The sequence below is a fragment of the Paenibacillus sp. A3M_27_13 genome, assembly GCF_024213315.1.
Classification (GTDB): Bacteria; Bacillota; Bacilli; order Paenibacillales; family Paenibacillaceae; genus Paenibacillus; species Paenibacillus polymyxa_B.
This window is the reverse complement of the sequence record NZ_JANAVE010000003.1, coordinates 634,387-692,057: the sequence shown is the minus strand read 5'-3', so window position 1 is coordinate 692,057 and position 57,671 is coordinate 634,387. Positions and strand designations below refer to the sequence as shown.

Sequence of the window (57,671 nt, the reverse complement as noted above, 5' to 3'; positions counted from 1 at the left end):
CTCCCACGTCTGTAATGGTAAATGGCAAGCTGATACATGTAACAATAATAATAGGTCAATTGTTTAACATCATCAGATTCCTGTAATCCCTTTATTTGCTCAGAATATTTATCAATAATAGAGTCTACATCAAAATCATATTTATTAGCAGTTTCAAGTATAGTTACAAGTCCGGAACTTATTTCTTCAGGGTGATTTTCGAGGAAAGTTATATACGCCGGAAGTATATCTCTCTTGCCTAAGAGTAAATCTAAAGTATAAGAGTTTGCTTCAGCCCATACACGGAATTGCTCCACATCTGCTTCACCTTCTGAATCAAGCCCTTTAAACCAACTTAAATCTGCATAGCCTTCAAGCTCTGCCCTTGCCTCCTTAATACATCCTTTCTTTTGTAAAGCTGTTGAGACAGAAAGGAACCCGTATCCATAGTAAAATACCAAATGTCTCTCTGCACGCAACCATGTAGTTGTTCTTCTGTTTTCCTTTCTTATTTGCTGATTCCTATAGATTACATAAGCTAGATTCTTTAGTTCATGGCCGTACTTTTCTACCTCATCCCATTTGTGTAAGTAAAAATATATATTTGTGATTTTATGAATCGCCTCCAACTGATAACGCTCAGGAAGCAAATTATGATAAGGTATAAATTCCTATACTAACTCAAGGCTCTTTTCCAAGTCAGACATTGTACATGCCTTAAACCTTTTGTATTGGCTTATAGCTAACCGCTCCGAATAACGATATCTCTCATTTTCAATTACACACTCATAAAAGGGGATAGACTCCTTTTTCTTTCCTGCTTCGTGTAGTTCTTCTGCAAGCTCAAATATCGTCGGTACATAGGACAAGTCCTCGGTCAGTCTCCACAATACCTTTTGAATACAGTCTTTTCTCCCTAACTCTACACAACGCAATAAAAAAGGCTTAATCCGTTTCCAGTGCCTTTCCCTTCGTAAAAGCATTCATCTATGTATAACTCATACAGCCAGCCTTCGGGATATCCCAATGCCTTGGTAATCAGGTCCATCTGCCGAACAGAGATTGGCTTGGGTGGGTTACTGTTCAACATGGTGCTAAATGTACCACGGTTAATTCCAGATATTTTACTGAAACTGCTAAATGTATATCCCCTTTGCTTTAGTTCTGTCTCTATCTTCGAGCGAATCGTAGGTGTATGTTCCATGCTAATCCCTCTCTTTAGCTTGAAAAATTATATTTTTCATCTCTTCTAACGTTATAAGGTAATTTTGGTTCGTGATTCCTTAAACCTGAATATAATAATCAAACATATCTCTTGGAGTATTTTTGTACAAAAAAATGAGCAGGTAGGATACTAAATCCCCCTGCTCATTTCAGCGATAGTATTTATATCATTTTAATTAGCTGTCGGTTCGGTTCCCCAGACAAGTACGCCATTGTGATACAACGTAGCCTTCGTATGATCGGCATATGAAGTTTGCGTGCCTTTATACGAGTAATCGTCACTTTCGTTGTAGTTCGACCAGTCTGTTTTATGAATACGGGTTTGAATTTCGCCCGTGCTTCCTCCAGGTGCTAACACGCCTCCATTCGAGTTGAAGCTGACTTCCAAATAATAATCAGCACCGGTTGCAGCTTTATCCATTTTAACCAGCTTACCATTCAGCTTCGAGCAGCTCAGCACCGCATAGTCGCAGTTAAATGTCTGGTCACGGTCACCGTCGATCGTGTAGTAGTAGCGAAGTTTCAACTCGTTGATCGGTACGGAGGTTGTACCTTTATTTAAAATTTGGAAATGCGGCTTCAAGTTATTGTCGTTCACATTTGTATCCGCTACGCGATACTGGAGCACAAATCCCGTTGTCGGCTGCTGAGTATCCGCTTTGGGTGCTGCGCTAGCCGTGTTCGAAACCGTTTGACCTGCATCGTTCTTCGCTACGACTTGGTAATAGTACATCGTGTCTGCCGTTACGGCTATGTCGGTGTAGCTGCTTCCGTATACATCGCTCGCCACTGTGGCGAAAGCGCCGTTTTCAGCTGTCGAACGCTTCACTTCATAGCTTGCTGCATTCGCTGATGCTGTCCAGCTCAGCTTTACTTTCGCCGTTTCGCCCGCTGCGTTCAGCGTGAAGCTGCCTGGTACTGATGGTTGCTCGGTAATGCCATACGTTTTTAAGTTAGTCGGGAGCTTTTCAAGCGTAATGACGTTCGGATGATTATACACTTTTTTCAGATGCTCAAGACTGTTTTGTTTGCCGTCTCTCAAGAAATCCCCATACCATGTAGCGAACCAGCTCCAATGGGCTTGATACGCCTTCATCAGATCAGGGTCCGGGATAGGTCCGTTTTCGCTCATGGCAACTAGCTTTTTGTCCTTGCCCAATGTAACAAGGTCTTCATATTTTGCAATTTGCGGGCTGTAGTCGCCTGCTTGCGGATAAGAGTCGAAGCTCAAAATATCCACATACTCATGTCCCGGATACCAGTCGGGAGCAACAGAGTTCCAGACCCAGATCAGATTGTTCAATTTGTGCACATTAGTCAAACGATCGTGCATCAAAATATACAATTTTTTAACAGGCTCAGGACCTTTAGCGCCCCACCAGAACCATTTGCCTTCCGCTTCGTGCAAAGGACGGAACAGGACAGGAACTTTCGCATCCTGCAACTTCTTCAATTGCCCTGCAATCACATCGATGTCGCGAATAAGCAATTTATAATCTTCGGACTCTGGATGATTCATCGCATATTCTATATCGAATGTAGTCGAATCGGCATAGAAGCCTCTCCACCATTCTTTTCCCTGCGTATCGATCAGACCTTTCGGCGCGTTCCAGTGCCATGCAAAGGTAACGATGCCCCCTTGCTTATCCCATTCAATCGCCTTTTCCGTCTCTGTGGAACTAAGACCGTGTTCCGCTCTGCTTGGGGAATAGTCAATCAGGTCAAGTGCCGCAATAGCCGGCTTTTTACCTACATTCGCTTGAAGCCAATCAATTTCGGGCATATCCTCTTGACCGGAAAGCATATTCTTCCCGTATTGATCAACCAGATAGTTCATCAATGCTCTTGCTTCTACCGTCGCATTCGGATTGGTGAGCGTTTTGGTTACTGCATGTGGTGGACGGTCAGCAGCTGGCTCCAGCTTGACGTAGTCGATATCATACCAGCCCCAGCCTGTTTCAAAACCGATCGTATTCGCCCCTGCATTCAACAGAACCTTACCACCGGAGGTTTCTTTAAAATCAGCCGATTTCCAAAGTACCAGCTCGCCAGACGCTTTGTCGTTTAAAGAGAAGTTGGTGCGTTTGTCATCATGAGGCGAACGGTAGCCGATTGTAAGATTGTACAAGCCTGCCGCCTCTGCCTGGATCGTCATCGTCAGGGAATCCCCTGCATTGTGGAAATTAGTTACATAACCAGTACCGGAGAAGCCGGTCCCGCTGGATTCCACAATGGTTCCCTTCAGCGTGCCATCTTCGGCTTCATAGCGATCCTGTTCGTCTACAGGCGTTCGCGGAACCGCTTTCAAAACATTGGATTCGCTCGTTCCCGTCTTTGTTTTTGCGGTTATTTTATAATAATAAGAAGTGCCGTTCGTTACGTTCGTATCCGTATAAGACGTTTCGACCAAGTTGGATGCTACAGCAGCAAAAGGACCGTTTTCATACGTTGCCCGCTGTACGCTGTAACCTACAACTCCGCTGGAAGCGTCCCAGGATAAATCGACTTTCCCATCGCCAGCCTCAGCCCTCAGCGCAAAGCTTTCAGGATTTTCTACAGGCGTATCATTGCCAGCAGTCAACACGATGTGATAAGCCGTCAAAGGCGGTACTGTATAGGTAAAGCGGTTGCCTGAAATTTGCGTAATTGGCGCTGCTTCCTTAATTTGCGAGCTATTTTTGTCGAAGCCCCATACTTTACCGAAACCGTAAGTCGTCTCGCCGGAAAGATCAAATTGGGCGTCGAATGCACTGTCCATGCTTTTATTCATGACAACGAGGTGCAGTTCTTTGTAGGATGCATCCGTTACGGAAGCATGCACCGAGCTATTAACAATATCCGACGTTTGCGCATGAACGCTGATATCACCGAAAGTAGAGCTTTTTCCGTCAAAATTGCGGTAAAGCTTGTAAGCGGCACTAACGTAGTTATTAGCACCATCCTTTAACTTCCAGTAGTTTGCCATATAGACGTCGTTTTTGCCCAAGATGCCCAGCACATCAGTCATAGCGATACCGCCGGAAATATCATTTTCGCCGCCATAGCTATACTCAGTCAAAGCCAGCTTGGTTCCTGGGTAATACTTATCCACCGACTGCTTTAATCGAGGCAGTATAGGCAAGAATTCGCTGTTCCATTGAGCAATCCAGCTATCTTCCTTGTAGGTCGGATCCCACAAAGTACGAGGCGCTTGCATTCTGGCTTTCTTCGTTTCGTCGTTGCCTACTTCATTTGTAATTCGTATGCCCCCGCCCATCGCTTCAGGATACCAGTGTACATCGAAGACATCCAGCAATCTCTTGCCTTCGGCTTGCGAGCTGAGACGCATTTGATCCAGGTAATAGTCCACGAACCAGCTGTAGTTGCCTTTTACAGAGTTCCAATCAGGTGCAGTTTGAAGATCTTTATAGGCGCCAAAACCGTAAAGAACGGGCCCAAAAATTTCCGCACCCGCGTCAACCGCTTTAACAGCTTTGGATAAACTTACCGACCGGTCTACCAACTCTTTGGCTCCAACCTTTTCACCATGAATACGCGGATGCGTATGCGACCAGAGAGCGGGTTCATTGTCGAGCGCATATCCTTTCACGCCCGTTTTTGTTGAAGCAACGCCGTACTTTTTCACTAAAAAGTTGACGAATTCATCCGCATAAACCTGATTGTCATTCAGATCAGGCTGTAGTTGGAACGGCGCATTTTTAGCGTTTACGACCTCATTCCACCGAGCGGAAGGAGCCTTTTCGCTTTCCTGCACACTTCCGTTTCCATCCTTGGCCACATAACCGGCCATCGGCAGCGTAACTAAAGAATAAGTGCCCAGCTTCAGCGATTGATCATGAAACGAAGTCGTCACCGCCCCCGGCTTTTCACATTCAGCTTTTGTCAGACCGCCATTGTTGCATAAATAGTTATCGCTGGATTGCTCCCAATCGCTTCCTGCATTGGACATATTGTTTTCCCAGTTGTATCCGGTCATTCGATTGCCACCAAGTCGTCTGGCAGTCAGATTCTCATCGCCTGCCAACTCCTGATTCGTACCGTAAATATAAGGGCTAATAGGCTTACGATCCTTGGATGTATCGACTTTAATGGTAACAGTCTTTGCCGTTTGACCGTGAACTACAGTTGGAGTCGGTAGAGCACCCCCTACTATAATCGTGCATGCCATGACGACAGGCAGCCATTTGGAACGTTTGGACCAAATACTACTACTATTTTTCGCCTTCATGCCGCTTCCTCCCTTCAATTTAAAAAGAGCGGCACCCATACGAATGCCCCTCCTTGAGGCTTTAAGGCCCCTTCCCTGTCCCCAAACGAGCTTATCGTTCCGTTGCAGCGTCATATCCATGCTTGAAATGTTCCAGCCGAAAACAACACCCTCTTTCTTTGAAACTGGATTTATAATATTACCTTAACACAAAGGTATATTGACATTTTTAACTATTGTTTTAATTAGCTAGTATTAATTTCTTAAATAACCATATAGCTTGAGGTATCACAATAGCTCTTGCTCATCCACACTCGTCTTCCCTAGCGCACTTTATCCTTTTGAATAAGCTTATAATAGATGCGTGCAGGCTCTGATTCTCCAGTGGATAAAATGTATTCTGCTAAAGGTGCGCACAGTTTTTGGAGATAAAAGGAGTATAGCAGCTCGGCCGTGTCAAAATGAATTTTCAACACTTGCTTCATCAAGCCTTCGAATTTGGAGTAATCCAGTTCTTCCGGGGTAATATCAAACGGGTACTCAGGAAAGGTTTTTTTCTGAATTTCAACAAACTGCTCCCTAAGCTTCGGTTGATTGCCTGAACGGGCAGCCGAGAAATTCATCATAAAAAAAGATACAAAATCCGTCTCACGGTCACTTAACTCATAGTACTCACACCAACGCATGAATATCAGCGGTTTTACCATATATAAATCTCCTTTAACAAAAGTTCAGATTTATCATGAATCTTACAAAAATCTAGCGGGTTCCATCTTATGTAATATATAGGTTAAGCCCCATTTTAAAATATGATTCCTTAAATGAATTTTGCTTTTTAACATATCCCCTTCTTATATATCCATAAAAGTGCACAACAAAAAAAGACTGTTTCAGCATTTTAATGACGCTGACCAAGTCTTCTCATAATTATCCGTATATTCACATTCGTATTTATTCTAATCCTCTACATAGCTGCAAGGTTACAGGCTGCAAGTGAACACATAAGCGGGAGGGACATTGCAGTTTACCTTTTTAATCTGAATGTCAGCAAAAAAGGTGCGAAAAAAATTGTGTTTGACCTTGCTGTACTGGAACGTAATAAATTTGCCTTCCTGGCCCAAAACCTCAGCCGTTTGTCCCAAAATGAGGCTGGATAATGCAGCGGGCAAGCTGGTGAAAGGGAGCCCTGACACGACATAATCCACTTTTGGGACCTCATACTGTCGTATATACTGCGCTACATGCTCAGCCGATCCATGAATAATGTGTACCCTCTCCAGGTGTCCGTACTTGCTTTGTAGCGTTTTGTAAAACGATTCATTAGCTTCAATCACTAAAAGTAGCGTTTCTGGACGCTTGTTCAAAATAAGCTCTTGCGTAAACACACCGGTTCCTGCACCATATTCAATAATGCACGATGCTTTGTCAAAGTAAATCGGTGTGGCAATTTGTTTGGCCAACTGTCTTGAGCTGGGTATAACAGCGCCTACGCTACGTGGATGCCTGATGTACTCTCGAATAAAGTGAATCGCGTTCATCTTTTTCTCTCCCTGCTTGACACACATGATAGGCATTCGGTTCATCAACACTTCTTATTACATATTCATTGTATACCGATCAGAATATTGATTTCAAGCAGGCTACTGTCGGCATATAAAAAGAGCGTAGCCTTATTCGACTCTAATCAAATAATGACTACCCTCTTGTTGTAACATCTATTTGTCCATGGTATCCAAATGTGCACCCTCTGCCTGCGATGCCTGTCCAGCTTTACGTCGTCGTGCGCCTATGTGCATGGCAACAATCCGATAGATGGAGGCTGGCTGTATGGATACGGCCCAGCTCGCGTCTGCATCCGGTGCAAGCACGACCCCTAGCTGGTGATGATCGCCATCGTACATGCCTCGCTGCACAAACTTGCTCTCGCCCTGCAGATTGCGTACCTCCAGCTTACAAAAAGCAGAGTTGATTCGCAAGGCCTGGTGTAACTCGGCACGGGTATTCACAACAACCCCATTCACGCGGTAAATGGCCTCGCCCGGCAGTATGCCCATGGCTGTCGCTGGACTGTCTGGCAGCACAGCGAGAACACGCATCCCTTGCTCCGGATGGACAAACATCGGGCTAAGACGACTTTCCTCTATATTACCATACCAGATCAGCGCCTCATGAGCCAGAAAGGAGAATAACGCTGCTAACAATATCAGCGGATTCCACCAAGCAGCCAGCAAGCTCAGCAGAAGTAAAGCCACACTGTACAGGAGCAAACGGTTCGAAGTAAGTACCGCCTTCTGTCGTGGTAGCTGGCCTAGCGTCACGCTACTGAAGCCCATTAGGACTGGCAAGGCTGCCAGCATATACCCGGTTCCGGCATCGCCGCCGAACAAAGGTGTCCAGGGAAGCATGAAGCCTCCCTGAGTCGGTACCAACAACAACAACGGAATGGGCCAGAGGTCTTCCATACGATAACCGCCAACCAATCTTCCCCGTTTGCCCTCGACAAACAGCGGAGTGGCCGCCTTCCCCCCTTGCCAGCGAACCAACAGCGCCTCAGCCACATGCAGCACGGCGACCAACACCAACAGTGCTGGAATATCCAATCCGCGGATGGCTGCTACTGATGTTCCGAACGCTCCCCCAGGTTGCCAGCCACTGGCCACGTTTAAGAAAAACTGAACCACACCTAGCAGACCTACCGAATAAGCGAGACACAGGTAACGGACGCGTACCAGCATGAGCAGTAATGTCGCTACCCACAGGCACACGATGGAAGCCGAGTTCAGATGCACACTGACGAACATTCCCAGAGCAGATAGCGCCATTCCAGCAAGCAAACCACTCCATACGACACGCCAGGTCTCTGCAGCCCAGCTATGCATTTTGGTATGAAATAGCTTGCGCTCCAGCAGCATTTGCCGACGATAACCAAGTGCTACAATGAGTATTGAGATATAATAAAACGGCTGCAAAAGCAGGTACAAGCAAGCATTCAAGACGCTCCATCCCCATTGTAATGCCCATTCCAAGTCCATTCACACTCCTTATGCCCCTGGCCCGCTGTATAGCGGATCACGTACATTTCATATCCATTTATTCTATATGAAATTGCCAACGTAGGGAAGACAAACCGACAGACTGCAAATAAATCCCAATATAAAAGGAGGCTGTTTCCAGCCCCCCTTGTTGTAGCCTCACTATTATTTCGCTGCGCTTGTCTTCATTTCCTTCCGAATCTCTTCAATCCCCTGCTTGAGTTGATTATCATTTTTCGGATCACGAATTTTCTCAATCAGCTTGGCTTCCATCGCTGCTGCTGTCTTCGCATCAATGATGCCGCTAGCCGTCAGCTTCGCTTGTTTTTGGAAAGCAATAACAGAGCTTTCCGTTACTTTGTCAAAATAGCCATCCTCGCGACCTGGTTTGTAACCCAAGCCTTGCAGAATGATTTGTGCATTTTTCACATCACTGCTATTCATATTGTATTTCAAGGACTTTTCCTTATTCAGCGGTGCTGCTGTGAAGTATTCAGGCTGTTCCACCGCGATATTCGGCTTAATCCCTTTTTTATGAATCCACGTTCCATTTGGCGTTAACCATTTGGCAATCGTGATTTTGAGCAGGCTACCGTCACCCATTTGCTTGTCATAGCTGGTTTGTACAGTACCTTTACCAAAGGAATTTTCCCCGATCAACACAGCACCTGCTGATTGCTGGAGAGCACCTGCCAGAATTTCGGACGCACTTGCGCTGCCTTTATTCATTAGCAAAGTCACTGGATAGTTCTTACGTGATCCTTTGGATTTCTCTTCTTCACGCTTCTGATTCTTGTCTTCCACTTGTACAATCGTTTTGCCAGAAGGTACAAATTGCTGTGCAATATCAATGACCACGGAAAGCACGCCGCCCGGGTTATTACGCACGTCAATGACGAGCCCTTTAAGCCCTTGTTTTTCGAGCTTCGCTAACTCTTCCTTGAAACGTTCTGCTGTATTCAAGGAGAACTGGGTGATCGTGATGACGCCTACACCGTCGCTTTCCATATGAGCCGTTACAGTTTCCATATCAATGTTGTCACGGGTAATCGTGTATTCGAGCGGATCAGGAGAGCCACTGCGCTGAATTTTGACTTTTGCCTGACTGCCTTTAGGCCCACGGATTTTGGAAACGGCCTTGTTTAGATCCAATCCGTCCAGTGTTTCACCATTAACAGACAAAATAATATCCTTAGAGCGTAACCCTGCCTTCTCTGCCGGGGAGCCTTTAATTGGCGTGACTACAACTACTTTCCCGTTTTCGGCCGCTACTTCGGCTCCGATCCCGGTAAAAGAACCTTCTATGGATTGCTCGAATTGTTGGGCAGTTTCTTTACCCATATAAGAGGAGTACGGGTCGCCGAGCGACTCCATCATACCATTGATGGCGCCATCCACCAGCTTGGTACGATCCACATCCTGATAATATTGTCCCTGAATCAGGTCCATCGCCGTCTCGATTTTGCGGATATCACTTCTGGAGGTAGAACTGCTACCTGTCACACTCGCCAGCAGTCCTTCGCCCAGAGCGCTGTTCCCTACTGTAGTCGTTCCAGTATAGGCAAAAGTGAGCAGACTGCCGCCAAGCAGCCCGATCACCATCAAGAGTATCGCTGTACTTTTTTTCAACATCTAATCGTCCACCGCCTTCTCATTATCTTGTATCCTATTGCCTTACAACGCATATCCATCCACGAAGTATACGTCTAGCTTGTACGGAATATGTTAATTGTATCCTACTCCGTGTCTCAATGCACATGTTCTTCATCGGATATTAACCATTACAGCAAAGCCCTATCTACAACCGTAATGGCTATAAATAGGGCTTACCTTATCTACTATAAATAGTTCATCGGATTTACAGGTTTGTTATTTTCGCGCACCTCAAAATGACAGTGAGGTCCTGTGGAATTGCCCGTCGAACCAACTTCTGCAATTTTTTGACCACGTTTCACAGTCTGCCCGGTATGAACCACCGTACCGCCATTGCGAATGTGTCCGTATAGGGTCCATAGCCCGTCTCCATGGTCAATCACAACCGTATTTCCATAGCCACTCCACCATTCGGCAACAATGACAACACCATCTTCGGCTGCATGAATATCGGTTCCCTGAGGAGCCGCCATATCAACACCTGTGTGGCCTTTAAGCTTGCCGGTAATCGGATGTACCCGCATGCCAAAAGTAGATGAAAGTCGGTAATGGGATACAGGCGAAGCCAATGTGCCCGTTCCGCCTGTATACGTACTGGCTGCCGCATGGCTGGAATTCGAGGCGGCACCTGAGGATGAAGATGCATATCGTTTGGCTTCAGCCGCACGTGCAGCCGCTCTAGCGCGTGCTGCTTTGGCAGCCTGCTCCGCTCTAAGCTTGTTCTTCTCCTGCACCAGACCCACACGTTTGTTAGCGAGTGCTACCAGCATGTCATTTTGCTCTTCGCTGATTTCATCTGACTCAGCAATATCATGATCGTAATTGGAAATCAGTCTTTGTTTCTCTTTTTCCTTCGAATTCAGTTCTGCTTTGGCGTCCTGCTTGAGCGCATAGAGCTTCTTGGCATTTTTATATTCCGTGTCCAGCTGTTTCTTCTTGCTTACGACCAATGCCTTGTCCTTTTTATGCTCGTCCAACAGGATTTGATCCTGCTCCACGATCGTTTTCAAGGAATCTACCCGGCTGAGAAAGTCACTAAAACTGGACGAAGACATAAGCACGTCCATATATGAGACGGTTCCATCCGTATACATCAAACGCACACGAGTTTCCAGCATTTTTTCCCGTGACTGGATACGATCAATGGCCTCAGCTAAATCTTTTTTAGTCGCACGTAGATTATCTTCCGTTTGATCAATCTGAACCGCAACACGAGTCAGCTGATCACTGACGCTGTTAATCTGAGCAAGCACAATTTTCAGGTTTTGCACGGTTTTATTTTTGTAATGTTGAGCATACTGTTTATCTTGAGCAGCCTTTTCCTGTTGTTGCTTGGCAGATTGGGCCTGCTTTTCCAATTGGTTCAGCTGCGAATTGATTTCACTCATGCTTTTGGCATATCCGTCAGAAGGCTGGATTAGCAATGCGGCTACCAAGGTAGCGGCCAACACAGATCCTGTTTTTTTCAACTTGCACTCCCCATCCTTTATCGCAAAATAACACCGGGCTTCCCCGTTCTAATTGATATCGAACACGACGTCCAGCCAACGCTTCTTTATACTTTTAAGAACTTGCGCATGGACAGGGTACTGCCAACAATTCCGACCAGCATACCCAAAATAATCAGCAAAGCACTCAACTGAATCCAAATGCCTTCAAGTGGCATAAGCTTCAACATATTCAGAGCTATATCGCCCTGAACGGCGGTCAGCAAACGCTGATAGCCAGTAAATAAAATACCTACAGTAATAAGGGAACCAATAAGACCAATAAGCGCACCTTCAATAAAAAACGGCCAGCGTATAAAAAAGTTGGTCGCACCGACCAGCTTCATAATGCCAATCTCTCTGCGTCGTGCCAATATGGTCACGCGAATCGTATTCGAGATAAGGAACATGGACATGATCGCCAGTCCGGCGACGAATATAAAGCCTACATTACGTATGAGCTTCGTAATCGTAAAGAGCGTCTCTACGGTGCCTTTTCCATAACGAACCTTTAAAATCGGTTTCTCTGGATGCAACGTATTCAGTTTCTCAATCTTTTCGGCCACAAATGGAACCGTTGTTGGTTCAATTACCTCTACCACAATTTTGTCTGGGAGTGGATTGCTGTCCTTGTCAAAACCCTCCAGCAGCTCCTTGCCGCTGTCTCCCAAATCTTTGCGCAGCTCCTCCAAACCCTGAGCTTTAGTCACAAAGGTCGTTTTGCTGATTTCCGGCATCGCTGCGATTTCCTTTTGCAGTGTTTCGCGCATGTTCTGCTCTACATTTAGCTCCAGAAATACGTTAACCTCTACCTGACTATCTGCCTGATCAGCCAGGGAATTGACGTTGAGCACCAGCATGATAAATACGCCCAATATAAGTAATGACACAATAATCGAGGTGACGGATGCCACGGACATCCAGCCATTGCGGAATATGTTTTTGAAACCTTCCCGCACATGACGTAAGAAGGTGTTAAAAGTCATATCCGTACTCCCCTCTTACCTGATCCCTTACGATGTTGCCATTTTCAATGGCAATTACGCGTTTACGCATGGAGTTCACGATGTCCTTATTGTGGGTCGCCATCACAATGGTCGTACCCCGAAAATTAATTTCGTCCAGCAACTGCATGATCTCCCACGATGTCTCGGGGTCCAGATTTCCCGTAGGTTCATCGGCAATGATCACGGAAGGATTGTTTACGATGGCCCGTGCAATCGCTACACGCTGTTGCTCCCCACCGGAAAGCTGGGCAGGCTCACGATTCATTTTTGTTTTCAAGCCAACCAGTTCAAGCACTTCTGGTACCCGTTTGCGAATCAGCTTCTTGGGAGCTTCAATAACTTCCATAGCAAAAGCCACATTCTCATAAGCCGTCAAACGCGGCAAAAGCCGGAAATCCTGAAAAATGACTCCGATATTACGACGAACGTAGGGAATTTTACGCTGCTTGAGCTTCCCGATATTAAAACCATTGACTGAAATTTGCCCCTTGGTAGGTACTTCTTCTCTATAAATAAGCTTCATAAAAGTCGATTTCCCCGCTCCAGACGGGCCGACTACGTATACAAATTCATTACGGTCAATTCTGACCGATACTCCTTGAAGTGCGTGGGTTCCGTTAGTATAGGTCTTCCACACATCCTGCATTTCAATCACTCGATCACTTCCCGCTGCTTAATCATATTACGTATAACCTAATATCCATTCGACATATTCCATGCATTTCCTTTAAAAACTTCTCTATTTCATCATACCGTTTATCATTGTAACAAATTTGTTACCTAAATAGTACCGAAAGTTTTCTGCTTTTGGCACATATATATGAATAATATGGCACACGAGTACGCTATCAAGCTTATCAGACAGGAGACATCTGCATTATGAAAAAAATTCATTTATCTGTCATTTGGATATGGGCTGGTGTTCTGGCGCTGGCCATGTTGTGGGGGGGACTTCATCTGTACGCCGACAGACAAACGCTGCCGGAGGGAGTGAGGGTCGGAGGAGTCAACGTAGGAAGCATGGATTACACATCCGCTCTCCGGCTGGTGGATAAAAAGCTGGATGCATTAAAGCAACGCCCACTGCTTCTGACGGACAGTGACAGCAGTGCACAGGATATAAAACTTACACTCGGGGAAGCAGGGATTCGTTATAAAGCGGAGGCATTTCGGAATACCGTTAAGGCGCTCAGCTCGGAGCATCTATGGACTCGTGTGCAGACACGTTTTAGCTTCGAAAAGGAATGGTCTATCGCATCTTTCCGACAGAAGGAGATATTGAAAGCCCAATTCGGAGCCGATTGGGAGGAGCAACGATATGGCATGCCTTTCAATGCTGTGCGTCAGATTGACGGGAATGATCAGGTTCGTTATATTCCGGGGCGCTCTGCGCGACGTCTGGATTGGCCCAAACTGGACGCCGCACTGGATAAGGCGCTGCCCAAGGATTTTACCGCTTCTGAGGAGCCGATACGAGTGGAATTACCGTTCCTTCAGCTGGAGCCGAAAATTTCGGTGGACAGCCTGCGTAACGAAGGGATTGAGCGTAAAATCGTCCAGTTCTCCACCAGTCTCGGCAGCAGCTCGGAAGGACGTGTGTATAACGTCAATTCAGCGGCAAGCACCGTTGATGGTTTAATTCTCAAGCCAGGCGACATATTCGACTACGGTCAATTGATTGCCAAGGCTGAGCGCACTCATGGCTTTCGTGAAGCTCCAGTGATCGTGAACGGTCAGTTGGAGTCCGGCATAGGCGGCGGGATTTGTCAGGTATCCAGCACGGTGTATAATGCAGCACTGCGAGTCGGTTTGGACATTGTTGAGCGCCGCAACCATTCCTTGCCGGTCAGCTACCTGCCCAAAGGTCAGGATGCGACTTTTGCTACAGGGTCCATTAATTTTCGTTTTAGAAACAATACAGGAAAACATTTACTACTTCGTGCGGCTGTCCAAAACCGAACGCTTACTGTTAAATTTTTTGGTACATTTCCGTCCAATGTTTCGTATGAACTGGAATCCCATACGGTTCGCATACTTCCCATACCGGAGAAGAGACTCCGTAATGACTCCCTTTCCCCCGGCTTCTATCAAGTACTTCGGCAGGGCAAAGAAGGGTATGTGGTAGAAACATTCCGGGTAAAAAAGGTGGACGGAAAAACCGTAAATCGCACCCGAATCAGCCGCGATACGTATCGAGCGCAGCAACGCATTATAGCTAGTTATGGCGGTGGCACATCGTCTGAGCCACAAACACGTGAACCCGAGAAGTCTATTGTCGAGGACGGTATAAGCGAATAAACGAAAAATCCCCCTTCCACTGTCGGCTGGACTTGTTCCAGACAGAGTGAAAGGGGGATTTTAGCTATAAATTACTCGCTGCGTTTACCCAAAACAGAAATTTCTACAGGCTCACTTTCGTTACCGTCTGCATCTTCAGCTTTGATTACCAGCCTAACCGTTGCTTTTTGAGCAAGCACACTGATACTAAATGTGCCATCATCTTTGGCTACTGCACTACCGATAGGCAGTTCGTTGGAATAGGCGGTTACTGTGGAACCTGCTTTAGCTGTCCCCGTAATTGTACCTTCTCCGTCATACACATCGTTGACTTTCAGTGCTTTCGTAGTTGCAACCGCGTCAGCAGCTGTGTCTGTAGTGCTATCTGTAGTCGTATCCGTAGTTGTGTCAGTATCTGTGTTGGTATCTATGGTTGTAGAGTTGTCCGTAGTCGTGCTATCTGTGCTGGTACTTGTGCTGCTATCTTCTGTTTCACTGCCAGAAGTAGTCGACGTGTTACCATAAGTGGAATCTGTCACATTGCCGTATGTGGAATCCGTCACCGTTCCACCAGGAGTCGTCGTCAGATTATCAACAGGGCTCAGGTTGTAACCGGAAGCAGCGTCCAGAATAGCAATCGCCTCTGCACGAGTCAGCGACTTCAGTGGCTGGAATTTACCATCCGGATAACCGTTGATGATTTTTTGCTCCGCAGCTGCCGCTACACTTTTCTTCGCCCAAGCTCCAATTTTGTCGGAGTCAATGAATTTAGTAACATCTGCTGCGTTACCGGCAGTGAGTCCAATAGCTTTGCCTACGATAGCCGCAGCTTCTTGACGTGTTACCTTACCATTTGGTTTGAGCTTGTTATCTGCATAGCCGCTTATGTAACCTGCATTCACGGCACTTGTCAGCTCGTTGTATGCCCAGTGAGAGGCTGGTACATCTGTGAACGTTCTGCTTCCATTACCGTTTACTTTTACACTGTCCGCATACGTTACGTCAGTCACTGCTGGAGTATCCTGCGTGAACGTACCCAAGCTGCGATTCAGAAGAACAATAAATTCTGCACGTGTGATTGCCGCATCTGGTTTCACCGCGCCGTCCAATTGTCCTGTGGCTGACCAGCGTTGCACCTGATCTCCTGCCCAATGACCACTTGTAGTTTGAGGAGCAGCTGCCGCTGCGCTGAATGCGCTAAGAATAAGACCTGTACTCAATACACCTGTAACTGTGTTTCTTAACTTTTTTCCCATGCTATAAATTCCTCCTCTGATTGGATTCATCATTCTTTTTTAAACACTTTACCAGAAATCAAACCCAAATAACCCCCAAATTAAAAAAATCGTCCCATATAACCATACCCCCTCCTAATGTAGGATAAATAAGAAACGGGACTTAATACCTAGTCATTCACTTGGATATGTATATTTAGACAGGCTAAGGTATACTGAATGAATACTCGGTCATATGCTGGAACACCGCAATGAGGTCACAAAACCCTAAGAAAAGAGGTCTTCTTATGGCTCTTATTCAATGTCAGTTTTATTCTGAAGTTCTTGGTCTGAGCACATCCATGAATGTTATTCTTCCTCAGGCAACCCGTTCGCAGATTGGACTGGAAGGCAAGCAAGGAACCGGGCCACATCCGGCGCTGTATTTGCTGCATGGCCTATCGGACGATGATTCAACCTGGTTACGTCGAACCTCCATTGAACGCTATGTCGCCTCATTGGGCCTAGCTGTCGTCATGCCCCAGGTACATCGGAGTTTCTATACGAATATGGAGCAAGGCGCGGCTTATTGGACCTTTATCAGCGAAGAATTGCCGGCTTTGGCACGTTCATTCTTTCCTCTGTCCGACAAGCGTGAAGATAATTTTGTAGCCGGGCTTTCTATGGGTGGATATGGTGCTTTCAAACTGGCGCTCCAGCATCCAGAGCGTTTTGCAGCCGCTGCCAGCCTTTCGGGAGTCATGGATTTACACGCATCACGCACCGATCCTATGCAAAATGCGATGAGTCCAGCGGAATGGCTTAACATTTTTGGTCCAGATGAAATACGTGGAACGGATCACGATTTGCTGGAACTGTTACAACGTCATGCTGCTTTGGGGACCTCACTTCCCCGGCTCTACCAATGCTGCGGCACGGAGGATTTCCTATATAAGGGAAATCAGGCTTTTCGTGAAACATGTAATACTGCCGGAGTTCCGCTGACCTACGAAGAAGGTCCTGGAGCTCATGAATGGGGATACTGGGACGCGAAAATTCAGGATGTACTGGCGTGGCTACCGCTCAAAGAGCACTAAACAGGTTAAAAAATCCCCGCAGCTTCCCTCATCGCACCATAGCGAAAGGATAGGCTCGGGGATTTTTATGCACATTAGGGATTTGTCGTGGTCTCCGTCGATGGAGATCCTTTAGTTAGTGACTTGGGTAGCACCTTGTACAAGCGCCACTCACCATTAAACTCACGTTCAAGCTGGACCCAAGGAGCGCCTTTTTCATATAAATTCGGATATACCATATTGATTTTACTCAGTGGCATGCCTGACATGATCTTAGGTACAAGGATATAATCCACATGGCTATCCTGCGGATAACTTAATGCCTTATTGAACAAATAATCACTGGTAATCAGGAAGCGTTTTGGATATTGGCTGTAGACAATCATGGTGTAGGCTGAAGCCGAATCGGTCATAATGGTAGACTTCGGCAGATGCTCATCCAACCAGACGGCAATCTTACGATCTGACTCCTGTCTCACATAGTTCACATTCCCCGTTCGTGTGAGAAAGCTGTTCTCATCCGGTGCAATATCCGGGCGAGTCAATGCATAGGAAAGTAATCCAGCGGTAAGCAGCAGACTGACGGACACCAGGCCAAAGGCTGCCCTCCGCCATCGTCCCTGAAGCTGGCTCAGCTCATAGGGCAACCAGGCTACGGTAATTGGGAACACGTACATAAAATAACGAAACCATCCGTACGAAGATTGCTTCATCATGAGTAAAAATTGCAACCCTGGCACTGACAGGAACAGCAGCAAAATAATCAATGTTCCCCATCGGAACAAGCGTCCACTCAACAGACGAATGAACAGAATAGCAAACAACGGTACCGAATACCAGAGTGTTTTGGAAGCAATAAATTTCAAGGCCACCAGCGGATTGGAGAAAATCTCTACAAACTTATCATCATTCAGCAGCTCTGCCGATTGGGCCGTGTTCGAATACTCCGAATTCAGGAAATAAAAAGCATTCCCCATAATGAGATAGTTAAAGAAAATCCACAACAGCCCGGAAAAGACCACGGGGAGCAGAAGCAGTAACCAAGTTGCCTCTACCTTGTGCAGTTTTTCTCGCAAGGCCAGTTCACGTCTGCCCATGTTTCGATGTAGAAACATGATCGCCAATACCACTCCACCCGCCATTGCCACGCCCAGAGGAACCGCTTCATAGCGAGTCCAGAACGCCATGGCAAGCGCTAATCCAGAAACAATCAGACTTGCCGTCATGCGATCCTTGAGCCACAATGCAAACTCAATCACCGTCATCATAATGAAGTATATGTATAGCGAATCGCTCAGCCCATTGGCACCAAACAGTAAAATAAACGGATTCAGTGCATACAACAGTGCCAGCATGATGTTCATCCCTGAGCTAAGCCCTGTTCTGACCCCCGCCCGATACAGCAACATAGCGGTCAAAGCGGCAAAGGTAGCACTAAGAATGACAGCAGCCAATCCATAGGTGGCTAATGCCGGAAAGATTGGATACAGCAGTAGAATCACCATTTCCAGAAGACTGGGTAGTGGATTCCAGATAAATCCGATTGCGCCCAGATGCGGGTCACGGCTGTACAGCACATAAAATGCATTAGCTACGCGACTGAGCGCGTCTGTGTGCATATATCCCAGAACATAGCTGAAATAGATGCCCGCAGACAGTTCCAATGCAAGTATAAATACAAACAGACCTATAGCCATCCATCTGCTTGCAGACCATTTGCGAAAGGACATTCCTCTCGTTCCCCCTCAAACTTCTTGCGGTGATACAGCTGTAGCCTAATCACACCCTACAGCTGTATGCTTCCCTCCGCTACGATGCACTAAAATATCATAATTATTTCGATTCTTCATGCTCTATTTTGTACAGTCGCCACTGCCCGTCAAAGTCATGTACCAACGAGGCCCACGGCGCTCCCTTTTCGAACAAATCAGGATAGTTCCGGTTCACCTGATCCATCGGTACCCCATCCACCAAGCGCGTGACCAAGACATAATCCACCTTGGAAGCAGGCAGATCCATTAAAGATTCCCCAAAGTCAAAATCACTCGTAATCATAAATTTCTTTGGAATTTTACTACTCAAAATAATCGGATAGGCGGCATAGGAATCTGTCAAAATGAGGGATGAACCATAATGCTCATCCAGCCACGGCGCTATTTTCCGCTCAATAATTTGCCGTTCGTAGCTTTCATTGCCACTATGCGTCAAATAGCTGTGTTCATCCGCTGCAATCGCGGGGTTCGTCAGTGCGTAGGATAACAAACCTGCTGTTACCAACATCCCAACTGTTACCAGAGAGATTCCAATTCCCCTCATTTTTCCCTTTAATAAACTTAGCTCATACGGCAACCAGGCAACCGTAATCGGGAATACATACATAAAATATCGGAACCAGCCAAAAGAAGACTGCTTGAGCATCAGCAAAAGCTGAAGTCCAGGCACCGATAAAAAGATTGCTAATAGCGTAAGCGTGCTCCAACTCAACAGACGTTTGTCCAATAGTCGTATGAGCAAAATGGCAATCAACGGAGCAGCATACCATAAGGTTCGTTGCCCGATAAACTTTAGCATCAGCACAGGGTGGGCAAACATGGCCACAAAGCGTTGATCCTCCAACAAAGCCGCTGATTGTGTGGAATTGGAATACTGCGAGCGTAAAAAGTAAAGTGGGTCGCCCATGATAATCCAGTTAAAAAAGAGCCAAAGCAGGCCGGAAAAGACAAGTGGCAACAATAATAGAAGCCATGTCGCCTCCACCTTGTACAGTCGCTCTTTTAAAGACAATTCCGTTCTAACCCTCTCTCTGTTTGTACGCCACCGGTGCAGAAAAAAGATCGTCAGCAATACACCCACAGCCATCGCAACGCCGAGCGGGACCGCTTCATAGCGTACCCAAAATGCCAATGCAAGCGCAAAACCGGATACGATCAAATTCGCCGCCTTGCGATCCTTCAACCACATACAAAATCGACTCACTGTCAACAGGATGAAAAAGATATATGGCGAGTCACTCAAGCCGTTGAAGCCAAACAGAAACATAAATGGATTCAGTGAAAATAATAGCGCAATCAGCAAGCTGGTTGCACCGTGAAGCCCCAACTGTTTGCCCGTCGCATACAATAATGCCGCGCTCGCCCCTGCAAACAGGCTACTCACAATCACTGCCGCCAGCCCGTGGGAAGCGAGTACCGGAAATAAAGGATAAAACAACAGCACTATCAGTTCCATCAAACTGGGCAGCGGATTCCATACAAACCCGATAGCACCCAAGTGTGGGTCACGACTGTACAGCACATAAAATGCATTAGCCACTCGACTGAGCGCATCGGTATGCATATAGCCAAGATGCCATGCAAAATACACACCCACGGCCAGTTCAAGAGTAGTAATACAAGCAAACAATGATAGCAATTTTCCGTGTTTTCTTAAAATCATGAAACCTCTTTCTGACGCTGTTGCGGAACGGAGAAGATCCAGTAACGGTTCCAGATATAATTATGAACAGGCACGATGATGGTAGTTAGTACTTCACCGATCAGATACGACCAACCGATCCAGTGAATGGTCACGTACATCAGAGCGGCATTTAAGAGCAAGCCACAGGTACAGACCAATAAATATTTAAGAAACTGGGTGCGGCTTCCCTCGCCGGTAGGCTCGAACGTCCAGTTTCGGTTCAGCACATACGAAACGAGCAATGTAACCACGAATCCGATTGTAGTAGCCGTTACTGCTGGTACCGTAAACAACTCCACCAGCAACACAAGCACACCAACATGGATACCTGTACCCAGCAGCCCCACAATACCGTATTTAATGATTGGATACTTTAGATATGAACGTCTGATCATGTTGATTAAACTCCCTGTCCACCCACAATCGGTCAGCATTCGCCCGTTTATCTGCTATCAGATAGCGAGGCCTAGCTTTGACTTCGTGATATATGGCGGCAATATATTCTCCTACCACACCAATTGACAGCATGAGTACACTGCCAATAATCAAGAGCAGCAAAATCACAGTGGTAAAACCGGTCACAGCGTCACCCGTTAATTTGCGCATTAAGGTCTGAATCCCCAATACGACTGAAATCAGCATGAAAATGAGGCCCATCAGACTCACTACCCGCAACGGTACTGTCGAAAACGAAACGATCGCTTCTGCTGCCAGTCGAGTCAGCCCTAGCGGACTCCAGCGGCTTGGCCCCTCTTCGCGTGGAGCCACCCGGAATGAAATCTGGGTTTTGCGGAAACCTAGCCAGGCCGTCATTCCGCGGAAAAACGGCATCCGTTCTGGCATCGCCATCCAGGCATCCACCACTCGTCGATCCAGTAGCTTATAATCGGAGGCATCCTTGAGATTAAAGCCCGTCAAGCGGTTCAGGGTCGCGTAGAACAAAGAAGCTCCGAGCTTTTTGCCCACCGACTCTTCTCCCCGAAATTCTTTCACACATTCGACCAAATCATAACCTTCATTTTGCCATAAACGTACCATTTCACCAATCATTTCAGGAGGATGCTGCAAATCACCGTCCATGACAATGATTGCATCGCCAGAGGCATTTTCCAAACCTGCACACAACGCCAGTTCCTTACCGAAGTTCCGACTCAGTCGGAGCGCGAGCAAAGAGGGCATACGACGGGACAATTCGGACAGCTTGAGCCACGTATCGTCTTTGGAACCATCATCTACTATGATGAGCTCATAGCGTGAGGTGACAACAGACAATACCCCATCAATTACCTTAAGTGAACGCTCGAGATGCGAGCTTTCATTATACATGGGAATGACGACGGATAAAAAAGGTGTTTTTGTCTCCATTCTTGCTCCTTCTTTCTTCATATTCAGGAGGACTGTGCCGGGGTATCATCCAAGTCGTGCATATCGGTCAGACCATGTGTCGTCTTCTCCCAATAGAACGGCTTGGTAATGAGCTGCCAAGCGGCTTTCACCGCAGCTATACTCATAAGTACCCAATATAACGGCGAGAGTAGCCCATATTTGACCATCGCGTATGAAAATGTTCGTTCACCGCGCTCTTCCAGTTCCCCGATGACCCAATACATTCCGGCCACGTTACTGAATACGAACAGAAAGTTACCGATATAAAATTCCGCGCTGGCCAGGTAATACACATACCCCGGGAACAGCTTGGGAATAAAGGATAATTCCCAGCCAAACCATAAAATAAGCAAGCCCCAAAAAATCGGATTCAGCAACGGCAACATCGGAGTTGCCAAAATCATCACCTGAAAGCCGAAAAAGCCCTTCCAGCCCACTTCGCGCACCAGCTTAACCGGATTGCGCATATGAACCAGCCATGTCTGCATATACCCCTTGATCCAGCGTGACCGCTGTCGAATCCAGTTGCCCACGCGGCTGTTAGCTTCCTCCCATGTGCGGGAATCGACAATAGCAGTTTTGTAGCCGCCTTTATACAGACGTATGCCCAGATCGGCATCCTCGGTTACATTGTAGGGGTCCCACGCATTAATATCTTTCAATACAGATACCCGAAAATGATTGGATGTGCCGCCTAAAGGAATTGGGGTATCTAACTGCATAATACCCGGCAGCAGTAACTCGAACCACATACTGTATTCTTGAGTGAACCAGCGGGTCAGCAAATTTTGTGTACTATTAAAGTAGTTGAGCTTCGCTTGAATACATGCATAATGCTCAGGGAGTGAATCGAACGCTGCAATGACCTTTTTAAGCTGATCAGCGTCGGGACGATCCTCAGCATCGTAAATCACGACAAACTCGCCACGTGCCCGAATAAGTCCATAATTACATGCCTTCGGCTTGGTTTTCGGCAAACCGTCTGGAACGACCAGTGTCGTGTAATAGGCCGGCAGCTTCATTTCACGAAGTAGCTCGATCGTCTCAATGTCATCCTCTTCAATCAGCAGCCGCACGTCCAGCTTGGACTTTGGATAATCCAGCTGCTCCAAATTCCGCAACAACATCGGAAGCACGCCCGCCTCCTTATACATAGGTACAAGAATGGTATAGATCGGCAGTTTCTTTTCATCCATGGCGTCAACCTCTTCCTTCGTAAAACGAAGCTGCGCCCCACGCCGGGAACCGAGATAAATAATGCCAAATTTAAATAGCGTCATCGCAAAATAAAACAGCTGAATCATCATATTGATGATCAACACCGTTTTCCAACTGTTCCACAAGAGACCGAGCAGTGTAATCATACCCATAGCTGCGAACACCCAAAGTTGTCCCTTTGTAAAAGTCGTCCGCGCCGAATTGTGCGGTTCTTTTTCCAATAGCCCAGTCGTGCTCTCCTGCATCATTTCTTCACCGTAGATTTTACCCCAGAGCTGCTCCATCTCTTCCTTCGTAGCAAGCACCTGCTCTACCGGCATACCCAGGATTTCCTCCAGCTTCAAGCGTCGCTCTTCTGGCAACGGATCGCTAACCGCCACAATATATCGGTTCATATACTGATGGATGACGACCACGCCATAAGCCATTGCCACTTGCTCGGGTAGTTTGTACGCCGCATCCAGCGCCAGCTCCTCACCAATGCGCCCGATTCGGTTCTGTGTAGCAATCGCGCGGTACAAATCCGCAGGTTCCAGCATTTGCAATGACAGCAAGATGTCGCCGAGCAGCCCGCCGCTCTTCGCCTGGAACTCCAGTGCGCGCTCCAGTTGTTCCGGTAATATATAGCCGGAACAAACCAGCATATCGCCTAGACGCTCCTTGGACTCGTCGCCGTCAACCTGCTCTTGGAGCTGCTCGGCTGTAATGAAGCCCATCTCTACAAGAATATCACCCAACCTGCCACCGTAACGCTTCTGGTTACGGATGGCATCTGTCAGCTGATCGCGGGTGATCATCCCGTTCTCCACCAGTTGATCCCCCAGCCGGGCCTTGCCGTTTCGTCCGCTCTGCGTTCCTGTTGCGGCCTCTTCGCCTTCCGTACCAGGGATACTGGAAGCAGCGCCCATAGCAGCTCCTGCTGCTGTCTGTTCCTGCCCAGAGGCATATTGGACTTGAGCCTCCTGCACCTGTCCATTCTGTATCCCTTCATCCAGCAATTGTTCCACAGCTGCTGCTGTATCATTGGCGTTCTGTATCGCCTGGATACGAAGTTCTGTATCCTGAAGTCGCCGTTCTAACTCTTCAATATGAAAATCAAGCTTGTACAGCACCGGGGCCTGCTCTAACCGCTGAGCCTCTAGCTGTTGTTGCAGTTGTTCGATTCGCTGACGCTCTTCTTTTATTCTTCTCTTGGTTTGGCGAATTGAAACTCCTCCAACCTGCCACCTAAGCTTGTCACCCATGAATTCCCGCCCTTTCAATCCAGCGCCGCTCTTCCGCAAGCGCATCCGCAAGCAGCTGCTTTAACTCCGCATCCCGCTGCTTTTTCCGTTCCAGCGCCGCGTGGAAAAGTTCCCGCTCCTCACGCAGTAACTCCTCCGCTTGCACCCGTTCCTCATGCAATGAAGATATCAGTTGATCGGCTTCAGAAGCGCGATAACCGAACCAAGCGCTCTTTAACTGACGCGCCGTCCTTTTAGTTCTCATAATACCTCCCTAGATCATCCCGACTCTGCCTTCAGCTACATCGACTTTAGAGCTTTTACTTGCCGTTCTCCCGAAACCAGGACATACCTATGTTCTCATTCAAGCCCTTCATTTACACATTTATGAAATTGGCCTAATCAAAAGTGCCTCTAGTAACTTGACATTTATTTATTGAATATAGTTCTTGTCCTATTGAATTGGTAATTCAATGAAAAACTTAGTGCTATTCTACCATAATCATCGTAGGCGTAGTATACAAAAATGTAAATTCTAGAAACTTTCACACTAGCGTACTAGTAGGTATTTAGAACTATAAATTAAATGCTATGAAAAATACCTTCCAGGAAATCTATGCATTTCATGATCATTGGGATCATGAATAAAACAAATACCTCAAAAAGCACAAAAGACACCGCGAACGGTGCCTTTGAAACCTAGATTGCTAATTCCTTAAAATCTGATTTTACACAGCATCCCGCTACTGTGCAAGACAATAATATCTTTCTTTACTGATTAATTTTTCGGCTTGTGCCCTTCAAACCATGTTGATGTATTCGCCAGGAGCTGTTCACTGCGCCCAATGGCTGCCTGTACCTGCCCAGTAGCGGTTCCGCCATATACATTCCGTGCATTAACTACCGCTTCTGGTTGAAGCACCTCATAAATACGATCGTCGAACAGATCCGAAAACTGCTGAAATTCGTCCAGTGTCAGATCAAGCAAATATTTTCCATGCTGGATGCAATACAGCACGGTTTTGCCAATGACCTCATGCGCCTGACGGAACGGAAGCCCTTTGCCGACCAAAAAGTCCGCAATATCAGTTGCATTGGAGAAATCCTGGTTGACCGCTTGACGCATGCGATCCTTGTTCACCTTCATCGTGGCGATCATCGGTGCGAACAGTTGCAAGGCTCCTTCCAGCGTGGCAACGGTATCGAACATCCCTTCCTTGTCCTCCTGCATGTCCTTGTTGTATGCCAGCGGCAAGGATTTCAGTACAGTCAACAAGCCCATGAGGTTTCCATAGACACGTCCGGTTTTACCACGTACCAGCTCGGGCACGTCCGGGTTTTTCTTCTGCGGCATAATGCTGCTGCCTGTGCAAAAAGCATCATCCAGCTCGATAAAACCAAACTCCGTGCTGCTCCATAGCACCAATTCTTCGCTCAGACGAGACAAATGCGTCATAATCAGCGAGGCGCCAGCCAGGAACTCTACGATAAAATCCCGGTCGCTGACGGCATCGAGGCTATTTTCATATACGCCATCAAATCCCAGTTGCTCGGCTACAAAATGACGGTCGATCGGAAAAGTGGTCCCGGCCAAAGCGCCAGCACCGAGCGGCAACACGTTAATCCGCTTGTAGCTGTCTTTGAGTCGGTCAATATCACGCTCCAGCATAGACACATACGCCAGCAGATGATGTGCAAATAAAATAGGCTGCGCACGCTGCAAGTGTGTGTATCCAGGTACAATCGTGTCCAGATTATCCTTTGCCTGCCCGATTAATGCAGCTTGTACATCATGCAGCATACCCACCAGCGATACCACACGTCCGCGCAAATACAAGTGCATATCCGTTGCTACCTGATCGTTACGACTACGCCCAGTGTGCAGCTTACCCCCGACCGGACCAATGGCCTCGATTAGATTTTTTTCGATATTCATGTGAATATCCTCATCCGAAACAGAAAATTCAATTTCCCCACGGCGGATACGCTCTAGGACCGTGTGTAGTCCTCCCTTGATCGTGTCTGCATCCTCCTGCGGAATAATTCCACATTTCCCCAGCATGGCCACATGAGCCAAACTGCCTTGAATATCTTCTTCCGCCAACGTCTGATCAAACCCGATAGAAGCCGTATATTCCTCTACCAGCTTGTTCGTTTGCTTCGTAAACCGTCCGCCCCATAGCTTACTCATTGCATGATCCCCTCTCTGCAATACAAGCCGCCCTCGTCGTTTGGACAAGAACGGCCCGCATCCCGTACATTTTTTAGGTTACATCATTATTTATGATTTTGTGTTACGCCCGCGTTGACCTTCAAACGCAGAGCATTCAAGCGGATAAAGCCTGTTGCATCGCCTTGATCGTAGGCTTGTGTCGGATCGGCTTCCATGGTCGCAATGTCCGGGTTGTACAAGCTAACTGGACTTTTAACGCCTGCACCGATAACGTTGCCTTTGTACAGCTTCACGCGCACGGTACCACTGACATTTTTCTGACTCTCATGAACCAGAGCCTGCAAAGCGACACGTTCCGGTGCGAACCAGAAACCGTTGTAAACCAAGGTAGCATAACGGGTAATCAGACTATCACGCAGATTCATAACCTCGCGATCCATCGTGATAGATTCCATTTTACGGTGAGCTGTGAACAGGATCGTACCGCCCGGCGTCTCATAGACTCCCCGACTCTTCATACCAACAAAACGGTTCTCCACCATATCCACACGTCCGATACCATGTTTGCCGCCCAGTTCATTCAGTTTTTCCATCACTTGCAGTGGATTTAGCTGTTCTCCGTTCAAAGCGACGCAGTTACCTGCTTCAAATTCCAACTCCAAATATTCTGCTTCATCAGGAGCGTCCTCAGGCGCGTTGCTGAGCAAGAACATTTCTTTATTTTCAGGAGCACTTGGATCAAACCAAGGGTCCTCCAGCACGCCGCTTTCATAGCTGATATGCAGCAGATTACGGTCCATGGAGTATGGCTTGGCTGCAGAAGCAGTTACCGGAATGTCGTGTTTTTCCGCATAGGCAATCATTTCTGCACGGCCCGGGAACTGATTGCGGAACTCTTCCAGCCGCCAAGGTGCGATCACCTTGATATCCGGCGTCAACGCCGCCGCGTTCAGCTCGAAGCGCACCTGATCGTTACCTTTGCCTGTTGCCCCGTGAGCAATGGCTGTTGCTCCCTCGGCAATCGCAATATCGACCATCCGCTTAGCGATCAATGGACGTGCAATACTCGTTCCGAGCAAATATTGTCCTTCATATAAAGCACCCGCCTGGAACATCGGATAGATAAAATCCTTGGCGAATTCATCACGCAGATCATCAATGTACACTTTGGAGGCCCCCGTAGCGAGTGCTTTTTCCTCCAAACCGTCCAGTTCTTCCTTTTGACCGATATCTGCGGTGAATGCGATGATTTCAGCATCATAAGTTTCTTTGAGCCATTTCAGAATGACCGACGTATCCAGACCGCCGGAATATGCGAGTACGATTTTTTCTTTTGCCATTGTTGAAGTCCTCCCCGATTGCTTACCTTTATCTTCTTTACCTATCAATACCTATCAATCTTAAGCCATTAAAGCAACTAACAGCGCTTTTTGCGCATGCAGACGATTCTCCGCTTCATCAAAAATGACCGAATTCGGACCATCGATTACGCCTGCGCTCACTTCTTCCCCACGATGCGCAGGGAGACAGTGCAGGAATAAATAATCCGGCTTCGCCAGCTTGACCAGCTCCTCATTCACCTGGAAGTCGGCAAAAGCAAGCTCCCGCTCCTTCTGCTCTTCCTCAAAGCCCATGCTCGCCCACACATCTGTGTAGATCGCATCCGCATTTTGTACTGCTTCCTGCGGACTTTGGGTTATAACGATCTCACTACCTGTCTGTTTGGCAATTTCACGGGAAGCTGCGACCACACTCGGGTCAGGCTCGTATCCAGCTGGACTTGCGATGGACACATGCACTCCAAGCTTCGCTCCCCCAATCAAGAGGGAATGAGCCATATTGTTACCGTCTCCGATGTAAGCCAATTTGAGCCCTTTTAGCTTACCCTTTTGCTCATACAAGGTTTGATAATCAGCTAGCACTTGGCACGGATGAGCTAAATCACTCAATCCATTGATCACAGGAACGGACGCATAACGTGCCAACTCTACAACATTATCGTGCCCAAAGGTACGAATCATAATGCCATCTAGATAACGTGACATGACTTGAGCCATGTCGCTAATCGGTTCGCCGCGTCCCAGTTGAATGTCATTTTTGCTGAGGAAAAGAGCATGCCCACCCAATTGATACATACCGACTTCGAAAGATACCCGTGTACGTGTAGAGGATTTTTCGAAAATCAGTCCGAGCGTTTTCCCTTTTAGCGGCTGATAGGTTTCTCCGTTTTTGTGCTTACGCTTAATTTCAATGGCGAGATCAATTAAATACTGGATTTCCTCTGAAGAGTAATCGTCCAGTTCCAGGAAGTCCCGCCCCTTCAAATTCATCTGCTGCAGTGCGCCGCCCTGGCTCATGCTATCGTCTCCTTTTGTACTCTAGTCTAGGATGATTTGGCCTTTACACTAAGCCACATGCTCCCGAATCAATTCAGCAATCAATGTTACAGCCTGATCTATTTCGTCTTTCGTTACATACAAGTTAGGCAACAGACGAATCACGTTCGGTCCTGCTGTAATGAACAGAATCCCCTTCTTCTGTCCTGCCAAAACAAGCTCCGCTACCGGTTCTGCACACTCAATACCGACCATCAGACCTTTTCCACGGATATCCTTTACAAAAGGACTATCTCCAAGCTGCTTTTGCAGACTATGGAAAAGGTAATCTCCCATCTCAGCTGCACGTTCTGGTAGCTTGTCATCAATAATCGTTTCAATAGTAGCTTGAACCGCTGCCATAGCAAGTGGCGTACCTCCAAAGGTAGAACCATGACTGCCCGCTGTGAACGCTTCACGCAAATATCCTTTGCCTAGCATCGCACCCACAGAGAAACCACTGCCCAGTCCTTTCGCCAATGTAAAGATATCCGGCTCTATACCATAATGCTCAAAGGAAAACAGTTTGCCCGTCCGTCCCATACCTGTTTGTACCTCGTCAATGATCAGCAGCAAACCATGCTCGCGGCACAGCTTTGTGATCACATCTACGAAAGCAGGGTCTACCGGATACATGCCACCTTCGGCCTGCACCATTTCCAGCATAATTGCCGCCGTATGCTCACTGATGGCTGCTTCAAGCGCCGTCTGATCATGAAGCGGAACACTTTTGAACCCAGCAGGAAGCGGTAAAAAACCCTCTTTAACTTTGTCCTGACCCGTAGCAGTCAAGGTTGCCAGCGTCCGTCCGTGAAAGGATTGCGTGAACGTAATGATTTCGTAGCGACCAGTCTGCTTTACCTTCTGGTGGTAACGACGCGCCAGCTTAATTGCAGCTTCGTTCGCTTCGGCCCCGCTGTTGCAGAAAAACACAGCATCCGCGCTGCTATTTGCTGTCAGCAAGGCAGCGGCTCGTTCTTGCCCCGGAATATGAAACAGATTGGATACATGCCACAGTTCATCGATCTGTTTTTTCAATCGCTCAGCTACTGCTTGAGGCGCATGGCCGAGATTGGTAACGGCAATGCCTGACATGAAATCCAGATAACGCTTGCCCTGATCATCCCACAGCCAGCTTCCTTGTCCTTTTACCAGTGTAAGCGGGTATCTTGCGTAGGTTGGAAAAAGAGAGCTTTCTGTCTGCGCTTTTGCCGACACCTTTTCCGTTTGCACTCCGCTTCCATCCGTACTTGGCATTTCCTCGCTCACCAGCGTATTCGGTTCCTTACTCATTATGTTCACGCTCCTTTATCGTTTGGTTATATAGGTCAAGCTATATATTGTAATTACTGCATACGCACGATGCGTGTTCCAATCGATTCTCCGCCCAGCACACGGCTTAGTACCTGCGGTTCGCTACCGTTCACAATGACGACTTCCTTCACTTTGCCGTGGATACAGGCAATAGCCGCTCTCACTTTCGGGATCATACCACCGTATATTTCACCTGTGCTGATCATATCCTCAATCTCCTGTACAGTGATAGAGTCCAGCACTCTCTTTTCTCCGCCATACTTCTTCAATATGCCTGGTACATCTGTAACGACGATCATCCGACTGACCCCCAGATGAGAGGCTACCGCACCCGCCGCTGTATCCGCATTAATGTTGTAACGCTGACCCGATCGATCAATCCCGATGGGTGCAATAACAGGCATATAGTCCATATCCAGTACACCTGTAATAATCGAGGCTTGAACGGATGTTACCTCTCCGACCCAACCGACCTCAGCGGCATTCGACACAGGCTTGGCTTCGATTAAATAGCCATCACTGCCTGACAACCCCAACGCTCGGCCCCCATGCATCCCTATTCTACGTACAATCTGCTTGTTAATGCTGCCTGCCAGTACCATTTCCACGACATCCAACACAGGTTCGGTCGTTTTGCGTAATCCATGAATAAACTCCGTTTCGATCCCCAGCTTCGCCAAGTTGTCGGAAATCGCAGGGCCACCGCCATGTACAATGACAGGTTGAAGACCTTCCGACTGCAAACGCGCCAAATCTTCAAAAAAGGAATCAGGTAACGCAGCCAGCGTACTTCCTCCGCATTTCATCACAAAATTACGACGTGCCACTCCCGCATGATTCGCTTGATCCGCGTGTTCCACTGCCGATTGCATATCATCTCTCCTTTTCTTCTCTGCATATCCGTGCCATTTTTAAATGATGCTGGGCTTACATCCGCTCGTTGCTTCTAACAACTACTATCCTTATTCAATCCGTATTTTATTCTGGTACCTATGTCCGATAAGCAGCGTTAATCCGCACATAATCATAGGTTAGGTCACAGCCCCACGCTGTAGCGATTCCGTTCCCGTGTTGCAAATCAACAATAATTTGCACCGTATCTCCCCGCAAATAGGCTAGCGCCTCTTCTTCGTCAAAAGCGACCGGACTCGATTGGCTTAGCACAACAATATCACCCAAGCGAATATCTACCGTATCTGGATTAACAGGTTCTCCGGCACGCCCTACGGCCGCAATAATCCGTCCCCAATTCGCATCTGCTCCGAAAACGGCCGACTTGACCAGACTGGACCCAACCACTGTCTTGGCTATCGCTTGGGCGGACGCATCGCTTACCGCTCCGCTTACAGACACCTCTACCAGCTTCGTAGCACCCTCTCCATCGCGAGCAATTGCCTTCGCCAGCTCTCGGCAGATATAGGTGAACGCCTCGGCAAAAGCGTCCCAATCGGGATGCCCTACGTGCAGCTCACGGTTGCCAGCCAGTCCGCTCGCCATGGCGATTAGCATATCGTTCGTGCTCGTATCCCCATCCACCGTAATCATATTAAAGCTGGTATCCGTTGCCTGCTTTAATAGTTGATGAAGCGCCGTCTGTCCGATCACTGCATCACAGGTCATAAAAGCGAGCATCGTTGCCATATTCGGATGTATCATGCCCGATCCCTTGGCCGCCCCGGCGATGTGTACGGTCACACCGTCCACCTCAACCGCCACACACGCTTCCTTTTTAACCAAATCCGTTGTCAGAATGGCTTGGGTAAATTGCTCCGCTCCATCGTTTGCCCCGTTCATACGGTCAGGTAAGGAGGATATTCCGCCAAGCACACGATCCATTTTCAAATGCTCGCCGATCACGCCCGTCGAGGCGACGGCTACATTGCTCTCAGCAACACCCAGTTCACGAGCCGCAGCCGAACGCATAGCGTAGGCATCCTGCTCTCCTTGCTGTCCTGTGCAGGCATTGGCGTTCCCGCTGTTCACCACTACTGCCTGCAATCGACCATCTGCCAAGCTCTCGCGGGTCACCTTCAGCGGTGCAGCTTGAAACACATTGGTGGTGTACACCGCAGCAGCTGTCGCCTCTACCTCACAACGAATCGCGCCCATATCGTTGCGGTTCGAATTTTTTAGTCCGCAGTGTAATCCCCCGGCTGTAAAGCCACGCGGAGTTACAATGTTCCCCCCGTTTACTACTGTAAACTCTACTTTGCCCATAATTATGTGCCCTCGTTCGCAACATATTCGATGAATGGCAGCTGCCTGTATTCGAAATTCCGCTCGCTGACGTTTCCTGTATCTTGTTGCGGTTACTTGCTACTTACGGATATACCGGTATGAAGCCCAGCCCGAGGTTCTCCTCCCATCCCATCATCAAATTTAAATTCTGAATCGCCTGTCCAGCTGCACCCTTCACAACATTATCAATGACAGAAATAATCGTAAGACGCCCGGTTCGGGCATCTGCTGCAAAACCGATGTCGCAGTAATTCGAACCCAATACTTCCTTCGTTGCTGGCCATATACCTTCGCCACGTACACGGACAAAAGGATGCCCTTTATAATAATCCCGGTATAACCCGATAAGATCCTGATCTGTATGGTCACCCTTCAGCGTGACATAAATTGTACTCATAATTCCTCGGGTCATGGGAACAAGTTGTGTCGTAAACGTAATCGTAACGTCCTCGCCCGCAATATCACCTAGTACCTGTTCGATCTCAGGGATGTGCTGGTGCTTATTCACCTTATAAGCCTTGAAATTCTCGTTCATTTCCGCATAATGCGAAACAAGACTTGTTCCCCTACCCGAGCCGGATACACCGGATTTGGCATCCACAATCAGCGACCGATGGTCAATCCAATCCGCTTTCAGCGCAGGAATAATCCCCAGCAATGTTGCGGTCGGATAACAGCCTGGATTTGAAATAAAAGAAACGCCCGCCAGCTTTTCTGCATACACCTCACTGAGTCCGTATACCGCTTGCTTGAGATACTCGGGTGAAGCCGCAGGCTTTTTATACCATGCTTCATACGTTTCCCCGCTTCGAAGCCTGAAGTCCCCGGAAAGGTCAATGACTTTCAGTCCGGCATCAAGAAGCTGCGGCACTAACTTGGTACTAACGCCCGATGGCGTAGCAGTGAAAACCAGATCGGCCTTGGCAGCAATTTCGTGGACTTCGACACCGTCCAAATCCTGCACCACAATGTCCGTTAGATGTGGAAACCCGTCACTGATTGGGACACCCGCGCTGGACGAAGAAATAACAGATACAATCTCTACTTGCGGATGATGAACCAAAAAACGAATCAGCTCCACCCCGCCATACCCGGTGGAACCGACAATTGCCACTTTTAACTTGCTGCTCACAGACCTTCCTCCATTCCGTTCTTATGAAATATGTATTATTATACGACTCTATTCATATAAATACAACACCTCATGTCATGTTATTCCTCCAAATTTAAAATATGCGCTCTTGTCTATTCTTTTGACGGACAAGCTGTACGAGCTATAATAAAGGAAATAAAAAATAGACAGAGAGTCTCTTGAATACAGTCTGCCGTTTTGCATAAAGAAAAGGGGGGGATATTCCCTTTAAATTATCTCATATATTGGTATTCATCTCGATTGGCCGTTTGCTGCACTTTATGAACTTGTTGAACATGAAGGGAGTCACATGGGCTGCATCTAGTGAATCTGCGCAGAGGAGCCGCTGAAGCGGATAATTGGGGTCGAAAATAAACTTAAACGTTAGGGGTGCTACACATCGAAACATATACAGCGAATATCGTTATAGATGCAAAGGCAAAGTTAGGCGAGGGTCCCAGCTGGGATCAGCGGTTTCAGCGTTTATTTTGGGTCGATATTGAAGGTTTTCAATTGCATATCTATGATCCTTCTACGTGCACAGATCGTACAATAGAGGTTGGTGAACATATTGGTGCAGTTGTACCTTATCTCAAAAATAAAGTGATCGTAGCGCTGATTAGCGGTCTATATTGTTTGGATATTGAGACAGGGGCCAAAGTATTGATCCATGATCCTGAGGAAGGTAAACTAGGTAATCGTTTTAATGATGGAAAATGCGATCCTACAGGACGTTTTTTAGCAGGAACAATGAGCCTAAATGGCGAACACGCGCAAGGAGCATTGTATAGTCTGAGCACAAAAGGCAATGTCTCCTTACTGGTTGATAAAGCTTCCATATCTAATGGATTAGCCTGGAGCGCAGATCATCGTACAATGTATTACATTGATACTCCAACATTGGAGGTCGTCTCCTTCGATTACGATGTGGCACAAGGCACGATTAGGAATAAGCAACTGGTGGCTAGATTGGATGAAAGTGAAGGGTATCCAGATGGCATGACAATCGATGCTGAGGGCATGTTGTGGGTCGCGCGATGGGGTGGTAAACGTGTCTCCCGTATCCATCCTGCTCATGGAGAAGTGATTGCTGAGGTGTCACTCCCCGTCAATTGTGTGACTTCGTGTGCTTTTGGCGGTGAACATCTGGATGAGTTATATATTACGACTGCTCAAGATAATGATAGTGCCAATCAACCATTAGCAGGCGGTCTATTTATGGTCAAAACAGGGGTAAGAGGAACGCTAACCTCGTATTTCAATCAAGGACAACCGGCAAATTGGCTTGAACGATTAGTAAAAAGAATCTAGTAAAGCTATTCTAAAAGAGAGAGGAGCCTACTACATTAGTGGGCTCTCCTGCATTGATTCAGTTAAGAGCAAGTCTCAGACAGGCCCCTTTGTTTTAGCTTTCCTTCTTAAACCCTTCACCCAATACCTCACGAGTATTACTAATAATCACAAAAGCTTCCGGGTCTACCAAGCGGACGAGCGTCTTGAGGCGAGTTACCTCGTTTTGTCCGACTACAACCATAAGAACAGGACGTTCTTCGTTCGTGTAACCGCCCCGCCCTGCCAGCTCTGTCAATCCTCGGTCCAAATCCTGCAAAATAGCCTGCGTGATCGTTTCTTTCTGATTGGATATGATGTAAGCTACTTTGGAGTAGCTCAGTCCCATTTCCACAGCATCAATGACCTTACCAGTTACAAACAAGCCAATCAACGCATACAGCGCACGTTCCGGCGAGAGGGCGAAACCAGCCAGTGTAATCACCGTGCCATCCATCAACATGACACAGAGAGAAAGACTAAAGCCCGTATACTTTTGAATAATCTGCGCCAAAATAGCCAGTCCACCCGTCGAGCCCCTGCCCCGAAATACAGTCCCCAAACCCAACCCTACTCCGATTCCACCATATAGCGAAGCCAGCAACGGATTTGTTGTCGGAACTGCCCAGTCCTTCGTGACATAAACGAATAGCGGCAGCATAATACTTCCCAGTAAAGAACGCAAACCGTATTTTTTCCCTAACAGCAGGACCCCTGCTATAAATAACGGAATATTCATTCCCCACTGCGTATAGGCTGGTTCCAGGCCAAACAGGTCCTCACCCAAGATAGACAAGCCCGATACACCCCCGGATGCAATCCGGTTTGGAAGCAAGAACATGTTAAAGGTCAGCGCTGTAATGAAAGAGCCGAGTATAATCAGCAAAATGTCGGTCACGTTGCGTGCGGGTCCGCTGGCGGCAATCAGAGGCTTGCGGCGTCTTCGGCGGGCAGCGGGGGGATTCAATTGAGACATCATTCGTGTTCTCCTTTAGTTAAAAATACCGTTACACAAAAATTCCTACAGTCCGCAGGCACATGGTCTGCAGACTGTAGGAAAACGTACAGGCTATTATTCTGCGTCCAGCTTAATTTGGCTGCGCAGGTAACCATCGATGAACGGATCGAGATCGCCATCCATGACAGCTCCTACGTTGCCAGTTTCCACGCTAGTACGATGATCCTTAACCATGCTGTATGGATGGAACACGTAGGAGCGAATTTGACTTCCCCATGCAATATCGGACTGTTCTCCACGGATTTCGTCCAATTGCTGACGCTGCTCTTCGATCTTACGCTCGTAGAGCTTGGAACGGAGCATCGTCATTGCCTGCTCACGGTTCTTGATCTGGGAGCGCTCATTTTGACAGGTCACGACAATACCGGAAGGTAAATGCGTAATCCGAACGGCTGAGTCGGTCGTATTAATATGCTGACCACCTGCACCGCTGGCCCGGTACGTATCAATTTTAAGATCCTCTGTGCGGATCTCAACGTCCACATCATCCGCAATTTCCGGTACGACATCGCAGGATACGAACGACGTATGCCGACGACCCGAGGAATCGAATGGAGAAATGCGAACGAGACGATGCACGCCTTTTTCTGCTTTGAGGTAGCCGTAAGCATTATAGCCCTTGATCAGCAGCGTTACACTTTTGATCCCTGCTTCATCACCCGCAAGGTAATCCAGCGTTTCCACCTTAAAACCGCGTTTTTCTGCCCAGCGCGTATACATCCGTAGCAGCATTTGACCCCAGTCCTGCGACTCGGTTCCACCTGCCCCCGGATGCAACTCCAAAATGGCATTAAGCTTGTCATATGGCTGATTCAAAAGCAATTGGAGTTCAAACTCTTGAAGCTTGCTCAGCAAAGATCTGATACTATTTTCAATTTCTCCAGCCAGTGTTTCGTCGCCTTCCTCATCAGCTAGCTCAGCCATCATCCCCGCATCCTCATATTCCTGACGGAGCTGTTCATAGCTGTCTACAGAAGACTTAACCGCGTTCATTTCCGCGATCACGGCTTGAGCTTTATCGTTATCATCCCAAAAATCAGGCGCAGCCATCTTTTCCTCAAAGTTTGAGATCATTTCCTGTTTGAGATCTAAGTCAAAGAGACCCCCTAAGGTTTGTTAGTTTCTTGCCTATTTCTCTTAAATCATGTTTTACATTTGGATCTATCATGATGACATTCTCCTTTTAATATAGGGTTAGGGGGAGTAAAAGCGTTGTGAGTTACGGCTGGTGGGTAGGCGCTGCGCGAATGATTTGATCTTACGATCGCTGGCGCTTCTCCAGATTCAAATCCTCCGCTTCGCTGCCGACCGCCGTAAACGCCGTAAAGTCAAACTGCTTTTTAAATAATCGGCTCTGGTATGTGAGCCGAGTCAAGAGCTGAATTAACTGACAAACAAGCAGAGACCAGCTTGCTTGTCATAATTGTTTAAAAAGAATTGAGATCAAGCTAGCCATTCATCAATATTCAAACTGATCCTCCAACAGAGACCTATAAGTTGAACACATCAGTCTCACCCCTGTATGGCACAAAATGGCCGACGGTCAGTGGTTGAACTGCCGCCTGCCATTATATGCACTGCAGGGAATAGTGTATCTCAAGATCTCTCCCTTAATTTCAATCCGTTATTTTCTACGCGGACGCGAAGGAGCGGATTTCTTTTTAGGAGCCGCAGGTTCACCACTCGTCGAAATTTTGTCTTCGTCGATGACAGCCTGACGCTCTTGATTGGATTCAATTTGTGCTTTCATGATGTATGTCGCTACTTCCTCTTGGATGCTAGCAATCATAGCATGGAACATTTCGAAGCCTTCAAATTGATATTCGCGCAGCGGATCGGTACCGCCGTAAGCACGCAAGTGAATACCTTGACGCAATTGATCCATAGCATCAATATGGTCCATCCATTTGCTATCGACTGCACGCAATACGATAACCTTCTCGAACTCGCGTACCATATCTTCGCCAATCATTTCTTCACGGCTGTGGTATCTGTTGGTAACTTTTTCGAAGATCATATCCACGATCTCCTCTTTTTCCTTGCCCCACAGGTCGTCACGCGTAAGTGCATTTTCCTCAAGCAGGTTGTTGTTCACATACTCTGCTACTTCTTCAAGTTCCCAGTTTTCAGGAATGTCATCGCCGCAATGAGCTTCCACTACGCGCTCAATGACAGGCTTGATCATGTCGAACACAATTTCCTTGATGTTCTCTGATTCCAGCACCTCACGGCGTTGTTTGTAAATAATAGCACGCTGCTGGTTCATTACATCATCATACTGGAGAACAACTTTACGCTGATCAAAGTTGTTGCCTTCGACACGTTTTTGAGCTGATTCGATAGCACGTGTAATCATACGGCTCTCGATAGGTTGGTCTTCCTCGAAGCCCAAACGCTCCATCATACTCAGCACGTTGTCCGCACCAAAACGCTTCATTAACTCATCGCCCAGCGATAAGTAAAACTGTGTGGAGCCCGGATCACCCTGACGTCCTGCACGTCCGCGAAGCTGATTATCAATACGACGGGATTCATGACGTTCTGTACCGATGATGTGCAAACCACCGAGTTCTGATACGCCTTCGCCCAGTACGATGTCAGTACCGCGTCCAGCCATGTTGGTAGCGATGGTAACTGCGCCAGCTTCACCTGCACGGGAAATAATCTCAGCTTCCTCAGCATGATACTTGGCGTTAAGTACTTTGTGACGAACGCCTTTGCGTTTCAGCATTTCAGAAAGAAGCTCCGAGTTTTCAATAGAAACCGTACCTACCAATATCGGCTGGTTCTTTTTGTTGCGCTCCAGGATTTCATCCACCACTGCATGGAATTTGCCTTTTACGCTCTTGTATACAACGTCAGGCATATCTACACGCTGGTTAGGCCGATTCGTTGGAATTTGGAGTACTTCCAGACCATATATTTTTTTGAATTCTTCTTCTTCTGTTTTCGCTGTACCCGTCATCCCCGCCAATTTGCGGTACATACGGAAATAGTTTTGGAATGTAATCGTCGCTAGCGTCATGCTTTCATTTTGTACAATGATGTTTTCCTTCGCTTCAATGGCTTGATGCAGACCATCACTGTAACGGCGTCCAGCCATCAGACGACCTGTAAACTCATCGACAATCAGGACCTCACCGTCAGCTACGACATAGTCCACATCCAAACGCATAATGGCATTAGCCTTCAATGCCTGTACAATGTGGTGATTGATTGTAACACTTTCCTGATCGTACAAGTTTTCAAGACCAAAGAAATTCTCGGCCTTGGATACGCCGTTTTCGGTCAAAGCAACCGACTTCACCTTAATATCCAGAGTGTAATCTTCTTCAACACTCAGGCTCTTCACAAAACGGTCAGCCGCGAAATACAGCTCTGTCGATTTCTGAGCTTGTCCTGAAATAATCAATGGCGTACGGGCTTCATCGACGAGAATAGAATCGACTTCATCAATGATACAGAAGTACAACGGACGTTGTACCATCTGCTCTTTGTAAAGCACCATATTATCACGCAGATAATCGAACCCGAACTCGTTGTTTGTACCGTACGTGATGTCACAAGCATAGGCTGCCTGCTTGGCGGCATGATCCATATTGGCCAAATTCAGCCCTACGGACATTCCCAGGAAGTTATAAATCTGTCCCATTTCTCCGCTGTCACGTTGCGCCAAATAGTCATTGACCGTAACCACGTGCACGCCTTTGCCCAACAGAGCATTCAAATAAACCGGCAGTGTTCCTACCAGTGTTTTACCTTCACCGGTTTTCATCTCGGCAATTTTACCTTCATGCAGCGCAATACCGCCGAGCATCTGTACGTCATAATGACGTTTACCCAGCACCCGCTTGGACGCTTCGCGAACCGTTGCAAAAGCTTCCGGCAAAATTTCTTCAGCCGTAGTCCCTTGTTCGACCCGAGCTTTAAATTCTGCCGTCTTCGCTTGCAACTCCTCATCCGAGAGCTTTTCGAAATCCGGCTCTATCTTATTGATCAGTTCAACCGTCTTCATTAAACGCTTGACGTCACGTTCATTGGTATCTCCGAAGATTTTCTTAACAATTCCTAGCATGGTTTACCCCTTTCGCGCAAAACAATTAATAGAATCAATTTCACAATAAGAAAGGGTCCATGATGAAATTGATTCCCGATATGTTTGACAGGCCCGGCTGTACCAGCCCATCGTGCGATGTTCTTTGCATAAATTGTAACAGTTTGTAGGACATGCCGCAACACAAGCAGTCTCCAGATTTGCATCCGGTTAAAGATACCAAAACAATTGACGCACGAAATACACAACTTAGTTACGCTTATCCAAGTTAAAATTTCCTTACATTTACAAAAAAACATATAAAAGAGCCCTATCCCGCCAGGTTCGCAAGGATAAGGCTCGTGTTGTTTTCATTTTCCTAATATCCATGAAGCATGCTTCAATCGAAATCGTTCTATTCATTTTAAAATGTGAAAAGTTCCTACTTCATAGGCTATTCCCGTTCGATCAGACCGTATTTACCATCATTGCGCTTGTAAACTACGTTAACTTCTTCGTTGTCAATATTGGAAAACACAAAGAAATTATGTCCAACCATGTTCATTTGAAGAATAGCTTCTTCCACATCCATAGGTTTCAATAAGAAACGCTTGGTGCGGACGACTTCCAGCTCATCCAGTTCTACATCCTCATCTTCAGCAACAGCCACGCCACCTGCCGGATCTTCCACAAAAAGGGTTTTCAAACTGCCTTCCTGACGGAATTTACGGTTTAGCTTGGTTTTGTGCTTGCGAATTTGCCGTTCAAGCTTGTCTACCACGGCATCAATGGATGAATACATGTCATCGCTCTCGTCTTCGGCACGGAGTACAAGCCCCGGCAAAGGAATGGTTACTTCTACAGTGTGCAAATCTCTGGTTGTGCTTAACGTTACACTTCCATCAGACGTCGGGGGTGCATCGAAATACTTTTCAAGTCTGCTGAATTTCTTATCAACGTAGTCCTTCAAAGCGTCGGTAACCTCGATCTGTTGACCTCGTACTGTTAAGTTCATAGGGCACGCCTCCTTTGCTCCTTCAGTATAGCACATATGTTAACGCCAAGTAAAAAAAGAGACCAGCATTTCGAAGCTATTTTACAAAATTCTTCTTTTTTCGCTAAAACGCTTCCGATAACGTCATTCTTTGAAAACAGGTATGTTTAAAATTGACTTGCATACATATGTGAATAATGAGTGCATATATAAATATTGCCCCGCTGACGTCATGACAAACAACTATTTTGGGCTTCATGCTAAGCTATTTTATCGAAAAGGGGGTGACCTTTTCCCGCTGGATTAGGTACATGGGCTTGTGCGATATGCAAGGCCTGGTTATAACGCAGGCAATTTATACGAAAGGATTATTACACCCAGCCTAGCTGGCTCTTCCTATACGAAAATCCTAAGATAACGGATTTGGAAGAGATGGAAAGTAGGAAGCTAATCCATGGCTTTTATTCAGCGTTACGTAACGAACCAGACGGGGGCTGTCACCTTTATAGGGAATACACTTGGGCTGGCACGCTCTAATTCGGTAGGAGTGCCGGGAACAGCGACCAGCATTGGCGCGTTCATCACAACTAATACAGCCTCTCGCTTCGGTACGTATCCATTTGGCACGACTTCTACCTTTACCAGTAACTCATCGACAGCATTCCTTGTGCTCCCTGCGGGCAGTACGGTGCTGTATGCTGAGCTTATTTGGGGAGGAAGTTATGCCAACGGCAGTACCAATGTATTGTCCAGCACCAGCAACCCTGTCACATTTCAGACACCTGCTTTATCTACTACGGTCAGTCCTGAATCTGCAACATCAGTCAACGTCACCAGTCTCAGTACCTATGTGAGAACAGCGAATGTCACAAATCTGGTCATTCAAGGTGGCGCTGGTGCGTATACGGTCGGAAATGTGACGGGCACCATCACGGTTCCCGATTCCACCAACACCAACCATGCCGGCTGGACGCTGGCTGTGGTGTACAATAACCCGTCTCTGCCCTTCCGCAACCTGTCGCTACGTGTTGGTGGTGAAGGGGTCAGTACCGCTACAGGCTCGGTCAATGTAGTGGTGAGCGGCTTTGCCACACCTGTGCAGGGGACTTTGCGTGGTAGGGCGCTGATTAGCGCCCAAGAGGGTGACGTGGACATTACGGGTGACCGTGCGTTGTTTGGACCTACCACATCGAGTTTGACTGCGCTGTCTGGGCCTAATAATTTTTCGACTAATTTTTTCGCTTCCCAAATTAACGGAGACGACGGTACATTGGTCACGACGGGGACCTTCGGTACAACTAATGCCGTGAATGGAGCACCTGGAACGCAGGTCACGGGTGGACGGCAAGGTTGGGACATTACCAATGTCGATATTTCCTCCACGCTGCTCAATAGCCAAACCACAGGTGTCCTCCAGCTGACAACAAATGGTGACATTTACACTGTAAATGCCAATGCCATTCAAATTGATATCAATGCTCCACTGGTGACCCTGACCAAAACTGCCAGCTCTACAGGCTTGGTTATTGGCGATACAGTGACCTATACAGTTAACATTTCGAATACGGGGCTCGTCAGTGCTTCCAACACAGTACTTACCGATACCATACCAGCTGGGGCTACCTTCGTACCCGGCAGTGTTGTTGTCGCGGGCACAGCCCAGCCAACAGCCAATCCCGCTACAGGTATCACAGTGGGCAGTGTAGCTCCTGCTTCCACGGTGACCATTACATTCCGTGCAACCGTCACTTCATTGCCAGCAAACACCCAGCTGGGCAATCAAGCATCGGCATCCTTTTCCTTCCAAACCGTGCCTGGAGGACCTGTCATTTCTGGCAACGTTCCGTCCAACACTGCCAGTACACCAATCTACCAACCTGTTATTGGAATTGTTAAAAGTGCCAATACAACGGCTGCTACAGTTGGAGATACGATTACGTACACGTTTCAGATATCCAACACGGGCAGCATTGCTGCAAATCTCAGCTTTTCGGAGAGCATTCCCGCCGGATCATCCTTCATACCGGGCAGTGTGACCATTGGTGGTTCTTCCGTGCCTGCTGCCAATCCCGCTACTGGTTTTTCAGTAGGAACGATTAATACAGGTGCTACTATACCCGTGACCTTCCAGGCCCTCGTCAACGCGGTTCCCGCCTCTGGTAATTTGACCGATCAGGCGGCTTACACGTATACCTTCACACCGCCTGACGGACGTATATTGAACGGAAGCGGGCCGTCCAACACGCTCACCATTCCCGTATCCTCACCAAATGTGACCGTGACAAAAGCCTCTTCCCTGGCGGCAGCCGCAGTCGGAGAGACTGTTCAATTTACCATAACCGCCACAAACAACGGAATCGCCAATGTGACCAATGTAGTCGTTACCGATCCGCTGCCAAGCGGAGTTGCCTTTGTACCTGGTAGCGTCACCGTGAACGGAACTGCTTCTGCGACTGCTACACCTGTGAACGGTATTCCGATCGGCACTTTAGCTCCAGGCGCATCGGTTACGGTTGTATTTCGGGCAGCCATTAATTCTCTGCCTTCTCCTGCACAGATCAACAATCGTGCAACTGTCAGCTTCACTTCCGGGGCCTTTACCGGATCATCATTGTCCAATCTTGTAACCATACCTGTCGTTATTGCAGCGCCGACGATTACCAAAAGCGCCAGCTCCAACCGTGCCAGCGTTGGCGGGACGATTACTTATTCATTTCTCATCGCTAATACCGGAACAGCCGTATTAAACACGACCTTGACGGAAACTGTACCGACAGGCTCCACCTTTATTCCCGGAAGCGTCATTGTCGGCGGGTCCTCAGTGCCAGGCGCCAATCCTAATACGGGAATTTCAGTAGGCACCGTAAACCCTGGTGCACAAATTACAGTCTCATTCCGGACGACAGTGGATTCGCTACCACCCGGGGGTGGATTAAACGATCAGGGCCTGCTCCAATATTCATATCAGTTGCAAGACGGAAGAACCCTGTCAGGCTCGCTTCTCTCCAATATTGTTTCCGTATCGATTTCTCTTCCCAACGTAGCAGTAACCAAGTCTGCGGGATTCACATCCGTTAGTGTTGGCGAAACGCTGACCTACAGCGTGAACGCCGTTAATAACGGAATTGACCCCATCACAAACACCGTAATTACCGATCCACTCCCCGGCAGCGTGTCATTTGTACCTGGAAGCGTAACCGTCGGTGGTTCACCTGTGAGCACAGCCGACCCAAGAAGTGGCATTCCAGTCGGCACCATTGGCGCAGGCGCATCCGTGCAGGTGTCCTATGCTGTGCTGGTCAATGCCGTTCCATCCGTGCAGCCGCTGCAAAACACAGCCAGTGTCAGCTTCACCAGTGGTGCTTTTACCGGAACATCCCAGACAAATACCGTCTCTGTGCCGGTTTATCAGCCTCGCATCAGTGTGGCCAAATCTGCAAATACAACAGCAGCAACGATAGGCGACACGATTCTGTACACATTGCTGGTCACGAACAGCGGCAACTATAATGCTTCTGTAACGCTGACAGATGCTATTCCTGCCGGGTCCACATTTATGGAGAACAGCGTGGTAATCAATGGCGTTAGTCAGCCCGGAGCCAGTCCAGCAGCAGGTATTTTCATCGGAACCGTGTCGCCGCAAAGCCCTATCACACTGACATTCCAAACTATAGTGGCTACCCTTCCAACACCATCCCAACTGACAGACCAGGCCACCGCCGCCATTTCCTTTACCTTGCCCGATGGGCGAGTGCGAACAGATAGCACACCGTCCAACGTGTTATCCATTCCCGTGTCTGCGCCGAATGTGTCCATTTTGAAGACTGCAGACCGTTTCACCGCCATTCCGGGTGATTCGGTGTTATACACCCTGACCGTACTCAACAACGGAATCCAGACCGTGGGCAATGTGGTCGTTTCCGATCCTATCCCGGCCGGCTCTCAATTCACTGCCGGTAGCGTAACGCTGAATGGCTCCACAATAGCCAGTGGAGATCCGTCTTTAGGTATCGTAATTGGGAGCATTGCCGCTGGAGGGGGAGCTACAATCACTTTCAGGGTAACGGTATCCTCTCCATTACCAAGTCCGCCGCAGCTCACCAATCAATCGCGTGCCAGCTACACCAGCGGTGCTTTTTCAGGCGTATCAGTATCTAACCCAGTGACAGTGGCTTTGAACGCTCCGGTATTAAGCGTAAGCAAAACCGCAGAACCTATATCAGCCACAGTCGGGAACATCGTAACGTACTCTGTGGCAGTAACCAACAGCGGTAATATTGCAGCTGCTGCCACATTGACAGACAATATCCCCGCAGGCTCAGCACTGGTACCGAACAGTGTGGTCGTCAACGGTGTTCCTGTTCCCGGTGCCAGTCCCGAAGCAGGTCTGTCTATTGGCTCCATTGCACCTGGAGCCGTGACTCAAACAACTTTTCAGGTGGTGATTACTTCCGTGCCTTTACCTCCCCAACTCACCGACCAGGCGAATATCAGCTTTTCCTTTCAACCGCCGGATGGCCGGATTGTTAACGGCAATGTTTCGTCCAATATTGTCACAATTCCTGTATCGTCACCCAATGTACAGGTAAGCAAAAGCGCCTCGGTAGCTGATGCCGTTCCTGGGGATACGATAACCTATACCATTACAGCTACCAATAGCGGAGTCCAAACCGTGACGGATGTTCGGGTAAACGATACGATCCCGTCGGGCTCCACTTTTATTCCTGGCTCGGTTATCGTAAATGGAACGACATTGCCGTCAGCCAGCCCCTTAACGGGGATTCCAATCGGTTCCATCGCTGCTGGTGCGTCAACAACCGTCACCTTTTCCGTATCTGTCAACAGCCTGCCTGACCCACCTCAGCTGAGTGATCAGGCTACAGTTTCTTTTACCAGCGGTACACTGAATTTCACATCACTCTCCAACACTGTTGTCATCCCTGTTTACCAGCCTATTGTCAGTCTTGTTAAAACTGCAAATACGAGTCAAGCAACGGTAGGCGACACCGTAGTCTATACACTCACTGCTCAAAATACAGGTAATCTAGCAGCGACCGCCACATTCACCGATGCTATTCCATCTGGTTCCTCCTTTATACCGAATAGCGTCACCGTGAACGGTCTGCCTGTTGCTGGAGCCAATCCCCAATCAGGGGTATTGGTCGGAAACATTGCAGCGGGGGCTTCTGTCGCCCTTACCTTTCAAGTGGTCATTAACGCTGTCCCTGCTGGCCTGGGTCTGTTAAATCAAGGTTCGGCCACATTCACCTTCCAGCCACCTGACGGTCGCACATTAAATGGAAGCGCACAATCGAATCCGGTGTTCATTCCCGTATCCAATCCGAATGTCACCGTGACCAAAACGGTCAATCAGACCTCTGTAGCCTTCGGCGATACCATTACGTATACCATTAACGCAGTAAATAGCGGTATTACACCCGTAACGGGAACTGTCTTTATCGACCCGATTGCTGATGGCACTACTTTTATACCTAACTCCGTACAAGTCAATGGTGTCACTATACCGGGAGCCAACATCGCCACAGGCGTATCCGTAGGCACTATCCCTACTGCCAGCTCAGTAACGGTCACCTTCCAGGCAACGGTAACATCCTTGCCAGCGTCAGGTTTGTCAACGGATCAGGCAACGGTCTCCTTTAATTCCGGGGCTTTCGCAGGTCAATCCGCCTCGAATCAGGTCAGCCTGCCTGTATTTCAGCCAATCTTGAATGTGACCAATACCCTCAGTGCAGATCGTGCAACCGTAGGGAATACACTTGGCTTTTTCATCACTGTAACCAATACCGGCAACGCGCCCGCAGAAACGGTCGTGCTTGATCTGTTGTCCAGCTCGCTTAGTCTGAATCAAAATAGCGTACTGGTCAACGGTTCGCCCATTCCCGGAGCAGACCCGATTACAGGCATTAATATCGGTTCGGTCGCCCCAGGTGCGACGGTAACCGTCTCGTTTAGCGCCGTGGTCATATCAGTACCACCTGGCTCCATACTAACCAACCAGGCCACTGTGAGCTACACGTTCCAATTGCCCGATGGACGAACGCTGAGCGGAAGCGGAGCGGCCCTGCCTGTATCCATTCCGATCTCGTCACCGAATGTAACAGTCACGAAGGCAGCTGATGTGGCTGTCGCTGTCGTGGGTGATTCTGTCCCCTATGTCATAACTGCGTTCAATAACGGACTCGATCCTGTTACTAGCGTAATCGTCACGGATACCATTCCTTTTGGAACCGCCTTTGTCCCGGGCAGCGTTACAATTAATGGTACGCCTGTTGTTACAGCCAACCCACAAAACGGTATTCCTGTCGGAACGCTTGGAGCTGGTGGCGGAGCTACCATTCGCTTTTTGCTTAACGTACAATCTCTGCCGTCGCCAGCGTCCATTACCAATGAGGCGACCGTAAGCTTTACTTCAGGTGCATTTAATGGATTTTCGGTATCCAATCCCGTTACCATCCCTGTGTATCAACCGATCGTCACTGTAACTAAAAGCGCGGGAACGGGAAGAGCTACGGTTGGAGATACGGTAACCTATACATTCTCCGTTACAAACTCTGGAAACATCGGTGCAGATACCGTCCTTAGTGATCCCATCCCGGCAGGGGCTGCCTTTATCCCTAATAGTGTAGTGATCAATGGCACCGCCGCACCTGGCTCAGATCCAAGTGTTGGGATTCCATTAGGTATCATAGGTGCAGCTACGACTGTCACTCTGACCTTTCAGGCAGTCATTACCTCACTGCCCGCATCAGGTACATTGGTCAATCAGGCGACCGCAGCTTACAGCTATCAACCTCCAGATGGTCGTGTCCTGACTGGAAGTGCAGTATCTCCGTCCGTGACCGTCTCGGTCTCTTCGCCAGATGTGGACGTTATCAAAACAGCATCCGCTACAGATGCCGTAGTCGGAGATACCATTACGTATACTGTGATTGCTACGAATAACGGAATCAGTCAAGTCGTCAATGCCGTTGTATCTGATCAGCTGCCGCCCGGCACCAGCTTTGTTCCGGGTAGCGTAACCGTAAATGGAACTTCTGTACCTGCTGCGTCACCAAGCTCCGGTATCCCTGTAGGCACCATTGCAGTAGGTGGTTCGGCAGCAGTTACATTCCAGGTCTCCGTCGTTAGTCTGCCGCAGCCGCCGCAAATAACCAATCAAGCGACCGTTAGCTTTACTTCAGGCGCGTTGACCACGTCTTCGCAATCCGATCCGGTTACCTTGCCTGTTTATCAGCCGATCATCGGCCTGACCAAAACCGTCAATACCGTCAACACACAGATCGGATCAACATTGGTCTATACCCTGACGCTAACTAATACCGGAAATATTGCCGTTATACCTGTGCTGTCAGATAACATCCCCGCAGGTTCTGAACTACTGCCTAACAGCGTAGTCGTTAACGGCATCCTTGTCCCGGGAGCTTCGCCAGTTACAGGCATAACGCTCGGATCACTGGCCCCTTCAGGCAGTATTACAGTGAGTTTCCAAACCATCGTCTCGTCTCTGCCAACTCCGCCTATATTGACCGACCAAGGGCAAGCGGACTTTACCTACTCACCACCTGACGGTAGAGTACTGAGCGGTTCTGTCACATCGAATACAGTCAACGTTGCTGTGTCTGCACCTAATATTCAGGTGATTAAAACATCCAGCCTGGCAGCCGCTGTAGTCGGAGATACGATCAGATATACACTGAGCATCACGAATAGTGGCGTGGATTCAGTCACAGATACTGTTGTAATCGATACAATTCCTGCAGGTACCTCCTTCGTTCCGGGCAGTGTCCTAATCGACGGAGTAGCCTTCCCTAATGCCTCTCCGGTTGCTGGAATTGCCATCGGAAACGTCGCACCTGGAAATACATTCGTTGTCAGTTTCCAGACAACTGTCCAGTCTTTGCCGCAGCCACCACTGCTCACAGATATTGCAGCCGTCACGTTTACTAGCGGAACGTTCACTGGGACTGCCTTTTCCGATCCACTCATCGTACCTGTGTTCCAACCGTTAATTGCAATTACTAAAGCATCCAGCACTCTTAACGCCTCCGTCGGCGATACACTGACCTACACGATTACAGCCGTGAATAGCGGCAATATTGCAGCAGCGCTTACCATCAGCGATAACATCCCGGCCGGATCGACTTTCCTTGCCAACAGTGTCAGCATAGCTGGCAGTCCGCAACCTGGATTATCCATCGAAACTGGCGTTCCAGTTGGATCCGTGTTGCCAGGCGGAACGGTATCCGTAACGTTCCAAACCATTATCAATACACTGCCTAATCCACAGGTACTGGTCGATCAGGCATCAGGCTCATTCACTTTCCAACCACCAGATGGCAGAACTGTATCCGGATCTGCGGTATCCAATTCAGTTAGTATCTCTGTATCCTCACCAGACGTTAGCATTGTCAAAGGAACGGCGGCTACCGACGCCATTATTGGCGATATCATCACCTACACACTGGCTGTCTCCAACAATGGGATCAGTACAGCCAATAATATAGTGGTTTCAGATATGATTGCGGCGGGAAGCTCCTTTGTAAATGGCAGTGTTACCATAAACGGAACTTCCTTCCCTGATGGAAATCCTGGATTTGGTATTGCCATCGGTACACTCGCTCCAGGAGCTGTTACTACTGTTACGTTCCAGGTTCGAGTCGATTTCTTGCCCACACCGGCACAATTAAACAATCAGGCATCCGTTAGCTTTACTAGCGGGGCATTTACTGGTAGCTCAACATCTAATGTAATAACCATTCCGGTCTTCCAGCCGATCCTGACAGCAGTCAAAACAAGCAATACCAATAATGCCACAGTCGGAGACATCATCACTTACACGATTGTCGTATCCAACACGGGTAACATTGCAGCCTCAACTACTGTAAGTGACAATATTCCGGACGGCTCTGTATTCCTTCCGAACACAGTCTCGATTAACGGCATTGCAGCTCCCGGTGCAAGCCCAGTTTCCGGCATCCCGACTCCAGCCATACCACCAGGACAATCGGCAACCGTCACTTTCCAAGTGCTGGTATCTTCCATCCCTGCAACCGTATTACTGGTCGATCAGGCTGAGGTAGACTATCGCTTTAATGCACCAGATGGGCGAGAGGCAGGCGGTTTCCATTTATCCAACATTGTTGAGGTTGCCGTGTCACCGCTAGACATCACATTAAGTAAAAGCGTAAGCTCACCTTTCGCCACTACTGGCGATACCTTGACGTATGAACTCGTGATCCTCAACGAGGATACGAATACCGTGCAAGATGCCCGTTTGCTGGATACTTTGCCAGAGGACATCGAGTTTATTACAGGTTCAGTTCAGATTAATGGATCTACGGTGGTAGAAAGCGATCCTGGCACTGGCATATCTTTGCCACCGTTAGAAGCGAATACCAAGACTGTCATATCCTTTGATGTCCGTATCACAGCGACAGAACAGCCAGGACCACGTACGAACCAGGCGCGTTTGTTACTCTCAAATGGTGAAGAAGCGAGTGCCGTTTTGTCCAATGCTGTCACCATTGCCTTACTTCAGCCTGTGGTGAAACTGACGAAAATAGCCAGCACGGAGAGCGTACAGCCAGGCCAAAGCATCACCTATTCCATCGTCGCAGAAAATACGGGAAATATCGGTGCGTTTGGCTTGTTAACGGACTCATTGCCATCGGAGCTTTCTTTTGTTCCCGGCTCTGTTTCGGTTAATGGAATCCCTCAATATGGGGTCAGTCCAGGGCAAGGCATTGCCCTAGGTACCATCGCACCAGGAGAAAAAACGACTTCCGTCTTCTCCGCGCTTGTCGTTCGTGCCTCCGAGTCTGGCACACTGGTGAATCAAGCTTCACTGGCTTACTCCTACCAGCTGCCGGACGGACGAAGCACGAATCTGGTAACTGCTTCACCTTCTATCTCGGTTAAAGTAGCCCCTACTGCTAAAGGAGCCTTGTCAGCTGTGCTACGCACAACAGTATCTACTGTCGCATTAGGCGATGCTGTGCCTTATCAGCTGACTCTTGTTAATGATGCAGGCTCAGTCATTACCGATGTAGTGTTAGCCGATTACGTACCGAATGGAACCATCATAAACCCGGACAGCTTGAAAATTAACGGTTCTCCACCTGCTTCTAGCAAGCCAGGTGAACCATTATTTATCGGCAGCTTACAGGCGGGACAGACAATGGATGTATCCTACAGCGTGAACGTTCAGTCTCTGCCTCTCGGAGGACGTCTAAACAATAGCGTACGGCTCCATTATGCTGGCAATGAGGGTGCGAGCGAGGTTACCAGCAACACCGTGACTATAACTGTTTTTGATCCACAGCTTGCCGCAAGTATCTCTACGGAAAATACGGAGGCCATCGCAGGAGAAAGCCTTACTTATACGGTACTGCTCAACAACTTTGGCAACGTAACATCCGAAGTTACACTGCAAAATTTCATTCCTGCCGGGACTCTATTGATTCCTGACAGCATACAGTTGAACGGTCAATCACTGTTGGGAACCGATCCTGCTGTCGGTGTTAGTCTGGGGTCTGTGGAACCTGGACAGTCATTGACACTGACTTATCAAGTGACCGTATCGGAGACGCCTCCATCTGGCTACATCGTAAATCAAGCTGCCTTTGCCTACTCGTTTACGTTACCTGGAGGAAGAATCGTATCAGGGACATTGACTACGAATACCGTTACCATCCCAGTTGTATTCCCACTGCTCGAATTAGTTAAAAAAGTGAATACCACGGATGCCTCTGTAGGAGACATACTCACCTTCACCATTCAGATTACAAACAAAGGAGGAATTCCAGCACAGTATCCGCTGTTCACAGACCCGTTGCCGCATGGACTCATTTATGTACCCAACAGCCTAACTATCCAAGAAAAAGCACAGCCAGGCGCTAATCCCGCCGCAGGTATCACGCTTCCGGATATTGCACCAGGGGAGACGCTCACCCTTACGCTCCAGGCACAAATTCGTGAAGCACCAACAGAGGGAACATTCAGCAACCAAGCCACCATCGAATATACCTCACGTCGTAGTGGAGGAGAGACCATCCAGGAAACAACCCAAACCAACACCGTCGGCGTGACCGTTATTGCAGCCATCCCTAAACTTACACTTAGCTCCAGCGCTTTGCGTGTCGGGCAAGAAGATACCCTGTCCTTCACCGTCCATGTGGAAAACATCGGCAATACTCCGCTGGAAGAACTCTTGCTCACTGCACCATTTGCAGCCGAAGATTTCATTTTGTTGCGAACTGTCACCGTGAATTCTGTGCCGCTTCCGCATCCTAACCTGCTCCAAGGTATTCCGTTAGGTCGGCTTGACCCAGACCACAAAGCCGTTATCGTCTTTTCTTTCGACATCGAATCTGCGCTCCGCGCGTATCTGATCGCCCAGGTCATCCTGCGCTATCAATTCCGCTATCCAGACGGAAGCGTAGAGAAACAATCTGCCTCCTCCAATACCATTTTTGTGGAGATGGCTGACTTTGATGGTTCTCTAGAGTAAATGTTCTATTGTGTCGAGCTCCTTACCACTGGGTAAGGGGCTTTTTTATGTAATTAGAAAACATAAAAAAGCCCTGGAATATTTTCCAGGGCAGTTGCTAGCGCGTTATCCATTGCTAACCATCTTACCAATTATGTAGGTCGGCTATGCCGGGGATGATTATAATTTGGTTACGTTAGCGGCTTGTGGTCCACGTGCGCCTTCGACAATGTCGAACTCCACGTCTTGTCCTTCTTCAAGTGTTTTGAAGCCTTCTGTTTGAATTGCGGAAAAATGTACAAATACGTCGCCGCCGTCAGACGTTTCAATGAAACCATAACCTTTTTCTGCGTTAAACCATTTTACTTTACCTTGCATGCACTAACATTCCCTTCGTCATCAAATGAAGTGAAGCTCTCGCCCACATTTCCGACTATACCACCCAAAGTTATCCATTGTCAATTGGAATTGATAATGTTTTCATTCATAGTTATTCCAATTTTACAAAGCAATCTATTTCTATAGATTGAAATGGTATATTAAGCAAAGAGTTTACTATACAAGTATAGTAAACTCTTTGTGAATGTTTGAAACTCCTAGGAAAAAACACTGAAAATTTTTGTTATTTCTTTTTTACTTAATAATAGTAAACTACCGTTGGCTGGGGCTCAATTCCTTTTGCATAGTAGTAATTCAAGTTACTTACAAAATCAATTACTTTCTTTGTATCCAGATCATACACAAGAATGTCTGGATCTCCAGCCATATCAATAAAATCCAGGCGTCTCGGCGTAGTTCTGCCACTGGTGTCAACAAAAGAGGAACTGTGATACGGTGGATTGCCAGAACTATATGCAGATTCAAAATAGGTAAAAAGCGTATCTGCATTTAGAACAATCAAAACAGCATTATCAGAGCTTGCATAATTTGAAAAGTTGAATTCTCTTGACCATTCCAAATTCGGGTTTGCCACCGTTGTATTGGCAATTTGGGTCCCATTCACCTTAATATCTCCGTTTGGATACTTAATGACCGTATATAACAAATTGTTAGAGTAGGATGTTAGCTTGGCCGCCTTACCATTAATCGGTGTATCCGCTGGCGAGGCCGCATTCATGTGGATACTATAGCTTTCACCTACCGTTCCTGTGGAGGTAACACGAAGTCCCCAGTCCCCTGCTTTTAAGTCTGTAGCAAACTTCAATTCAGAGGCCTTTCCTCCAAAAACCCGTCAAACTTGCTGTTCCCGTGCTCCAATCAATCGAATACAAGTCAAATCTATAATTGGGATTACTGGATTTGATCTGAGCCAGAATGCTTCTATCCGTAGGTACGTTAAAGAACCAAAAATCTGTTGGATCAGTTGTCGTTAAAGAATCAGTGAAACTCATGAGGTCACCGTTCACATTGAAATTAGACATTAATGTAACCCGGCGATTGTTCACTTTAAGAGTCTCACCATATACAGCCTCAGTCGTGCTGGTAGGTTCCAGCATTTGAGTCGTACTGACCGAAAATGGCGTAGGGCTCCCCTTCTCCGTCGTACTTGATGAACTGGCCTCAACTGAGGCTGGAGCTATTGACATACTTAAAACTAAAATAGCTAATAAAATTCCAGAAAGATATTTTCCCCACTTCATAAACATCATCCCTTCTCAGAATATTTAAAATTATTCATAGATTGAAAATAATTCCTATGGATGATGTACTAATTCTATAACACACTTAATTATTCTTTATTCTAAGGTTTCGTCTTAGACGATCTTACGTTGAATCTATGAACGAGCCTTGATCAGCACCCTCATCATACAAAGAGAGCACTGTCGGCAGGGGAAGCTAGGAAGGTTCATTGCACCTCTTCTTTCGAATCCCTCGTCCAATAATACCAACTTTCCATTTTTTGAATTCTGTAACCACACTTTATATATAAATTCAATGCATTGTAATTTCGACCTTGTGTTGAAACTACTAGTTGTTCAATCGGCCTGCTTTAGTTTATATAACTCATCCACTTTTTCAATATCAAAAATATGTGGATAACAAGGATATCTAGTATTTTCAAATAATCCAGTCATCCTATTTTGTATAACAGGAAAGTCATGTTCCGTCGCTAAGAGAACTTTTATTTTGTGCATTAGTATCTATTCTAGTCTCAAATGTTACTTTAGCATCCACTATACAAATCCTCTTACCATATGACACCTCCATTAGTAGTTAAGCTCTTTTATACTATGTTGATAGAGATGTCGAAGTATCTCGTATGTTGTCGCAACATAATAAATTACCGCCAGTTATTCAAAGACAGACCTTATTACGTCCTAAAATTAAATCCACTATTAAACTTTATTTTGAATATATAGACATTAATGTTTAGACATCCCTTTTGTTCTTTTGTATTCTTGGTAAGTAAATCAACTCAAAGGAGAATATAAATGAAAAAGATTTTTATCCCACTCTTACTTTCCATGTTTTTTGCATTATTTATCGTTTCACCCACTTTTGCTGCTACAAGTATTGGGTCAGTATTAGTGCAACCCGAGCAAGGTTGGACAAGATATAATCACGACTCAAGTGAGATAACCTATTTAGGTGGAAAATGGACGCTGGATCCAAGTTCAAAATCTTATAATTCTACAATTGGTAATAAGGATACAGGTATTAAATTTAATTTTACCGGTTCTAAAATCCGATATATATCCACTACATGGTCATCTGGATCATCTAATACTGATGTTATAATCGATGGTCAAGTCGTTGGTAAAATTAACTTTGCTGGTCCTGAAGTGTACCAGAAAAAAATGATGTTTGAAAAAACGGATTTAAGTCCAGGTGAACACTCATTCGAATTGAAAAATAATGGTACCAACTATATTTTCTTCTACGGTGTGGACATTGAAGGAACTTTAAAACCATTCAATCTAATAAACCCAACTCCTGTGGACCCCGTGCCTGTAGATCCAACGCCTAATCCTGATCCAACGCCAACACCAGATCCAACACCAAGTCCTAATCCTGATCCGTCTAAACCTACTGAGCCGACCGAACCAGCACAACCAACTGGCGACCGAGCTATTCTGACTGTAACCATGGACAATGGATTTGATAATGAATTTGATCTGAGTAAAAAAGAATTGAATGCCTTCATCACTTGGTATGACGCTAAAGATGCTGGTAGAGGTGCTTCATTCTTTGCCATTGATAAGCACAATAACAACAAAGGTCCATTCAGCAACCGTAAAGACTACGTAATCTTCAACAAAATCCTTACGTTTGAAGTAAGTGAGTATTCAACTAAATAATAAACAACAAAGGACTCCATAATGGTTACATACCAGCGGAGTCCTTTTCACATCTACTCTAAATTCAAACTGCTTACGGAAGAAATAATATCCGTTAATCACAATAGATTCCGGCGTTATTTTCTCAACTACTCCTCCGCAGTCTACAATCTCCTTCCTTTATATTCCTAAGAATTTCTTGTGCTGCATCCTCTACAACTGCCAAATTGTATCTATTCGCCAAATCTAAAATTTTATCCATGTCACAAGCTACTCCAGCATAAGCACGGGGACAATTGCTTTTGTTTTATCTGTGATCGCATTTTCTATAAGATCTTCATTAATATTCATAGTATCAGGTCGAATATCCACGAATACAATCTTAGCTCCTCTTAAAACAAAGGCATTGGCGGTGGATACGAATGTATAAGAAGGCATGATAATTTCATCACCCTGTTGAATATCCAAGAGAATAGCAGCCATCTCCAAAGCATGTGTACAAGAAGTCGTTATTAATGTTTTTTACATCAAAAGTTCTTTCAAACCAGTTTGCACATAAACGCGTAAATTCTCCATCCCCCGAAAGATGTCCACTAGAAAATGACTTTTCAACACACTCTCCTTCTTTACCTACGATTGCCGGTACATTGAAATTTATCATTATCATCTCTCATTTCAGCAAATTATGTGGTGAAGCCCATGCAGCCTAATAAAAGTGTGGTGATTTAGTCATAGTCTCTATAATTTCTCTCATAACCTTTTCACTGTCAAAAATTTCATCCGCCCTATTTATCGCTACAGATCTTTCGCGTTCCCTAAATACAGGATTTTCCCAATTTTTTATAGATGTCTTTACATCATCAAAACTGTTAATATGATAGTACCCTCCTGTCATGTGAGCAACAGCTCCGAAGGCATATGTAAAAACGGGTAGACCTTGCCGCAAACCAATGGCAGCAGAAGTACCGCCTCCAGATCGAACTGTGTTTAAATAAGCATCACAGGGGGTATGGTCATTACATTTCATATAGATCGTCTAGTTCTGTTAAAAAAGAATCGTTTAGCTCCGTATCAAGGCGATTACCCACTATGTCCAATACAAATTTTTCCTCAGCCAACCCCAATACTCTCTATCATTTTAGAATGTGGATATGTATATTTATAAGTAAACACACTCTCAATAACGGATTCCCGAGACCTATTCAATCTGCTGTGCACAGTAGTTCGTTCCCATTCACATCCCACAGATCACAAATACGATGACGTCCCTAGGGGAGGTAGACGTATACAGTCTATTCTATCCATCCAAAATTCTCTGTTGTCAGAAATCCCCCCTTCTCTTGTACTAAAAGCACCAACAAATCCATTCTTCACTAGAACTGGAGTTAGTTTGTCCAACATTAACTTTTGGTTAACTCCACCACCAAAAGCAGGCGTATACCAGATCGGATTTATACCTAAAACACTCTTCATCCAATCTTTACAAGGGCCGATTTCAATATCATAAAATTCCTGTGGATCGCCATTGTAAGGAATATGATTATGAGCATGCACACCTATAGTCATTCCTGCCTGGCTCATTTCAACTATTTCTTCTGTACTTATATAAAAATCATTTATAAATTTTTGCTTATCGGGAAACAAGGACTGAAAAATAGACTCGAGAAAGATAGTTGCTTCCGTAACAGATAATTTAAAATTAAGCATAAATTTATTGTATCTGCGGAGTTTTTTCTGTTCATACTTATAGATTTGGCTCTCCTCTTCCACACCGCTCGTATCATATGTTCCACTCAATAATTCCCACAACTCTTCATCGGATTTGAAGGAGAGCACCGT

General features: G+C 47.1%; 38 protein-coding genes and 1 pseudogene (2 of these 39 only partly in view). 5 read left to right on the top strand and 34 right to left on the bottom strand.

Features of this window, described 5'->3' with window-relative positions:
• The 10 genes from NLX82_RS27760 to ftsE form a co-directional block, all read right to left on the bottom strand.
• On the bottom strand, positions 1-608 hold the 5' portion of the coding sequence (locus NLX82_RS27760; RefSeq protein ID WP_367995885.1) for a DNA-binding protein. It extends 115 nt beyond the left edge of the window; 608 of the gene's 723 nt are visible here — the first part of the coding sequence; its start codon is at positions 606-608; the stop codon falls past the left edge of the window.
• A gap of 293 nt (positions 609-901) precedes the next feature.
• The gene (locus tag NLX82_RS27755) at positions 902-1,183 is read right to left on the bottom strand and encodes a helix-turn-helix domain-containing protein (RefSeq protein WP_367995884.1); all 282 of its coding nucleotides are present in this window, start codon (positions 1,181-1,183) and stop codon (positions 902-904) included.
• A gap of 192 nt (positions 1,184-1,375) precedes the next feature.
• Positions 1,376-5,431 carry a glycosyl hydrolase gene (locus NLX82_RS16020; protein ID WP_254348540.1) on the bottom strand — a complete coding sequence of 1,352 codons (4,056 nt, stop codon included), beginning with the start codon at positions 5,429-5,431 and terminating at the stop codon, positions 1,376-1,378.
• A gap of 302 nt (positions 5,432-5,733) precedes the next feature.
• Positions 5,734-6,117, bottom strand: coding sequence for a hypothetical protein (locus NLX82_RS16015; RefSeq protein ID WP_023990615.1), 384 nt, complete (start codon positions 6,115-6,117; stop codon positions 5,734-5,736).
• Between the two features lie 273 nt (positions 6,118-6,390).
• On the bottom strand, positions 6,391-6,948 hold the full coding sequence (locus NLX82_RS16010; RefSeq protein WP_023990616.1) for a class I SAM-dependent methyltransferase: 558 nt from the start codon (positions 6,946-6,948) through the stop codon (positions 6,391-6,393).
• Positions 6,949-7,125: 177 nt separating this feature from the next.
• On the bottom strand, positions 7,126-8,442 hold the full coding sequence (locus tag NLX82_RS16005; protein WP_254348539.1) for a PDZ domain-containing protein: 1,317 nt from the start codon (positions 8,440-8,442) through the stop codon (positions 7,126-7,128).
• Between the two features lie 165 nt (positions 8,443-8,607).
• Positions 8,608-10,074, bottom strand: a complete 1,467-nt coding sequence (locus NLX82_RS16000) for a S41 family peptidase (protein ID WP_023990618.1) — start codon at positions 10,072-10,074, stop codon at positions 8,608-8,610.
• A gap of 206 nt (positions 10,075-10,280) precedes the next feature.
• Positions 10,281-11,564 (bottom strand): M23 family metallopeptidase, encoded by a 1,284-nt coding sequence (locus tag NLX82_RS15995; protein WP_023990619.1) that lies wholly within the window; start codon positions 11,562-11,564, stop codon positions 10,281-10,283.
• An 86-nt stretch (positions 11,565-11,650) separates the two neighbouring features.
• Complete coding sequence (gene ftsX, locus NLX82_RS15990) at positions 11,651-12,568, bottom strand: permease-like cell division protein FtsX (protein ID WP_013312238.1); 918 nt, start codon at positions 12,566-12,568, stop codon at positions 11,651-11,653.
• A complete protein-coding gene (gene ftsE / locus NLX82_RS15985) occupies positions 12,558-13,244 on the bottom strand; it encodes a cell division ATP-binding protein FtsE (RefSeq protein ID WP_023990620.1) in 687 nt (228 codons plus the stop codon). Before ftsE ends, ftsX begins: the two co-directional genes overlap by 11 nt.
• Positions 13,245-13,468: 224 nt before the next feature.
• On the opposite strand from ftsE, the gene NLX82_RS15980 reads away from it, so the two are divergent.
• Positions 13,469-14,887: a VanW family protein gene (locus tag NLX82_RS15980; RefSeq protein WP_254348538.1), complete on the top strand. Its 1,419-nt coding sequence runs from the start codon at positions 13,469-13,471 to the stop codon at positions 14,885-14,887.
• Between the two features lie 71 nt (positions 14,888-14,958).
• Here the strand turns inward: NLX82_RS15980 and NLX82_RS15975 are convergent, their stop codons facing one another.
• Positions 14,959-16,122, bottom strand: a complete 1,164-nt coding sequence (locus tag NLX82_RS15975; RefSeq protein ID WP_028542121.1) for an S-layer homology domain-containing protein — start codon at positions 16,120-16,122, stop codon at positions 14,959-14,961.
• A gap of 266 nt (positions 16,123-16,388) precedes the next feature.
• Here NLX82_RS15975 and NLX82_RS15970 point away from each other — a divergent pair, with 266 nt between their 5' ends.
• Positions 16,389-17,177, top strand: a complete 789-nt coding sequence (locus tag NLX82_RS15970) for an alpha/beta hydrolase (protein WP_076264489.1) — start codon at positions 16,389-16,391, stop codon at positions 17,175-17,177.
• A gap of 74 nt (positions 17,178-17,251) precedes the next feature.
• On the opposite strand, the gene NLX82_RS15965 is transcribed toward NLX82_RS15970, so the two are convergent.
• The 13 genes from NLX82_RS15965 to argC all read right to left on the bottom strand — a co-directional run bounded on the left by NLX82_RS15965 (position 17,252) and on the right by argC (position 33,671).
• Positions 17,252-18,886, bottom strand: a complete 1,635-nt coding sequence (locus NLX82_RS15965; RefSeq protein ID WP_254348537.1) for a glycosyltransferase family protein — start codon at positions 18,884-18,886, stop codon at positions 17,252-17,254.
• A gap of 103 nt (positions 18,887-18,989) precedes the next feature.
• The gene (locus NLX82_RS15960) at positions 18,990-20,591 is read right to left on the bottom strand and encodes an ArnT family glycosyltransferase (RefSeq protein ID WP_254348536.1); all 1,602 of its coding nucleotides are present in this window, start codon (positions 20,589-20,591) and stop codon (positions 18,990-18,992) included.
• Positions 20,588-21,007 (bottom strand): GtrA family protein, encoded by a 420-nt coding sequence (locus tag NLX82_RS15955; protein WP_023990626.1) that lies wholly within the window; start codon positions 21,005-21,007, stop codon positions 20,588-20,590. The genes NLX82_RS15960 and NLX82_RS15955 overlap by 4 nt, the downstream gene beginning before the upstream one ends.
• Positions 20,970-21,977 (bottom strand): glycosyltransferase family 2 protein, encoded by a 1,008-nt coding sequence (locus NLX82_RS15950; protein WP_023990627.1) that lies wholly within the window; start codon positions 21,975-21,977, stop codon positions 20,970-20,972. Before NLX82_RS15950 ends, NLX82_RS15955 begins: the two co-directional genes overlap by 38 nt.
• Before the next feature lie 23 nt (positions 21,978-22,000).
• Entirely contained in the window at positions 22,001-24,460 is a 2,460-nt protein-coding gene (locus tag NLX82_RS15945; protein ID WP_254348535.1) for a cyclic di-GMP-binding domain-containing protein, MshE-related, read from the bottom strand.
• Positions 24,453-24,704 carry a hypothetical protein gene (locus NLX82_RS15940; RefSeq protein ID WP_023990629.1) on the bottom strand — a complete coding sequence of 84 codons (252 nt, stop codon included), beginning with the start codon at positions 24,702-24,704 and terminating at the stop codon, positions 24,453-24,455. Before NLX82_RS15940 ends, NLX82_RS15945 begins: the two co-directional genes overlap by 8 nt.
• Positions 24,705-25,217: 513 nt before the next feature.
• Positions 25,218-26,630 carry an argininosuccinate lyase gene (argH, locus tag NLX82_RS15935; RefSeq protein WP_053326223.1) on the bottom strand — a complete coding sequence of 471 codons (1,413 nt, stop codon included), beginning with the start codon at positions 26,628-26,630 and terminating at the stop codon, positions 25,218-25,220.
• 86 nt (positions 26,631-26,716) lie between these two features.
• Entirely contained in the window at positions 26,717-27,952 is a 1,236-nt protein-coding gene (locus NLX82_RS15930) for an argininosuccinate synthase (protein WP_023990631.1), read from the bottom strand.
• Between the two features lie 60 nt (positions 27,953-28,012).
• The gene (argF, locus tag NLX82_RS15925; RefSeq protein WP_023990632.1) at positions 28,013-28,969 is read right to left on the bottom strand and encodes an ornithine carbamoyltransferase; all 957 of its coding nucleotides are present in this window, start codon (positions 28,967-28,969) and stop codon (positions 28,013-28,015) included.
• 48 nt (positions 28,970-29,017) lie between these two features.
• Complete coding sequence (locus NLX82_RS15920) at positions 29,018-30,280, bottom strand: acetylornithine transaminase (protein WP_023990633.1); 1,263 nt, start codon at positions 30,278-30,280, stop codon at positions 29,018-29,020.
• Positions 30,281-30,333: 53 nt separating this feature from the next.
• Positions 30,334-31,173, bottom strand: coding sequence for an acetylglutamate kinase (gene argB, locus NLX82_RS15915; protein ID WP_025723996.1), 840 nt, complete (start codon positions 31,171-31,173; stop codon positions 30,334-30,336).
• Between the two features lie 118 nt (positions 31,174-31,291).
• Positions 31,292-32,518, bottom strand: coding sequence for a bifunctional glutamate N-acetyltransferase/amino-acid acetyltransferase ArgJ (gene argJ / locus NLX82_RS15910; protein ID WP_075154846.1), 1,227 nt, complete (start codon positions 32,516-32,518; stop codon positions 31,292-31,294).
• Positions 32,519-32,621: 103 nt separating this feature from the next.
• Positions 32,622-33,671: an N-acetyl-gamma-glutamyl-phosphate reductase gene (argC, locus tag NLX82_RS15905; RefSeq protein WP_069290524.1), complete on the bottom strand. Its 1,050-nt coding sequence runs from the start codon at positions 33,669-33,671 to the stop codon at positions 32,622-32,624.
• A 390-nt stretch (positions 33,672-34,061) separates the two neighbouring features.
• Here argC and NLX82_RS15900 point away from each other — a divergent pair, with 390 nt between their 5' ends.
• Complete coding sequence (locus NLX82_RS15900; RefSeq protein WP_254348534.1) at positions 34,062-34,982, top strand: SMP-30/gluconolactonase/LRE family protein; 921 nt, start codon at positions 34,062-34,064, stop codon at positions 34,980-34,982.
• Between the two features lie 94 nt (positions 34,983-35,076).
• Here NLX82_RS15900 and NLX82_RS15895 read toward each other — a convergent pair whose 3' ends face one another.
• The 4 genes from NLX82_RS15895 to hpf all read right to left on the bottom strand — a co-directional run bounded on the left by NLX82_RS15895 (position 35,077) and on the right by hpf (position 41,066).
• Positions 35,077-35,976 (bottom strand): YitT family protein, encoded by a 900-nt coding sequence (locus NLX82_RS15895; RefSeq protein ID WP_023990638.1) that lies wholly within the window; start codon positions 35,974-35,976, stop codon positions 35,077-35,079.
• Between the two features lie 96 nt (positions 35,977-36,072).
• Positions 36,073-37,186, bottom strand: a protein-coding gene (gene prfB / locus NLX82_RS15890) for a peptide chain release factor 2 (protein WP_103744773.1) whose coding sequence is annotated in 2 segments (ribosomal slippage) — positions 36,073-37,113 and positions 37,115-37,186 — 1,113 coding nt in all. Because the reading frame shifts where the segments join, the coding sequence is not laid out codon by codon here.
• A gap of 456 nt (positions 37,187-37,642) precedes the next feature.
• A complete protein-coding gene (secA, locus tag NLX82_RS15885) occupies positions 37,643-40,093 on the bottom strand; it encodes a preprotein translocase subunit SecA (protein WP_053326226.1) in 2,451 nt (816 codons plus the stop codon).
• A 412-nt stretch (positions 40,094-40,505) separates the two neighbouring features.
• On the bottom strand, positions 40,506-41,066 hold the full coding sequence (gene hpf, locus NLX82_RS15880) for a ribosome hibernation-promoting factor, HPF/YfiA family (protein ID WP_023990642.1): 561 nt from the start codon (positions 41,064-41,066) through the stop codon (positions 40,506-40,508).
• A gap of 433 nt (positions 41,067-41,499) precedes the next feature.
• Here hpf and NLX82_RS15875 point away from each other — a divergent pair, with 433 nt between their 5' ends.
• A complete protein-coding gene (locus tag NLX82_RS15875; protein ID WP_254348533.1) occupies positions 41,500-52,575 on the top strand; it encodes a DUF7507 domain-containing protein in 11,076 nt (3,691 codons plus the stop codon).
• A 159-nt stretch (positions 52,576-52,734) separates the two neighbouring features.
• On the opposite strand, the gene NLX82_RS15870 is transcribed toward NLX82_RS15875, so the two are convergent.
• The 3 genes from NLX82_RS15870 to NLX82_RS15860 all read right to left on the bottom strand — a co-directional run bounded on the left by NLX82_RS15870 (position 52,735) and on the right by NLX82_RS15860 (position 54,194).
• Positions 52,735-52,932, bottom strand: coding sequence for a cold shock domain-containing protein (locus NLX82_RS15870; protein WP_013312263.1), 198 nt, complete (start codon positions 52,930-52,932; stop codon positions 52,735-52,737).
• Positions 52,933-53,191: 259 nt separating this feature from the next.
• A complete protein-coding gene (locus NLX82_RS15865; protein ID WP_226887712.1) occupies positions 53,192-53,758 on the bottom strand; it encodes a hypothetical protein in 567 nt (188 codons plus the stop codon).
• A 1-nt stretch (position 53,759) separates the two neighbouring features.
• The gene (locus tag NLX82_RS15860) at positions 53,760-54,194 is read right to left on the bottom strand and encodes a hypothetical protein (protein ID WP_226887713.1); all 435 of its coding nucleotides are present in this window, start codon (positions 54,192-54,194) and stop codon (positions 53,760-53,762) included.
• A 792-nt stretch (positions 54,195-54,986) separates the two neighbouring features.
• Between NLX82_RS15860 and NLX82_RS15855 the strand changes: the two genes are divergently transcribed.
• Entirely contained in the window at positions 54,987-55,853 is an 867-nt protein-coding gene (locus NLX82_RS15855; RefSeq protein ID WP_075154848.1) for a hypothetical protein, read from the top strand.
• A gap of 124 nt (positions 55,854-55,977) precedes the next feature.
• Here NLX82_RS15855 and NLX82_RS15850 read toward each other — a convergent pair.
• The 3 genes and pseudogenes from NLX82_RS15850 to NLX82_RS15840 form a co-directional block, all read right to left on the bottom strand.
• Positions 55,978-56,315, bottom strand: a pseudogene (locus tag NLX82_RS15850) (aminotransferase class I/II-fold pyridoxal phosphate-dependent enzyme).
• A gap of 223 nt (positions 56,316-56,538) precedes the next feature.
• Complete coding sequence (locus NLX82_RS15845) at positions 56,539-56,859, bottom strand: hypothetical protein (RefSeq protein WP_254348532.1); 321 nt, start codon at positions 56,857-56,859, stop codon at positions 56,539-56,541.
• A 221-nt stretch (positions 56,860-57,080) separates the two neighbouring features.
• Positions 57,081-57,671, bottom strand: partial view of a polysaccharide deacetylase family protein gene (locus tag NLX82_RS15840; protein WP_053326231.1) — the 3' portion only. The gene runs 309 nt beyond the window's last position; only the last 591 of its 900 coding nucleotides appear in the window; its start codon lies off the right edge, out of view — the gene reads right to left on this strand; it ends in the stop codon at positions 57,081-57,083.

What these genes read in the sequence shown, in the direction of transcription:
- NLX82_RS27755 (WP_367995884.1), bottom strand. Translation starts at nt 1,183, where the DNA reads ATGGAACATACACCTACGATTCGCTCGAAGATAGAGACAGAACTAAAG.
- NLX82_RS16020 (WP_254348540.1), bottom strand. Translation starts at nt 5,431, where the DNA reads ATGAAGGCGAAAAATAGTAGTAGTATTTGGTCCAAACGTTCCAAATGG.
- NLX82_RS16015 (WP_023990615.1), bottom strand. Translation starts at nt 6,117, where the DNA reads ATGGTAAAACCGCTGATATTCATGCGTTGGTGTGAGTACTATGAGTTA.
- NLX82_RS16010 (WP_023990616.1), bottom strand. Translation starts at nt 6,948, where the DNA reads ATGAACGCGATTCACTTTATTCGAGAGTACATCAGGCATCCACGTAGC.
- NLX82_RS16005 (WP_254348539.1), bottom strand. Translation starts at nt 8,442, where the DNA reads ATGGACTTGGAATGGGCATTACAATGGGGATGGAGCGTCTTGAATGCT.
- NLX82_RS16000 (WP_023990618.1), bottom strand. Translation starts at nt 10,074, where the DNA reads ATGTTGAAAAAAAGTACAGCGATACTCTTGATGGTGATCGGGCTGCTT.
- ftsX (WP_013312238.1), bottom strand. Translation starts at nt 12,568, where the DNA reads ATGACTTTTAACACCTTCTTACGTCATGTGCGGGAAGGTTTCAAAAAC.
- NLX82_RS15980 (WP_254348538.1), top strand. Translation starts at nt 13,469, where the DNA reads ATGAAAAAAATTCATTTATCTGTCATTTGGATATGGGCTGGTGTTCTG.
- NLX82_RS15975 (WP_028542121.1), bottom strand. Translation starts at nt 16,122, where the DNA reads ATGGGAAAAAAGTTAAGAAACACAGTTACAGGTGTATTGAGTACAGGT.
- NLX82_RS15970 (WP_076264489.1), top strand. Translation starts at nt 16,389, where the DNA reads ATGGCTCTTATTCAATGTCAGTTTTATTCTGAAGTTCTTGGTCTGAGC.
- NLX82_RS15965 (WP_254348537.1), bottom strand. Translation starts at nt 18,886, where the DNA reads ATGTCCTTTCGCAAATGGTCTGCAAGCAGATGGATGGCTATAGGTCTG.
- NLX82_RS15960 (WP_254348536.1), bottom strand. Translation starts at nt 20,591, where the DNA reads ATGATTTTAAGAAAACACGGAAAATTGCTATCATTGTTTGCTTGTATT.
- NLX82_RS15955 (WP_023990626.1), bottom strand. Translation starts at nt 21,007, where the DNA reads ATGATCAGACGTTCATATCTAAAGTATCCAATCATTAAATACGGTATT.
- NLX82_RS15950 (WP_023990627.1), bottom strand. Translation starts at nt 21,977, where the DNA reads ATGGAGACAAAAACACCTTTTTTATCCGTCGTCATTCCCATGTATAAT.
- NLX82_RS15945 (WP_254348535.1), bottom strand. Translation starts at nt 24,460, where the DNA reads ATGGGTGACAAGCTTAGGTGGCAGGTTGGAGGAGTTTCAATTCGCCAA.
- NLX82_RS15940 (WP_023990629.1), bottom strand. Translation starts at nt 24,704, where the DNA reads ATGAGAACTAAAAGGACGGCGCGTCAGTTAAAGAGCGCTTGGTTCGGT.
- argH (WP_053326223.1), bottom strand. Translation starts at nt 26,630, where the DNA reads ATGAGTAAGCTATGGGGCGGACGGTTTACGAAGCAAACGAACAAGCTG.
- NLX82_RS15930 (WP_023990631.1), bottom strand. Translation starts at nt 27,952, where the DNA reads ATGGCAAAAGAAAAAATCGTACTCGCATATTCCGGCGGTCTGGATACG.
- argF (WP_023990632.1), bottom strand. Translation starts at nt 28,969, where the DNA reads ATGAGCCAGGGCGGCGCACTGCAGCAGATGAATTTGAAGGGGCGGGAC.
- NLX82_RS15920 (WP_023990633.1), bottom strand. Translation starts at nt 30,280, where the DNA reads ATGAGTAAGGAACCGAATACGCTGGTGAGCGAGGAAATGCCAAGTACG.
- argB (WP_025723996.1), bottom strand. Translation starts at nt 31,173, where the DNA reads ATGCAATCGGCAGTGGAACACGCGGATCAAGCGAATCATGCGGGAGTG.
- argJ (WP_075154846.1), bottom strand. Translation starts at nt 32,518, where the DNA reads ATGGGCAAAGTAGAGTTTACAGTAGTAAACGGGGGGAACATTGTAACT.
- NLX82_RS15895 (WP_023990638.1), bottom strand. Translation starts at nt 35,976, where the DNA reads ATGTCTCAATTGAATCCCCCCGCTGCCCGCCGAAGACGCCGCAAGCCT.
- secA (WP_053326226.1), bottom strand. Translation starts at nt 40,093, where the DNA reads ATGCTAGGAATTGTTAAGAAAATCTTCGGAGATACCAATGAACGTGAC.
- hpf (WP_023990642.1), bottom strand. Translation starts at nt 41,066, where the DNA reads ATGAACTTAACAGTACGAGGTCAACAGATCGAGGTTACCGACGCTTTG.
- NLX82_RS15875 (WP_254348533.1), top strand. Translation starts at nt 41,500, where the DNA reads ATGGCTTTTATTCAGCGTTACGTAACGAACCAGACGGGGGCTGTCACC.
- NLX82_RS15870 (WP_013312263.1), bottom strand. Translation starts at nt 52,932, where the DNA reads ATGCAAGGTAAAGTAAAATGGTTTAACGCAGAAAAAGGTTATGGTTTC.
- NLX82_RS15860 (WP_226887713.1), bottom strand. Translation starts at nt 54,194, where the DNA reads ATGAAGTGGGGAAAATATCTTTCTGGAATTTTATTAGCTATTTTAGTT.
- NLX82_RS15855 (WP_075154848.1), top strand. Translation starts at nt 54,987, where the DNA reads ATGAAAAAGATTTTTATCCCACTCTTACTTTCCATGTTTTTTGCATTA.
- NLX82_RS15845 (WP_254348532.1), bottom strand. Translation starts at nt 56,859, where the DNA reads ATGAAATGTAATGACCATACCCCCTGTGATGCTTATTTAAACACAGTT.